Origin of the sequence: Streptomyces sp. NPDC048506 (assembly GCF_040651315.1) — a bacterium.
Classification (GTDB): domain Bacteria; phylum Actinomycetota; class Actinomycetes; order Streptomycetales; family Streptomycetaceae; genus Streptomyces.
In genome coordinates this window covers 113358-171028 of record NZ_JBEZIX010000010.1, presented here as the reverse complement: position 1 = coordinate 171028, position 57671 = coordinate 113358, and the positions used below count along the sequence as shown (strand labels likewise).

Sequence of the window (57671 nt, the reverse complement as noted above, 5' to 3'; positions counted from 1 at the left end):
CTGATCACCCCGGTGGGGGCCGGTGCACCGGCCTCGCCTCCCGGCGCGCCGTTCGGGGTCCGCCCGGGTGCACCCGGGGACCGCCCCACCCCCGCCGAGTTCGAGGGCCTCTTCCGCGACGGACCGGGCGCACAGCCCACCGGCGCACCGGACGCCACCGCGCAGCTGCCCCGCTTCGAGGACCCGGGCCACCCGCCGTACGGCGCCCCCGGTCAGGGCTACGGCCAGCAGTTCCCGCCCGGTGGCCACGACCAGCAGGCCTCCTACGAGGAGGACGGTGGCGGGCGGCGCCGGCTCCCCGCGGCGGCGATCATCGGCATCGTCGTCGTCGTGCTCGCGGGCGCCGGTCTCGGCCTCGGCTGGGCACTGAGCGGCGGCAGCGACGACACCGCGAAGAAGGACTCCGGGAGCAGCGCGACCAAGGCGGCCAAGGAGAAGGACGCCCCCAAGGAGACCGCCGACCCCGCCGAGGCCCAGGTCAAGGGCCTGGACGCGCTGCTGGGCGACAGCAACAGCAGCCGCTCGTCGGTGATCGGCGCCGTCAACGGCATCAAGTCCTGTAGCAACCTCGACGGTGCGGCCAAGGACCTGCGGGCCGCGGCCGGTCAGCGCAACGACCTGGTCAAGCGCCTTCAGCAGCTGCCCGTCGACAAGATCCCCAACCAGGCGGAGCTGACCGCGGCGTTGACCAAGGCCTGGCAGTCCTCGGCCGCGGCGGACAACCACTACGCGGACTGGGCCGACCAGCTCGGCGGCGGCAAGAAGGGCTGCCACAAGGGCAAGCCACACGGCACCAAGGCGGCCGCCCAGGGCAACGCGGCCAGCGGCCAGGCCACCCAGGCCAAGAAGCAGGCGGCCCGGCTCTGGAACCCGCTCGCCCAGAAGTACGGCATGACGGAGCGCCGTCCCGAACAGCTCTGAGACACGGGTGCGGCGAGCGGCCCAGGGCCCGAGCGGCCCAGGGCCGCCGCCCGCCCCTCAGTCGTCCGTGTGCCGTCGTTCCATGGTCCTGGTGACGTTCACGAATCCGTGCTGGGCGGCGACCAGTTCGCCGTTCCGGACGACCTGATACGTGACCATGGCGTTCACGATGCGCGGGAAGTCCTGGACCGCGAGCATGTCGTCCTCGCGCCAGCGCAGCTTCGGGGTGAGGCCACCGGTGTCGATGGCGCGGTCGCCGTGGTCCAGCGCCGTCTGGAGGGCGTGCGCGGAGATGTCCTCGACGCCCTGGTCGTCGAGCTCCTCGATCAGCGCGCGGAGGACGGTGTAGGCGATCCAGGTCGTCTGGACGCCCTGGTCGGCGGGGTCGATGCGGTTGTCGTCGAAGGCGTAGTCGGTGATGACCCGGCGCATCGGCTTCCAGCGCGGGTCGGCGGCGGCCGGGTACCAGCCGGTGATGTCCGCGCCTTCCAGGGGCCCGGACGCGCCGCCCGTACGGTTCAGCAGCGCCTGGCCGACGCTCCCCAGGACGGAGGCGACCCGCACCTTGGGGCCGTCCTCCTGGAGCCGTCGGAACGCGTCGAAGAACGCGTCCGTGTGGTCGCCGAGCGAGGCGGCCACGCAGGCGCCGGGCGCCTTCCCACCGGCCCGCGCCGTCCCGTAGACGGCCGGGTCCGCACCGACCGCGTCCAGGGCGCGGGTCACCTGGGACGAGTAGTCGGTGCCGTCCTCGGGCGCCTTGATGTCCTTGGCCGGCCGGCGACTGCCGCTCTGTAGGCCGGAGTTGAGCAGGGACGGCATCTGGTCGCCCTGGATGCTGTCCGGGCGGACCAGTGCGACGCGCTTGCAGTCGCCCGCCAACTGGCGGCCGTTCCCGGCCAGCAGCGACGCCTGGCCGCCGTTGACGGGGTAGGACAGCGGGCTCTGGAACTCCTCGTCGGAGGCGCCGTAACCGCCGACGAAGGGGATGCCCTTGACCTCCAGCGGCGACATGAACTGCCGGCCGAACTGGCTGTACGAGCCGACGACGGCGACCGCGCCCTCGTCCGCCGCGCGCTGGCCGCACTGCGCCGCGGCCACCGAGTCGTTGCGTTCGTTGCAGGTCAGCACCCGCAGGTGGTGCCCCCTGATGCCACCGCGGGAGTTGACCCACCGGGCGTACGCCTGGGCCATGGCCGGCATCCCGGGCATATTGGTCGCCTTGGTGTCCTCCGGTGCCCAGGTCATCACCGTGATCGGCTCCTTCTCCCCGGAATCCCCCGATCCGGGGAGGGAGCCGCAGGCCGAGACGAGCGACGCGATGGCCGCCCCGCACAGCACCGTGGACGCGATGGCGACCGCGGGAGCGTGTTTGAAGGGGCGGGGGGAGGAGCGTCGCCGTCCGGTCATGACACCGCAGCCTGGCGTCCGGCCAGGAACGTTCGAGTGACGAAAGCCCAACGGACAGTGACCACGGGGTGAACTCCGGGGGGCTGCTGGAGATCATCGGCGAGGAACGTACGATCGAATACTGTGCAAGGTTCGGAGAAGTCTTCCCGTCGCGGCCGCCGCTCGACCACCATGGGCGGCATGCCACTCAACGACATGCCGTGGTGGCGCTGGCGCAGCAATGTGCGCTCCGCGCTGCACATGCTCTCCGACCCCGTCTTCCAGCAGGACACCTGGCTGGCCGGCCGGCCCGGATACGGAGACGTCACCGACGCCGTCTACCGGCTCGTCGAGGACACCTGGCTGGACAACTGGTCCGCCGACAAGTACATCGGCACGATCTTCCGCGACGCCCAGGAGGCCCAGCTGGTCGATGCCGCGGTGCTGCGGGTGCTGCGGATCATGCACCAGGTCGGTGCGGACGCCCCGGTCACCGCGTACATGGCGCACCAGGGCTGGCCGGAGGCCGTACGGGCGGCCCGGGAGGCCCATGTCCGGCTGGCGACGGCGGACGGCGAGGACCCCGATGCCGCGCCCCGCTCGCTGGAGGTGCTGGCCATCATGACCGGTCAGGCGGACGCCCCGGTCTGAGCCGCTCCCCAGGTGTGCGACCCTATGAGGTCATGAGCGAGTCGCAGTCCACCCAGCCCGGTCACCCCGATCGGAACGGCCGGAAGAACGATCACGGCGATCGGACCGGTCGCAACGATCAGTACGTCCTCACCCTGTCCTGCCCGGACAAGCAGGGGATCGTGCACGCCGTGTCCAGCTACCTGTTCATCACCGGCTGCAACATCGAGGACAGTCAGCAGTTCGGCGACCACGACACCGGGCTGTTCTTCATGCGGGTCCACTTCAGCGCGGACGCGTCGGTGAGCGTGGAGAAGCTGCGGGCCAGCTTCGCGGCGGTGGGCGACTCCTTCGGCATGGAGTGGCAGATGCACCGGGCCGACGAGAAGATGCGGGTCGTCCTGATGGTGTCCAAGTTCGGGCACTGCCTCAACGACCTGCTCTTCCGCTCCCGGATCGGCGCGCTGCCGATCGAGATCGCGGCCGTGGTCTCCAACCACACGGACTTCGCCGAGTTGGTCGGCTCGTACGACATCCCGTTCCACCACATTCCGGTCACCCGTGACGCCAAGGCCCAGGCGGAGGCGCAGCTGCTGGAGCTGGTGGCGGCGGAGAACGTCGAGCTGGTGGTCCTCGCCCGCTATATGCAGGTGCTCTCCGACGACCTGTGCAAGGCGCTGTCCGGCCGGATCATCAACATCCACCACTCCTTCCTGCCGAGCTTCAAGGGCGCCAAGCCGTACCACCAGGCGCACGCCCGCGGTGTGAAGCTCATCGGCGCCACCGCCCACTACGTGACCGCGGACCTCGACGAGGGCCCGATCATCGAGCAGGAGGTCGAGCGGGTGGGCCACGAGGTCACGCCGGACCAGCTCGTGGCGATCGGCCGGGACGTCGAGTGCCAGGCCCTGGCGCGCGCCGTGAAGTGGCACAGCGAGCGCCGGGTCCTGCTGAACGGCAGCCGGACCGTCGTCTTCGCCTGAGGCGGGACCGTCGTCTTCGCCTGAGGCCGGGCCGACGGCCGTCCGGGCCGCGGTGCCGAGGCCGGCCGCGGCCCGGTGGCGGACCGTTCAGAGACGGGACAGCGACGCGGTCGCGAAGAGCACGTCGCGGATCGCGTCGCGCTCGCCGTTCTGGCCCGCGGCGGCCTCCTCGGGCGAGATGTGCCCGGCGGCCAGCTGACAGAACTCGGAGCTGTCCAGGGCGATGTGCGCGACGGTGTGGTCGGGCGTGCCGAGGGCGGCCGGCGAGTCCAGCGCTATGTACCAGTGGCCGCCGCCGTTGCCCTCGATCTCCAGATGCAGCGTCCGGCCCGGCGCGCCCGCCTCCACCAGCCGCTGCGGCGGAGCGGCGAGCCCGGCCCGGCGGCGGTCGGCCAGTGCGCTGGGCAGCAGCCGGGCGGCGAGGTCGACCATCCGGTGCAGGTGCCCGGCGGCCGGGGCCTCGTACGGATAGTCCACCGCCTCCGCGATGTCGCCGGCGTGCACCCAGCACTCGAAGGCGCGGTCCAGGAAGGCGTCGCGCAGCGCGAGCCTGAAGTCCCCGTAGGGCACGGCGAGTTCGGCGACCTTGCTGCCGGCGAACGACACCTGCCGCATCAGGGCGTAGCTCTGGTCGCGCCAGGGCCCGTGCGCGGTCAGCGGGCTGAGCTCCGGGTCCACGGACCGCCAGAGCGTCTCCGTGCGGATGAGGGGGTTCGGCGTCCCCGGCGGGGCCGCCGTGCCGAGCGGGTCGGGGAGCCCGAGCGCCGTCGCGACCAGCCCGTCCACCGCCAGGAGGTGCCCTATGACGCCGGCCACGGTGGTCTCCCGCTCCACCGGGCGCTCGCCCTCGAACCAGCGCAGCCGCACCGGGGCGCGCCACTCCGACTCGCCCATGTCGCGCAGCAGCGCATCCAGTTTGGCGGTCTCCGCGTCGTACGGAGCCGCCCAGTCGGGCACCGGGATACGGGCCGGCCGCCGACCCAGGCAGCCCTCCAACACCCGGGAGCGCAGCAGCGGATCGAGGTCGAGGCTGTCGGCGGGGTGCAGCAGCCCCACGGCGTCGCGCAGGCGCAGCGCCTCGTCCGCGCAGGAGGCACAGTCGGTCAGATGCGTCTCGACGGCGGCGGTCTCCTCCGCCGAGCAGGCCGACAGGGCCCAGGCGCCGAGGAGCGACTTGAGGACGCCGTGCGGCGGGGCGGGTGTCGGTGCGGCGAGCGGGGCGGGTACGGCAGGGTCGGTCACGGGCTCGTCTTCCGGTTCGCGCGGGGCGACGACACCGCGCGGACGGGCGTCGGGCACCGGCTCGCCCGCCGGGGCGACGGTGGGGGTGGCAGGGGCGTCGGGGAGCGGGCCGCGGTCCTCGGCGGCGGAACGCGGTGCCGGTATCCGCGGCCGTTCACCCGGGCCCTCGGGGCGCTCGTGGCCGTCCCACTCGTCGGGGCCGTTCACAGCGTCCGTCCGTGGCCCGGGCCGGGCGGTGCGGAGGAACCGGTGCCGGTGTGCCGGCCGTGCGGTGCACGGGGCACAGGGGGCGCGTGCGGCGGTTGTGACGCCGGGGACGCCGCCGGAGATGACGCCGGGGTGGCGCGCACGGTGCTCGACGAGTACGTGGTGCGGTGGGTGGGCGGCAGGGCCTGGTGGTTGTGGGCGGTGGACAGCAGTTGCAGGCCGAGGCGGAGCCGGCGGCGGGCCTCGTCCTCGGTGACGCCCAGGTCGGCGGCGGTCTGGCGGTAGTCCCGGCGCTGGAAGTACGCCAACTCCAGTGCGGCCCGCAGGGGAGCGGGCATGGACGTGACGATGTAGTCGGCGCGGGCGGCGGTGGAGGCCTCGCGGATCCTCTGCTCTATCTCGGCGGGCGCGGGCGCGCCGTCACCGCAGTCGCGCGCCGAGGCGGCCTCGGTCTGCCGCAGCCGCTGGACGGCCTGATGGCGGGTGAGGCCGGCGACCCAGGAGCGCAGCGAGCCCTGCTTGGGGTCGTAGGTGTCGGGGTGTTCCCAGATGTAGCCGAACACTTCGCGGGTGATGCGGTCGGCGGCGTCCTCGTCGTCCAGGACGCGGTGGGCGAGGCTGTGCACGAGCGAGGCGAAGCGGTCGTAGAGCTCACCGAGCGCGGCCGCCTCGCCGCGGGCGAGCCGCTGCTGCATCCGCCTGTCCCAGCGCGGTGGCGCGTCGTGTCCCATGGGACCCCCATCCTTGCCCTTCGCCCGTCGGCTCACACCTCAGCCGTCACTCCTGCACGGGCCTTCGTCCCGTGCCGTGTGCGCGATCACAGAATCCGCCGTGACAACGAATGTAATGCGGGGGTCCGACAATGCACGCTCCTTTGCGGCAAACCGCGCCCTGAGGGAGGACGCGGGTGGTAAGGGACTGACGGCCGTGGCCGTCGCCCTCTGGGCTCATGCCCGGGGGAAGCCAATCGAAGCTGCATGAAGTCGCTCGATATGGACCGTTCACGTCTCTATGAGGCGATCTGTTATCCGTGCGTGATCGAATACTGGCGAAAAGCCGCCGCCCCCTGGGCATAGCCTTGGACGGTAACGGCCTGTTGTGTCACCGATGCGCCGACGATTCACGCGTGTTTCAGGGCATCGAGGCCGGGCAGTCGAGCCGGGGAAGGGTGAGTTCCGGATGCAACCGGGCTCATCCGGTCCGAAAGCGAGCGAAAGGCTTCGAGCGCGTGTCGTTGAAGGTGGCAGAGGACGAACAGGGCCCCTGGGCGGTACTCCAGGTCTCCGGCGAGATGGACCTGGTCACGTCGCCCGCGGTGCGCCAACACGTGCACGACGCGGTGGCGGACGGCCGGAGATCGCTCGTACTCGACCTCTCCGAGGTCCGGTTCTGCGACTCCAGCGGCGTCGGCGTGCTGATCGCCGCCCGCCGGCTGATGCGCTCGTGCCAGGGGCGACTGCGGCTGATCCTGCCCGCGCAGGGCGCCGTCGACGGCTCACACGTCAACCGGGTGCTGGCGGCGCTCGGCGTCCGCCGCCTCTTCGAGGTCTACCCGGACCTGCGCACCGCCGTCGACGAGGCCGCCGCACCGCTGACCGCCTGACGCCCGGGCCGGCCCGGACCGCCCCGTCGTCCGGCCCGACCACCCGCCCGCCTCAGAGCGAGGCGTCCCGCTCCTCGCACCGCTCCGTACGGGAGCCCTGCCCGTACGGGAACTCCGCCCGCACCACGAAGCCCCCGTCGGAGGTGTGACGCGCCTCCAGCGTGCCGCCGAGGCTCTGCGCCCGCTCGCGCAGCCCCACCAGGCCGTGGCCGCCGCCGGGCAGCGCGGGAGCCGTCGCCGACGCGTCCGCCGGCCCGTTCCGGATCTCCACCCGCAGCCCGGCGTCCACCGGATCGACCCGGACCCGTACCCGCGCCCCGGGCGCGTGCTTGCGCACGTTCGTCAACGCCTCCTGGACCGTGCGGAACGCGGCCCGTTCCACGGTCTTCGCGCCGCTCGCCCCGGCCGGCGCGCCGGCCTCGTAGGTCACGTCCAGCGCGCTCATCTCGATCAGCCGCGGCAGCTCCTCCAGATCGGGCTGGGGCGCCAGACCGCGCGACTCCACCGCCTCGCCGCCGTCCGCCCGCAGCACACCGACCATGTGCCGCAGCTCCTCCAACGTCCGTACGGACAGCTCCCGGATCGTCCGGGCGCCCGTCCGCGCCGCCTCGTCCGCGGTGCTGACCTGCACCGCCCCGGCCTGAAGGCTGATCAGGCTGACCTGATGGGCGACCACGTCGTGCATCTCGCGGGCGAGCCGGGCGCGTTCGGTGGTCTTGACCCGGTCCGCCAGCAGCCGGTCCTCGCGCTGCCGGCTGCGGGTCAGGTCCTCGACGCGGGAGGCGAGCTCCCCTCGGGTGCGCACCAACAGGCCCAGCGCGATCGGCGCGGCCGAGGTGACGCAGGCGTCGATCAGCACCAGGGTGTTCTCGCGGTACGCGGTGAGCTCGAAGTCCGAGATCGGGTACGGGAAGAAGTGCGCGGCGATCAGCAGCACCGCGCAGACCCCCAGCCGCGCCCGGCCGGGCCGCCGCGCGGCCAGCGTGTAGAGCCCGATCATCGGCGCGAACCAGATGTAGCCGATGTACAGGCCGGGGAGGGTGACGAGGAAGACCAGCAGCGGGAAGCGCCGGCGCAGCAGCAGCGCCGCCGCGGCGACCACCGAAACGCCCAGCTCCAGGGCGAGTTCCAGGCCGTTGACCAGTACCGCGTCGGCTATCGCCAGCAGCACCGGCACCACCACCGGAGCGATCCGGCGCAGCCGCCGCGCCCACACCCCCTGCGCGAAGGCCCGCCAGGCCGCCTCGCCGCGGGCGCGCGCCCGCCCGCCCCCGCGCCTCACCAGCCACCCCGCGGAGCCCCCGACACCAGGCCCGCCCGGTCGGCGACGATCGCCGCCTGTATGCGGTTGATGCCGCCCAATTTGCCCAACAGTGCCCGCACATGGTCCTTGACGGTGCTGGGGGCCAGCCCCATCCGGTCGGCGATCTGGGCGTTGCCCAGCCCCTCGCCGAGCAGCGCCAGCACCTGCGACTCCCGCGGCGTCAGCCCGCTGACCGCGCGGGCCGCGGCGGCCTGGTCCTCGGCGGTCAGATAGCCCCCGATCACCGCCCGGGTCACCCCCGGGTCCAGCACGCTGCCGCCCGCGGCCAGCGTCCGAACGGCCCGCACCAGTTGTTCCGGGTCGGAGTCCTTGAGCAGGAACCCGGCCGCGCCCTCGCGCAGCGCCGCGGTCAGGTACTCCTGGGCGTCGAAGGTGGTCAGCATCGCCACGGCCGGCGGCTCGGGGGCGGCGCGCAGGCCGCGCAGCACGGTCAGCCCGTCGACGTCCGGCATGCGGATGTCGAGCAGTACGACCTCGGCCGCGCAGCGCAGCACGGTCTCCACGGCCTCCGCGCCGCCGCAGTCGGCGACCATCTCGATGTCCGGGGCGGTCCCCAGGATCATCCGTAGCCCCGACCTGACCAGCCGCTCGTCGTCCACCACAGCGACACGGATCACCGGCCGCCCCTTTCTGCTTCCTGCTGGTTCACGCCCGTTCGGGCCTGCGGAACCGCCCGGCGCTGCGCGACTCCGTACCCCTGTCCTCCGGCCCCGCCCTGCGACGGACCCGCACCCCCGCCGAGCGGCGGGGGTGAGCCCGCGACCTCGGGAGGATGCCGTGGGGAGCCCCCCACGGGCAGAGTTGTTCACATGCTGCACCACTGAAGAGGCCACAAGCCCAGGACGCGTTGCAGTTCACATCGGCGGCCGCCGCGACCCCCACACGCGGCGGCCGTCTTTGGCGTGCGGGGGCGGTTCGGAGGGGGATCTCCCCCGCACCGCCGGAAACCCGCGCACATCCGACGGAAACGCCCTACGGCCATCAGACGGAAACGCCCTACGGCCGCCCGGCCCGCGCCGCGCGGAGAGCGCTGGGAACGCCCGCCCGTGCCGTGCGGAGAGCGCTAGGAACGCCCCGCCCGCGCCGCGCGGAAGCCGTCCGCCCGCAGCCCGCCGTACGAGCCGAACCCGCGGCCGGTTCCCAGCACGACCACGGACGTCATGGCGGCTAACGCGTAGGCGGTGGTGGCCATGGACAGCGCGCCCTCGGTCGTCTCGAAGGACCGGTTGAAGAAGTCCGTCACGGTCAGCCAGACCACCGTCCGCACGGTCAGGTACAGCTCGACGCCCGCGAACACCAGCAGCGCGCCCCGGACGTCGTGCCGCGCCCGCAGCGCCAGCACCCCGAGGACCAGCAGCACCGCCACCGAGCTGACGGTGGTGAACTCCACCGTCGCCGCCAGGTCCAGCGTGCCCAGCAGGGAGCCGTCGACCGCGCCGCGCAGATAGTGCGCCGCGCCCAGCCCGCTGGCCGTCAGGTCCCGTACCGTCCAGCCCAGCCGGGCCAGGCCCAGCAGCAGGAAGAGCACCCCGCAGATCCGGGACGGGCGGCGCCAGCCGGCGTCCGGGCGGACGGCCGGCCGCCCCTTGCCGGGACCGCTCCGCCGCCGCTCCGAGGCGGGCAGCATCGCGCACAGCACGACCACCGCGACCACCAGCCCCAACCCCCTGGTGGCGAGCGTCCAACCGCCCAGCGGGTCGTTGCGGTACTGGTCGCGGTAGGCCGCGTCGAGCAGGCCCACGCCCTCCCGCACGGAGACCGCGAGCAGCAGCAGGGCCGACAGCAGCGCCGCGGAACGGGCCACCCGCCGCTGTGCCAGGGCGAGCCCCGCGATCACCAGGAACACGACGGTGAAGGACCATTCGTACGGGCCGAGCACCTGGGACGCGGGGGAGGCGCCGGGGTTGAACAGGCCCTCCAGGAAGTCCCCGAAGCCGCCGCCGCCTTGGGCGATGCCGTAGACCGTCCAGGCGATCAGCGTGCCACCGTAGAGGGCGAGGCTCAGCCCGGTCGCGAGGTAGGCGTTGCCGTGCTCGGGCGCGGCCCGGCCGGGGGCGGTGCCCGGCCGGACGTCCACCGTTCCACCGTCCTGCATCACCATGACCGACCCCCGCTCCACCTGTCGCGGCCGCCGCACCGGCCCGTCCCGCACGGCAGCCTCACTGTGTCAAGGACGGTGCGGGAGCCGGTGGAGGTTCCACCTCGTGTGTCGGGCCCGGGAATTGGTGTGTTCAGCGCACATGTCGGGCGGTGGCGGCGACGAAGTCCCGGATGGCCTGGCGGGTGGCGGCCCGCCGCGCGGTGAGGGCCTGCTGGTCGTCGACCCAGTGCAGCTCGGTCACCTCCGTCATCAGCCGCTCGGTCAGGTCGAGCACATCGGGGTCGTCGCTGACCATCTGCGCCCGGAACATGGCCTCTTGGGCCGCGTACCGGGTCTTGTACACCTCCTCGCGCAGCTCCGGGGAATCCTCGTCGCAGCGGTCCTCCTCGTGCAGCACGAACCAGCGGTGGACGAGCACCCGCCGGTAGTCCAGCAGCGCTCCCGCGTAGGCGCAGTACGCGTCGATGCGCTCCTGCCGCAGCCGCTCCGCGCGGGCGAACCGCTCGCTCCGGTCGATCGCCCGGCTCTGGAAGACGTGGGTGACGCCGGAGCCCAACAGGGTGCCGATGACGGCCACGATGCTCGCAACAACTGCCTCCATGAGGGAAGTGCATCACAGCGCGGCAGGTCAGCGGCAGGTCACCGGCAGATCGGGCGGAAGGGCCGGCGGACCGGCCGGCCGCATGGGGTGCCGACCCCGCCGGGCGGGGGCCGGTGCGGCAAGATGGGGGCATGGGGATCTTCGGGGGCGAGGGCCGCCTCATCGGTGGACGGTACCGCCTGGACATTCGGCTGGGCCGCGGCGGCATGGGTACGGTCTGGCGGGCCACCGACGAACTGTTGGGCCGTCATGTCGCGGTCAAGGAACTGCACTTGGACGAGGGAACCGCCGAGACCGAGTCGCGGGTGCAGCGCGAGCGGGCGATGCGCGAGGCGCGGACGGTCGCCCAGATCAAGCACCCCAATGTGATCGTCGTCCATGACGTCGTCGAGCAGGACGGCCGCCCGTGGATCGTGATGGAGCTGGTGGAGGGCCTGTCACTGGCCGACCGGCTGCACAGCGGCGGCCCGGTCGCCCCGCGCGAGGCGGCCCGGATCGGCATCGCGCTGCTGGGCGCGCTGCGGGCGGCGCACACCCGCGGCGTGCTGCACCGCGACCTCAAGCCCGCCAACGTCCTGATGGAGTCGGGCACCGGCCGGGTCGTGCTGACCGACTTCGGCATCGCCCAGGTCCCCGGCGTCACCACGCTCACCGACGCCGGCGGCTTCGTCGGCTCGCCCGAGTACACCGCCCCGGAGCGGATGGCCGGCCGCGGCACCGGCCCCGAGGCCGACCTCTGGTCGCTCGGCGTGCTGCTGTGCGCCGCGCTCAGCGGGGAGTCGCCGTTCCGCCGCGACTCGCTGGGCGGGATCCTGCACGCCGTCGTGTACGACGACATCCAGCTCCCCGAGCCCGCCCGCCCGCTGCACGCCGTCGTCCGCGGCCTGCTGGAGCGCGATCCCGAGCACCGCCTCGACGTGGTCGAGACCGAGCAACTGCTGCGCGGCTACCTCCAGTCGGGCCGCGCCCCGGAGCGCCGGGCGGGCGGACACCGGGGCCGCGGGGCCGGCCGCACCCCGGGCTTCGGGGCGGGAGGCGCGGGGTTCGCCGCCGAGGCGGTGGCCGGTGCGCGCGGCCCGGACCCGCACGCTCCCTCGTACGACGGCCCCGGCGGCGGCCACCCCGGTGAACACCCGCCCAGCGAGGACCCGCTCGCCGCCCGTACCCCGTCGCCCGTCCCGCCCGGTCCCGGCCGTACGGCTCCCGGACCCGACCCCGTGTGGCCCGCCGGCGGCACGGGCGGCCGCACCCCGGGCCTGCCGATCCGCGACGCCCTCGACGAGCGGGCGCTGGCCGCCGCAGCCCGTCCGCACACCGGCCGCACCCGGGTGGCGCTACTCATTGCGGCCGCGGTGGTGGTCGGCGGTGCCGCCGCGGGCACCACGGCGCTGCTGATGAACAACCAGGACGGCGCCGACGACGGCGCCGGCCGGAACGGCGACCCCAGCCGCTCCGAGCAGGCCTCGGACACCACGACGCAGCGCCCCGTCACACCCAAGCCCGGCACACCGAAGCCCGCCCTGCCGGGCAGCTCCTCGCCCACCTCGACCGACGGCACCCGGGTCCCGACCGGCTACCGCCCCGTCCGCGACCCGGCCGGCTTCGCGTTCGCCGTACCGGAGGGCTTCACCCGCTCCTACGAGAACGACCGGGTCTACTACTACTCCCAGGGCAAGCGGTTCCGGATCGGCGTCCAGCTCCAGAAGCCGCCGCCGGAGGGCCCGATCCAGGCGATGCGGACGGCGGACGCCGAGGGCCCCGCCCACTACCGCGGATACCGCCAGGGCAAGGTCGCCGAGACCACCCACAAGGGGCTCCAGGCCGGGCTCTGGCAGTTCGTCTGGGACGGCAGCGCGGCGGACGGCGGCTCGCGCTACACCTACGACCTCAGCTGGGACGAGGGCGGGCAGATGATCGACGTATGGATCTCCTCGCCGCTCGGTTCGCGCGCGGAGGCCAAGCGGCACTTCGACACCGCCGTCGACGCGTTCAAGCTGACCGGGGCGTGACCCGGGGCGTCCGGGTCCGCCCTGACCAGAGCCGTTGCGGCCAGCAGACACTGGCGCGATTGTGGGCACCGCGTGAAAACCCGTTACTGCCGGGTACACAAAGCGTCCGGGGAGGAATACCCTCGCCGGCATGACGGACTCGCAGGACACCGGAACAGCCCCCACGCTCGACTCCGCCCGCGTGGGAGGTGCCGCCACCTCCGCCGCCGACGAGGCCCCCGCCGACGCCTCCACGGAGGCCGCCGAGGCCCCCACGGAGGCCGCCGAGGCCCCCGACGGCAACCCGGTCGCGGCCGCCCCGCCCGGCGCCCGTACCGCCGCCGATGTGATCACCCCCGAGGTCGCCGCCCGGCTGACCCGCGGTGTCGTCGGCAGTGGCCGGACCGCCAACCACACCCCGTTCACCGGCGAGAAGCTGGCCGACCTGCCCGAGTCCACGCCCGAGGACGTCGCCACCGCCTTCGAGCGGGCCCGTGCCGCCCAGGAGCGGTGGGCCAAGGTGCCGGTCAGGCAGCGCGCCGCGGTCCTGCTCCGCTTCCACGACCTGGTGCTGCGCCGCCAGGCCGAGGTGCTCGACCTGATCCAGCTGGAGACCGGCAAGGCCCGGCTGCACGCCCATGAGGAGGTGCAGGCGGTCGCGGTCGCCGCCCGCCACTACGGCCGCAAGGGCCCCGCCTACCTCAGGCCCAGGGGCCACACCGGCGTCGTGCCCACCCTCACCAAGGTCACCGAACTCCGCCATCCGCGCGGCGTCGTCGGGCAGATCGCCCCCTGGAACTACCCCCTCGAACTGTCCGTGGGCGATGCCCTGCCGGCCTTCGTCGCGGGCAACGCCGTGGTGATGAAGCCCGACACGGAGACCGCGCTGACCGCGCTGTGGGCCCGTGAGCAGCTCATCGAGGCCGGACTGCCGGAGGACGTCTGGCAGGTCGTGATCGGCGAGGGTCCGGTCGTCGGCCCCGCCGTCGTCGAACACGCCGACTATGTCTCCTTCACCGGCTCGACCCGCACCGGCCGCGAGGTCGCCCAGGGCGCCGCCGCCCGCCTGGTCGGCGTCTCCCTCGAACTCGGCGGCAAGAACGCCATGTTGGTCCTTCGGGACGCCGACGTCGAGAAGGCCGCCGCCGGCGCCGTCCGCGGCTGCTTCTCCTCCGCCGGCCAGCTCTGCATCTCCATCGAGCGGCTGTACGTCCACGAGTCCATCGCCGACGACTTCCTGGCGCGCTTCGCCGCCCGGACGAAGGCGATGCGGCTGGGCAACTCCCTGACGTACGGCGCCGACATGGGCTCGCTGGTCGGCGAACGCCAGCTGGAGACCGTCACCCGGCACGTCGAGGAGGCCGTCGCCAAGGGCGCGAAGCTGGTCGCCGGCGGCCGCCCCCGCCCCGACATCGGCCCCCTCTTCTACGAGCCGACCATCCTCGACGGGGTGCAGGCCCCGATGGCCGTCTGCGACGAGGAGACCTTCGGCCCGGTCGTCTCGGTCTACCGCTTCAGCGACGAGGACGAGGCGGTGGCGCTCGCCAACGCCACGCCGTACGGCCTGAACTCCAGCGTCTGGACGAAGGACGGCCGCCGCGGCCGCGCGCTCGCCGCCCGGCTGCGCACCGGCACGGTCAACATCAACGAGTCCTACGCCGCCGGCTACGGCAGCGTCCAGTCCCCGATGGGCGGCATGGGCGACTCGGGCCTGGGCCGCCGGCACGGCTCCGAGGGCATCCTCAAGTACACCGAGGCGCAGACCGTCGCCCACCAGCGCCTGCTGCCGCTCGCACCGTCCTTCGGGATGACCGACGAGTCCTACGCCCAGTTCATGACCCGCAGCCTGCGCGCGATGAAGGCGTTCCGGCTGAGGTGAGAGACCGCGGACGGCCGTGGCCCGAGGAGGGGCCACGGCCGGCCCGGAAGACCCGGCCTGACCCGGCCGTTTTGCCAACGACCCGCAGGGAGAGCCAGTGCCCCAGGAGAACTCTGCCCGGAAACAGGACGCCGCCCCGGACGGCCGGGACGACGGTTACGACTACGACGTGCTGGTCGTCGGCTCCGGCTTCGGCGGTGCGGTGTCGGCGCTGCGGTTGACCGAGAAGGGCTACCGGGTCGGCGTCCTGGAGGCCGGCCGCCGCTTCACCCGCGAGACGCTCCCGAAGAACTCCTGGGACCTGAAGAACTACCTGTGGGCCCCGGCGCTCGGTCTCTACGGCATCCAGCGCATCCACCTCCTCGGCAATGTGATGGTGCTGGCGGGCGCCGGGGTCGGCGGCGGTTCGCTGAACTACGCCAACACCCTCTACGTACCGCCGAAGGCGTTCTTCGACGACCCGCAGTGGAAGGACATCACCGACTGGCAGGCGGAGCTCAAGCCGTACTACGAGCAGGCCCAGCGGATGCTGGGCGTGCGGCTCAACCCGACGATGACGCCGTCCGACGTCCATCTGAAGGCGACCGCCGAGGCCATGGGCGTCGGCGACTCCTTCCATATGGCGCCGGTCGGCGTGTTCTTCGGCGACGGCCGGGACGCGTGTGGCGGGGACGGGGCCGGTACAGCCACGGCGGCCCCCGGCGAGGAGGTCCCCGACCCGTACTTCGGCGGCGCGGGCCCCGCCCGCACCGCGTGCACCGAGTGCGGCGCGTGCATGACGGGCTGCCGCCACGGCGCGAAGAACACCCTCAACGAGAACTACCTCCACCTCGCCGAGCGCGCCGGGGCGGTCATCCACCCGATGACGTCGGTGGTCGCGCTCACCGAGGACTCCCGCGGCGGCTTCGCGGTCACCACACTGCCGACGGACGACAAGAAGAAGGGCGCGGGCCGGACGTTCACGGCCCGGCGGGTGGTCCTCGCGGCCGGCACGTACGGCACGCAGACCCTGCTGCACCGCATGAAGGACAGCGGTCTGCTCCCGTACCTATCCGGCCGCCTCGGCACGCTGACCCGCACCAACTCCGAGGCGCTGGTGGGCGCGCAGACCGACGACCGGCGCTACCGGAAGCGGCACGGCGGGACGAAGGTCGACTTCACCAAGGGCGTGGCGATCACCTCCTCCATCCACCCCGACGAGAACACCCACATCGAACCGGTCCGGTACGGCAAGGGCTCCAACTCGATGGGCGGCTTGACGATCCTCCAGGTGCCCTACCGCCCGGTGGGGCGGGTCGCCGGCTGGCTGGCGAACGTGGCCCGCCACCCCTGGCTGGCGGTGCGCTCGCTGTCCAACCGCCGCTGGTCGGAGCGGACCATCATCGGCCTGGTCATGCAGTCCCTCGACAACTCCCTGACCACGTACCGGAAGCCGAGCGGGCCGGGCAAGGGCCTGCTCACCGCGCGCCAGGGCCACGGCGCCCCGAACCCGAACCAGATCCCCGAGGCCACCCGGGCGGCGACCCTGCTCGCCGAGGAGATCAACGGCTTCGCGGGCTCCAACATCGGCGAGCTGATGGGCACTCCGCTCACCGCGCACTTCCTCGGCGGCTGCCCGATCGGCGACTCGGCCGCCTCCGGCGTCATCGACCCCTACCACCGCCTCTACGGCCACCCGGGCATCTCGGTCGTCGACGGCGCCGCGGTCTCCGCCAACCTCGGCGTCAACCCGTCGCTGACCATCACGGCGCAGGCCGAGCGGGCGATGTCCCTGTGGCCCAACAAGGGCGAGCCGGACCCGCGCCCCGCCCAGGGACGGTCCTACCTGCGGCTGGCCCCCGTCGAGCCGGTGCGCCCCGCCGTCCCGGCGAAGGCCTACGGCGCGCTGAACCTGCCGTTCCTGCCCGTCCCACAGGTCCCACCGGCCGCGCCGAAGACGTCCCTCACCTAGCGACGAGGGGCCGCCCCGGTCCACCGGTGCGGCCCCTCGCCCCTGTCACCGGTTACGCGGCCGCGGCGCCGGACGTCTTACGACGGCGGACGACGACGATCGCGCCCGCACCCACGGCCATCGCGACCCCGCCCACGAGGGCGATGGTCGGCAGCGCGGAGGACGAACCGGTCTCGGCGAGCTTGCCGGTGGCCGGGATCTCCTTCAGGTCGCCCTGCGGAGCGGGCTTGTTGGGGGCCTTCTTGCCCGGCTTGCTCTTGGCCGGCGGCACGCTGCCCGGCTTGCTGCCCGCGACCAGGATGTCGAAGTCGTACTCCGCGACGTCCGAGAAGCCGCAGACGTCGTCCTGGTTGTGGTACGCGCCGACGGTGAACGCGAAGCCGTAGCTGCCCGGGGTCTTGGCGTCGACCTTCAGCCGCAGCTTGGCGTCCGCGTACTCACCGGGCTTCAGGTCGTCGACGGAGGCGAAGTAGCCGTCCTCGTCGGTGATGGACTCCCAGGCGCGGGTGTCCTCGTCGTACCACTGCACGGTCAGCAGCTTCGAGACGTCGTCGAAGTCGCCGTTGCTGACGCCGGCCAGCGCGACGTACGCGTCGACCGACTTCATGGCCTTGTCGGAGGTGTTGGTGGCGCGGAAGGTGAAGTTCTTCCACCCGGAACCGGCCACGACCTTGCTGGGCAGACCGCGCAGTTCGGTGCTGATCGCCGCCTCGTCCGACTGCTTGGCGCAGGTCGGGTCGTCGGTGGGCTTCGCGGTCGGCTTGGCGGTGGGCGTGGCCGAGGTGGAGGGCTTCGGGGTGCTGCTGGGCTTGGTGTCGCCGCTCGGGGTGGCCGGGGCGGACGGCTGGGCCTCGTCACCGCCGGTCTCCGTACCGGGCTTGGTGTCGTCGGCCGGCGTGGCGTCCGGGGTCGGCGTGGTCTGGTCGCCGGCGGCCGGGGTCTCCGGCTGCGTGCTGGTGCCGCCGTCGGCCTGGTCCGAGTCGGGGGTGCCGGGCGTCGGCTCGGCGCTCACGCCGGACTCGGCGTCGGTGCCGGTCGCGAACGCGGCGGGGGCCGTCATCAGGGCGGCGGGAGCTATGACGGCCGTCGCGGCGGCGACCGTCAGGGCACGGCGAAGCTTCATCAAGCAGACCTCTCGGGGTCCGATGTGCCGTTGGGCGGCACAAATTGGTAGGGGCCACGCGGTGGGGGCGCGGTGTGGCCGTGCGATTGCAGATACGTGACTGAGCATGGCCAAAAAAGGTTGTCTGCTCGAACGGAATTGGTGACGTGATGCCCCTCACATCCGCCACAGTCGCCTCACAGGGGGCGCACGGCCGGCGCACAGCGAAGGGCCCCGGATGCCGTCCGCGAGGGGGGGTGTGCGGACGGCCACGGGGCCCTTGGCTTTCGGTGCCGGCGTCAGGGCAGCGCCGGCACCGACGGGCGGCGCTGGGGGGGGGGGTAGCGCCGCTGGCTCATGGGTGGTGCGGGGTGGTGCTCGATGGTGCGGATCCCGCGTTGGTCGGACCAATGGCAGTGTAAAAGTCCATACCGGACGCGGTGCGTCGTTCGTCAAGCATCGTCCTGGATACGCCTCACCTGGCGCAACCGTTTCGACCGGATGCGGTCGGTCCCGGGCGTCCCCAGGACCGACCACCCCATCGGTTTGTGACCGGGCTGCTGTCCCCTGCTGACCGGCCACGGCACCGGAGCGAGGTCCCACGACGCGGACCGCGGCGAGCGGCCGGCGTCTCATCGCTCCGGATTTCCGCCCGTGGGGCGGCGTCTACGCGTAGTCCTGCAAGGCCGCGCCTGGCTGGCGTGGCACCGGGAACAACGAAGCCTCGCGGCGGCCGGTCACGCGCCGTACGGGTGAGTCGGCAACCGAACTCAGATCCGGCAGCTGCGCCGGGCGCGCGCCCCTTTGCCACGCGCTCCCGACACACCCCGAAACCGACCGAACACCGAACGCATCAGGCCACATCCGGCAGTCCGGCAGTCCGGCAGCCCGGCACGTCCGCCCGTATGCCCGGCGCGTCCGGCACCCGCCGGCCCGCCGTCAGATCCGGCCCCGGGACAGTTCCAGCAGGGTCATCGCGAGCGCGGTGCCCGGCTTGCCGAGCTGGTTGCGGTAGTGCGCGAGGATCTCCATCTCGCGGGCGAGGTGCACCCGCCGCCCGCCGGAGGAGATGCGCTCCTGCTGGATCACCGCCGAGACGGCCATCCGTTCCTGCACCAGGCCGATGATCCGGCCGTCGAGATCGTCGATCCGGCTCCGGGCGTCGGCGATGACGTCGTCCGCCGTCGCCGTGCGTGCGCCGGTGCCGGGGGTGCGGGCGGGGGCGGGGCTGGTGGTCTCCGTGCTCATGTCCGTGTCTCCTGGGGTGAGTGGCCCCGGAGCCGACGATCGGTCCCGACGAACGACAGGCGCCCCGGACCTTGTCGGCCCGGGGCGCCTGGGAAGTCGCTTGTCAGTGGTTCAAGCAGCACGTCCATGGCTACCGGCGGGCCGGTTGCCATAGGTAAAGAGGAAGCTGAGCTGCTTGGTCACAGCTCCAGTATGCCCGCCTGCGCACCGTCAGGGTCAAGGCGGGCCCGGGATGGTTCGGATGGTGAGACGAATGACCGCTCCCGCGCGCCGTTAGAATCGACAAACAGAACCCCTGCTCACTGCTCGCCGGAAGGCCGCCGCCGTGCCCTCAGCGTCCCCCGCTGCCGCCGCCCCCGACACCGTCCTGGTCGTCGACTTCGGCGCACAGTACGCCCAGCTCATCGCCCGTCGCGTCCGTGAGGCCCGGGTCTACAGCGAGATCGTGCCGTCCACCATGCCGGTGGCCGAGATGCTCGCCAAGAACCCCGCGGCGATCATCCTCTCCGGCGGTCCCTCGTCGGTCTATGCGGAGGGCGCGCCGCGCCTGGACCGCGCCCTCTTCGAGGCCGGTGTCCCGGTCTTCGGCATGTGCTACGGCTTCCAGCTGATGGCCACCACCCTCGGCGGCACCGTCGACAACACCGGAGCCCGTGAGTACGGCCGCACCGCGCTGGCCGTCTCCAAGCCCGACTCGACGCTCTTCGAGGGCACCCCGGCCGAGCAGTCGGTGTGGATGTCCCACGGCGACGCGTGCAGCGCCGCTCCCGAGGGCTTCACGGTCACCGCCTCGACCGACCTCGTCCCCGTCGCGGCCTTCGAGAACGACGCGAAGAAGCTGTACGGCGTGCAGCACCACCCCGAGGTGATGCACTCCACGTACGGCCAGCAGGTCCTGGAGCACTTCCTCTACCGCGGTGCCGGCATCCAGCCGTCGTGGACCACCGGCAACGTCATCGAGGAGCAGGTCGAGGCGATCCGCGCCCAGGTCGGCACCAAGCGCGCGATCTGCGGGCTGTCCGGCGGCGTGGACTCCGCCGTCGCCGCCGCCCTCGTACAGAAGGCCATCGGCTCGCAGCTGACCTGCGTGTACGTCGACCACGGCCTGATGCGCAAGGACGAGACCGAGCAGGTCGAGAAGGACTTCGTCGCGGCCACCGGCGTCGAGCTGAAGGTCGTCGACGCACAGCAGCGGTTCCTGGACGCGCTCGCCGGGGTCTGCGACCCCGAGGAGAAGCGGAAGATCATCGGCCGGGAGTTCATCCGGGTCTTCGAGCAGGCCGAGGCCGAGATCGTCGCCGCGGCCCCGAACGACCAGCCGGTCAAGTTCCTGGTGCAGGGCACCCTCTACCCGGACGTCGTCGAGTCCGGTGGCGGCACCGGCACCGCGAACATCAAGTCCCACCACAACGTGGGCGGCCTCCCCGAGGACCTTGAGTTCGAGCTCATCGAGCCGCTGCGCAAGCTCTTCAAGGACGAGGTCCGGATGGTCGGCGCCGAGCTGGGCCTGCCCGACGAGATCGTCCACCGCCAGCCGTTCCCGGGTCCCGGGCTCGGCATCCGCATCGTCGGCGAGGTGACGAAGGAGCGGCTGGACCTGCTGCGCGAGGCCGACGCCATCGCCCGCGAGGAGCTGACCGCGGCCGGCCTGGACCGCGACATCTGGCAGTGCCCGGTCGTGCTGCTCGCCGACGTCCGCTCGGTGGGTGTCCAGGGCGACGGCCGTACCTACGGCCACCCGATCGTGCTGCGCCCGGTCTCCTCCGAGGACGCCATGACGGCCGACTGGTCGCGCCTCCCGTACGAGGTGCTGGCGAAGATCTCCACCCGCATCACGAACGAGGTCTCCGACGTGAACCGCGTCGTCCTCGACGTCACCAGCAAGCCGCCGGGCACCATCGAGTGGGAGTGAGCACCGCAGCGAACTCCCGCTGAGACCAACGGCCGCGCCGCCACCCGGATGAACGGGTGGCGGCGCGGCCGTTTGCGTCCGCCGTGGGCACGGCCCGCGCGCCGCAAGCGCCGCTGACCGGCTGCTGTTGACGGCGCGCGCCCCTCGACGCAGGATGGATGCTATTCCGCCATGCGGCAATAAGTATCCGTCTTTCGAAAGAAGCGAGACGCGCCATGAGCACCATCGCCTTCCTCGGCCTCGGCATCATGGGCAGCCCCATGGCCGTGAACCTCGCCAGGGCCGGGCACTCCGTGCTCGGCTGGAACCGCAGCCCCGGCCGGGCGGAGGCGCTGGTCGCGGCCGGTGGCACGGAGGTCGCGTCGATCGCCGAGGCGGTGCGCGGGGCGGATGTGGTGATCACCATGGTCCCGGCGTCCCCGCAGGTCGAGGCGGTCGCGTACGGCCCCGACGGCATCCTGGAGAACGCCCGCCCGGGAACCCTCCTCATCGACCACTCCTCGATCACCCCGCAGACCTCCGTCGCCCTGGCCGAGGCCGCCGCCGGCAAGGGCGTCCGGGTGCTGGACGCTCCCGTGTCGGGTGGTGAGGCCGGTGCGATCGAGGGCGTGCTGTCGATCATGGTCGGTGGCGAGGAGGCCGACTTCGAGGCGGCGCGGCCGGTCTTCGACGCGGTCGGCACGACCGTGGTGCACTGCGGCCCGCACGGCGCCGGACAGACCGTCAAGGCCGCCAACCAACTGATCGTCGCGGTGCACCTCCAGGCCCTTGCCGAGGCCGTGGTCTTCCTGGAGAAGTCCGGCGTCGACCTCGCGGCCGCCCTGGACGTCCTGGGTGGCGGACTGGCCGGCTCCACCGTCCTGGCCCGCAAGAAGGACAACGTCCTCAGCCGCGACCACCGCCCCGGCTTCAAGCTGGAGTTGCACCACAAGGACATGGGCATCGTGACCGACGCCGCCCGCGCGGTCGGCGCCGCCCTGCCCGTCGGCGCGGTCGCGGCCCAGCTCGTCGCCTCCGCGGTGGCGCGCGGCGACGGCGGGCTGGACCACTCGGCGCTGCTGCGCGGGGTGGAGCTGCTCAGCGGGTACGAGCAGGGGCGGGAGCGGGAGGAGGACCGGGGGCGGGAGTAGGGGGAGGAGCAGAGGGAGGGGCGGGAGCGTCGGCGCGGTCCGGTCGGCCGTGGGTCGGGCCGGTACGAGGAGCGCCGGCGGTCGCCGTGGCGCGTCCGCTTAGCCCCGTACGGCCGCCGCCAGCCGGTCCAGCGTCGTGGCCATCGCCGGGCCCATCCGCCTGGGGTAGCCGGGGAGTTCGACGACGAGGCGGGGCAGGCGGGCGCGCGACCAGTCGTAGGTGTGCGTGACCCGGGTGACGGGGCCGTCCGCGCCGTCGTCCAGCGGCGTCAGCGCGTAGCGCCAGCGCTGTCCGCCGACCAGCCGGCGGCCGCGGACCTCGCCCCAGGTCTCCCAGGCGATCAGCCGGTCCGCCTCGTACTCGACCACGGCGTTCAGCGACCGGTAGGCGATCCGGCCCTGTGCCATTCCCATGCTGAACCGGTCGCCCGGGCCCAGCGGGGACGGGCCCTGGGGGCGGCCGCGCAGCATGCCCGAGCCGTCCAGTTCGGCGTGCCGGGCCGGGTCCCGGAGGACGGTGAAGATCGCTTGCGGTGCGGCGCCGATGTCCTTGCTGACCGATACGGCCCTCATGGTGTGCCCCTCTGCTGGCGTGCCTGCTGCGTCGTGTGAGGTGTCCATGATGCCGGTGGGCGCATCCGGGCCTGCCGCGACCCTGGTTACCTGCGGTAGTGAACGGTAGCTTCCGCATCGCGCATCAAGAGCCGCACGCGCCAGGAGGAGAGCCGCGATGCCCGAGCCGACGCCCATACCCACCGAGCAGCTGCACTTCGCGATGCCGCCGACGCACGACACCGTCGAGGACGAGCGGCACCACCGCAAGGAACGGTTGGCCGCGGCGCTGCGCCTCTTCGGGCGCCTGGGCTTCGAGGAGGGCGTCGCGGGACACATCACCGCACGCGACCCGGAGTTCCCCGACTGCTTCTGGGTCAACCCCTTCGGGATGTCCTTTCGGCACATCACCGTGAGCGACCTGATTCTGGTGAACGCGGAGGGCAGGGTCGTCGAGGGCCGCCACCACGTCAACCAGGCGGCGTTCGCGATCCATTCACAGGTCCACCGGGCCCGCCCCGACGTCGTCGCCGCGGCCCACAGCCACTCCACGTACGGCAGGGCGCTCTCCGCCCTCGGTGAGCTGCTGGAGCCGATCACCCAGGACGTCTGCGCGTTCTACGAGGACCACGCGCTCTTCGACGACTACACGGGCGTCGTCGTGGACGAGGAGGAGGGCCGCCGGATCGCGGCCGCCCTCGGGCCGCACAAGGCCGTGATCCTGCGCAACCACGGGCTGTTGACGGTCGGCGACTCGGTGGACGCGGCGGCGTGGTGGTTCCTCACGATGGAGCGCTCCTGTCAGGTGCAGCTGACCGCCAAGGCCGCCGGCAAACCGGTCCTGATCGACCACCACAACGCCGTCCACACCCGCGAGCAACTGGGCAACGACCTGGTGGCCTGGATCAACTACCAGCCGCTGTACCAGCAGATCGTACGGAGCGAGCCGGATCTGCTCGGATAGCGGCGTCGCCTGGGGGCGAGGGCGCGTGCGCCCTGTGGGAGGGCGGGCCGTCCCACAGGGCGTCGGCATCACGGGTGGGGCCCTGGTGGGGCCCTGGCGGGGCCCTGGTGGGGTCCTGTGGGTCTCCGGTGGGTCCCCGATGGGTCACAGGTGCGGGAACAGGTCCAGGAACGGTTCTGCACTGGCCGTGATGCCCCGGCTGAACGGCGAGTCGAAGTCCCAGACGAGGAACAGCAGGAAGGCGATCAGCGCACTGAAGAGCCCGGCCATCAGCAACTCCCGCCCCGACCGCCGGATCTGTAGCGTGAACATCACCCCGATGGAGATCGCGCCCCCGATCACCAGCCCGAACCACACCACCCCCGGCAGGGTGGAACCGGCCGCGTCCGCACGGGCGCTGCGGGCCGCGTCCGCCACCCCGACCTGGTCCACGAGCGGCTGGTAGGACTGCGCTTCGAAGTCGTTGGCCGGGTGGTAGTCGGTGACGTCGGCGCGGACCTTCGTCAGCAGGTCCGTGCCGTGCCCGGACAACCGCCCCTGGTCGGCCATCGCCGGCCACTCCTTGTGCACGACGTAGGACGCGTAGGCCTCGACGTCCGCCCGGATCCGGTCCCGCACCGGCGCGGGGTAGGCCCGCGCCCGCGCGCCGACCTCGTGCAGGGCCTGCGCCTCGGTCCGTACGGTGTCCTCGGCCGCGCTCCTGGCCTCCCAGACGCCGGCGATGGCGAGGCCCAGCACGATGGCGTACACCACCCCCACCATCATCGTCAGGTACTCGATGACGTCGGGCGTTTCGGTCGGGTCGTCGTCATCGCCGATCCGGCGCTCCTTGAGGACGGTGATGATCAGTACGACGCCACAGACAGCGGCCATGGCGATGCCCAGCACCAGCCATTGCGACATGGAGATCTCCTACGAGGAACGGCGCCCGGCGGAACCGGACGAGGAGCTCGAACGGGGGCGGAGAGCGGCGCCGGCCAGCACGGCCGGGGCGGTGAGCAGCAGGGTCGTGGTCACGACGGAGCGCCGGTGGTGCGGCCGGTGGGGCGCCCCCGGGTAGCTGCGGGGCACCGCCGGCACGGGCGGGACGGGGAGTTCCAGGGTCTCGGGGGTCGGCGGCGGGGGCGTGGGGCGGGCGTGGTGCGTGGGGGACGGCGGTGGCGGCGGTGGCGGTCGCCGTGGGGTTGGACGTGGTGGTGGGGGCGGGGGCGGCGCGGGTTCGGGGGAGCGTGGACGGGGCGCGGGCGGCCGGGTGGGCGCGGGCGGGTGCGTGGCCTTGGTGCAGGGGAAGTGCCAGCCGCGCGGCATCGGAAAGCCGGTCGGCACGTCCACCTGCGGGCCGGTCCCGGCGAAGGCGCAATTGTCGCCGGTGGACGGCCGGTTGAGCCGGTCGAGCCGGTCGAGCCGGTCGTGCGCGGACGCCGGTGGCGCGGTGGCCGACAGCGCGAGGGCGCCGGCCATGACGAGGAAGGCGGTGGCCAACACCCCGGCGCCCAGCCGGGTCAGGCCGCCGACTCCGTACCGGCGACCGGCCCCGCGCCGGCGACGTCGCTCGCCTCGTGGCGCGCGGGTGTCCGGGTGGGAGGGGCGGTCCGGTGGTGGCATGCGGTGAGATCTGTGTACCTGGCACACGGCGAGAGCTTGCGCAGTGCGTGGGGCACTCAGCCGTAGCCGTGGCCCGGTTCGCCCAAATGGGGGAAGCGTCGGGTTTGCGTGGCCGGCCCGGCGATCGGGTGTTCGGTTCCGGAGGGGGCGTCAACGCACCGCCGCGCTCCACCACCCGCCACCAACTGGACGTTTGATGTCCGGCCCGGTGGTGTGAGGCACAATTCCCCTTCACGCAAGACAAGTTGGTGGCGAGCGGTCGCGGGGCGGTAACGGACGTGTCGGTTGAGGCGGCGGGCAGGATGGCCGGAACGGGCGAGCCGGAGGGTGGCGGCGGGCAGCGCGCCGACGGCGGCGAGTGCCGGTGCGGACGGTGCCCGCACGGCGCCCGTACGGGGCACCGGGAGGCGCTTGCCGCGTTCGTCGCGCTGCGCGAGGACTTCGCCGCCGGTCGTGGCGTACCGTCCGGGCTCGCCCGCTCGGCCGGCGCCGCCCGGCAGTGGGTGTCCGATGAACTCACCCTCTCGGCACGCGAGTTGGCGCAACGCGGGACCGCCGAGAAGGTCGCCTGGTTGACCGCCGTGCGGTGGTGTACCCTGCTGGTGGTCTGGATCGCGGTGGTGGCGCTGCTGCTCGTGCAGGCGCTCACCGCCATCGGTTCGGGCTGGACGGCGGCTCGTACGGCGGGTCTGGTCGCGGCCGTCGTCCTGGCGCTGGGGCTGACGCTGGCGGCCTGGCGGCACCGCGCGCACGGCGGGGCACTGGCGCCGCTGATCGGTGAGGACGGCCGGCTGTCCACCTCGCGGACGGTCGCCGCGGCCTGGGCCACCGCGGTGCTGTACGCGGTCCTGATGCTCGCCGTACGCCTGGCGGCCCGGCCCGGCCCGCGGGTACGGCGCCGTCTGCTTCAGGGCCTAGAACTCGACCGCTCCGGAGCCCTGTTGGCGGCCCTCGCCCTCGCCTGCGGGGTCGCCGTGCTGGCGTACGGGCTGGTCGCCGCGCGGGTGCGGTCCGGAAGGCTACAGAAGGTCCCAGCCCAGCGCCCCCGCGCAGCCGATCTGCTGACCGACGACGCCGGGCGCGGCAGCCTCCTCGACGTGCAGTACGTCCTGATCAACGCGGCCGTGCTGACGCTCGCCCTGGTGCGGTTGGCCGGACGGCCCGGTGCGCTGCCGCAGCTGCCCTGGAGCCTGGTGGCCCTGACCCTGCTCTCCGGGGCGACATACCTGGCGGGGAAGGCGGCGACCGGCGGCCGGCCGGTGATCCTCTCCGTCGTCCGCTCCCGCGAACTGGGCGACCTCGCCGCGCCCGTGCGCACCGGCGACGACATCGAGATCCGTGGCACCGGCTTCGTCCCCCCGGGCGCCACCACGCCCGACCGGCTGGCCCGTACCGTCGTACGGATCGGCGGCGTCCACGTCCCGGTCCCGCTGGTCCCGGTGGCCGGGGGCTTCGCCAACCCGACGGACGGGGTGCTGACGGTCCCGGTGCCGGTCGATGTCGAGCCGGGCCGGGTGGAGGTCCGGGTGATCACGGCGGCCGGCGTGGAGACGGCCGGCTACCCGCTCGACGTGCTGGACTGACGCGACGTCCCGGCGGCGGTGCGTGTCGATTCTGTGTGCGTCAGTCGCCCGAAGTGCATCGGTCCGTTGAACCTCTCGCGCACGCGCGTACGTATCTCCCCAGGAGGCGCGGGCGCAGGCACAATCGTCTGCCCCCGGTGGCAACGGAGAGGCGGACGTCATGGTTCACGCGAATCGCACGATCGGTGCCGACATGGGCGGCACGGGCATCGACGGCGCCGGCACCGGGCTGCGCGCCCAGCTGGCGCGCCATGCGCTGCTCCCGCTGCGGGTGTTCCTGGGCGTCACCTTCGCCTACGCGGGCGTGGACAAGCTGACGGACCCGGCGTTCCTGGCGGCCGGCGGTTCGGGTTCCCTGGGGGAGGTGCTGCGGCAGGTCCACGACACCGCGGCGCTGCCGCTGCTGGTGGACCTCGCGCAGAAGAGCCCGGTGGGCTTCGGCTACGCCATTGCGGTGGGCGAACTGGCGGTGGGCCTGGGCACCCTCGCCGGCCTGCTGGGCCGGCTGGCGGCGTTCGGCGGCGCGCTGATCTCGCTGTCCCTGTGGCTCACCATGAGCTGGACGATCACGCCCTACTACTACGGCAACGACCTCGCCTATCTGATGGCCTGGCTTCCCCTGATACTGGCCGGCACCCCAAGGTTCTCCCTGGACGCGGCCCTGGCGATGCGCCGTAAGCGGCACGGGGCGCAGCTGTTCGGCTAGGGGCACGGTGACGGGGGACCCTGCCCCCTGCCCCTGGCGCGCTGGCGTCCGGGCGTGCTGGTGTCCCGGGGCCTGGCGTGCTGGTGTCCTGGCGTGTCGGCGTCCCGGTGTGTCGGCGTCCCGGCGCCCTGGCGTCCCGGGTGCCGGGACGCCGCCTCAGAGGCCCGGGGACACCGGGGGTTCGTCGGCACTCCGGGCGTGGTGGCGGCGGGTGGTGGCCCACACGGCGGCGGTGATGCCGGAGAGGAGGAGGCCGGCGGGGACGACGAGGAACAGCCAGGGGCCGGGGGCATGCCAGACGTCCAGGGCGTCCAGACCGTAGGCCGTGCCGACGGTGAGCGCGGTGAGGCCGGCGAGCAGGCGGGCCGGTTCGAAGGGATGGCGCTTCACTGGGAGGCTCCCTGACGGGTCGGGGCGGGCGGCGGGATGGGGGCCGGGGCGGCGCGCTCGACGGTCACCTGGCCGGCGCCGACGTGCAGGTCGAGGTCGAGGGAGCCGTGCGGTCGCTCACCCTTTTTCAGGCCGGTGGCGGGCAGGGTGACGGTCCGTTCCTGGCCGACGACCGAGCCGTCCACGTCGTGGGCCGACTCGCCGGGCAGGTGGATGTCGCCGAGCCCCAGTGAGATGTGCAGGCGGGCCGTGACGCCTCGGGGGAGCGTCACCAGGAGACGGCCGGCGCCGACCGATGCCTCGGTGTGGAGCGTGCGGCCGTTCCTGAGGGGCAGTCTTGCGAGGTCCAACCGGCCGTCACCGGAGCCGAGTTCGTAGTGCGGGGCGACGGCGGCGAGCGTGGTCGGGGCCCAGACGCGCTTCTGCCAGTCGGCGGTGATGTTCCTGGGGAGCACCGTGGCACCCGCCAGCAGCACGGCGGTCACGACGACCAGGAAGACCGTGCCGCCGCCCGTGCGGCCGAACCAGGCGCTGAGCACGAGGCCCAGGCCGAACACGACCAGGGCGGCCGCGAACCCGGCCTGGAGGGACGGGGCCAGGGCGTCGTGCCGGGCGACCGTGAGGGTCGTGCCGGCGCCGATGAGCAGCGCGAGCAGGAACGTCCAGCCGCCTATGGGGCGGCCGTTGCGCCGACGCCTGGGTGGGACGCGGACGGGATGGGCGCCGTGCGGCGGCACACCCGGAGGCCGCCCCGGGCCGGTCCAGGAGCCCGGCCGGTGCGGTGCGCCGGCCGGGGCGGCGCCGTGCGCGAACCGATAGCTGACGTCGATGGGGAGAGCGGCGGTCTCCGGGCCCCAGAGGTAGGCCGGGCCGGCCACTTCCCCGGAGCGCGGGCCGCGCCACCAGGAAGGGCTCACCGGTGCCGGCGGCGCGGTGGTCTCCGGCGGGGCGTCGGCAACCGCCTGGGCGGTGGCGGCATCCATCGACTCCGGGCCCTGGGCCTCCGCCGCCCTGCGCCGGCGCGACCAGTACGCGGACCCGGCCACCGCCAGTCCCAGCATGATGGCGAAGGACATCATGCTGCCCTTGCCGAGCGTCGTCAGGAACAGTCCGCAGCCGACCAGCGCGAAGAGCAGCGCCGTCAGCGCCGAGCCCTCGACGCGGCCGGAGAGCAGCCGACGGCCCTCGTTCTCGTCCTCGCCGTCCAGGGGGATGAGCAGCCAGGCGAAGCCGTAGGCGATCAGGCCGAGGCCGCCCACCGCGAGCACGGCGAGCACGATCCGGAAGATGACCGGGTCGAGGTCCCACTGCCGGCCCAGCCCGCCGCACACCCCGCCCAGGACCTTGTGCCGCCGGCTGCGGCGCAGCGGGGCGTGCGGCGTGGTGGGGCCGGCGGGGTCGGAGGGCGCCGACTCCTCGACGGGGGCTGCTTCGTTCATGGAGCCATGGTGACAACACCAACCTGGTCACGGCATCCGTGGGAACCCTGGCAGAACCCTGAGATCTGTCCCCGGCACCCCTGACATGCCCCCGGGGGGTCCCGAAACCCCTCGTCGGTTCGCATATGCCCCGCCCGTCCGACCGGTGCAGGACGACGCGCGCGGACGCGCGGTGGGCGGAGGGCTGTACGCGGCTGCCGTTGACTATCGTTGCGCCCTGGATGCGTACGGGTTTCCGGAGGGGCGTGCGGTGGCGGAGGCGGCGTCGGTGGACGAGGGGCGACTGGTCGCCGGGCGGTATCGCCTGGTTGAGCGGATAGGCCAAGGCGGTATGGGCACCGTCTGGCGGGCCCGGGACGAAGTCCTCGGGCGCCAGGTCGCGGTGAAGCGTCTGCATGTCTCACCGCAGCTGGAGCCGGACGAACTGGCGACCCGCCATGAACGCACCACCCGGGAGGCGCAGGCCGCGGCCCGCATCAACCACCCCAACGTGGTGGGCGTGCACGACGTCGTGGACGACGCCGGGATGCCGTGCATCGTCATGGAGTACGTCCCTTCCACGACGCTCGGCGACGCCATCAAGGAGGCCGCCCGGGCCGACAGTTCGGTCACCCCGCGCGAGGCCGCCCGGATCGGCCGCGGCATGATCGCGGCGCTTCGTGCCGCACACACCGCCGGTGTGCTGCACCGTGACGTCAAACCGGGCAACGTGCTGCTCGGCGAGGACGGCCGGGTCGTGCTCACCGACTTCGGCATCGCCGTCGCCTCCGGCACCTCCACGCTCACCAAGACCGGCGAGCTGGTCGGCTCCATCGACTACTTGGCGCCCGAGCGCGTCAAGGGCGGTACCCCGGGCCCCGCCTCCGACCTGTGGGCGCTGGGCGCGACGCTCTATCAGGCGGTCGAAGGACGGCCCCCGTTCCGGAAGAACACCGCGGTCGAGACGGCGTACGCGATCGCCATGGACCCGCTGGAGCCGCCGCGCAACGCCGGAGTACTCACCCCCCTGATCGAGGCGCTGCTCGCCAAGGAACCCCAGGACCGGCCGACGGCCGACGTCGTCGAGCAGGCGCTGCGGGCGGCCGAGAGCGACGCGGAGACCGCCCTGATGGGCTGGCCCACCCTGGCGCTGGGGACCGTGAAGCACAAAGGCCCGGGGACGCCGAACGAGCAGACGGACGCGCCCACCCGCCCGGTGCCGCCCACCGGCACGACGGGAGCCGCACCGGACCGCGCCGGCACCGGGGCGCGCACGGACATCGGTACCGGCCCCGGCGGTGCCGCGACCGGCCGGCTGTCCGTACCGGACGGCGGCGCCGGCGGACGGTCCGTCGACGACCGCACGGACGCGCTGCCCTCCCGGCCGGCGCCTCGTAAGCGGCGGCGTGCCGCAAGAGCCGTGGTGTGGGCCGTCGTGGGGGTGCTGGCCGCCGGCGGTGGCGCGGTCACGGCCTGGTACGCGCTGCACCAGCCCGACGACGACTCCGCGTCGTCGTCCCCGCAGCCGAACAAGGAGAGCGCCCCGGTCCAGCCCAGCGTTCCGGTCAGCACCATCGGGCCGCCGCCGCCCCTCCCCGACGGCTACCACAAGGCCACCGAAGCCGCACTCGGCGTCAGCTTCCCCGTGCCCGACGGCTGGACGCGGCAGGTCAAGGACGGCGGCCGGCAGATCGTCTACGCCTCCGAGTCCGAGCTCGCCCAGCTCACCGTGAGCGTCCTGGACTTCTCCTCCGCGGACCAGGTGCAGCACTTCAAGGACGTCGAGGTGGCCTTCAAGCAGAAGTACCCCGTCTACTCGCGGCTGCGCATGCAGAACACCGTCTTCCAGGGCGACCCCGCGGCCATCTGGGAGTTCACCTTCGGGGGCCGGGCCCGTACGTACCGGGGCATCGACCTCGGGTTCGGCCGCGAGGGCGGCAAGGAGTACGCCGTCTACGTGTCCGCGCCGGACGCCAACTGGACGAAGTTCGAGAGGGTCTTCTCGAACGTGAAGGACGGGTTCCGCAGGACCGACGCGAAGAGCTGAGACGGCATCCGCCCCGTCCCTGAGCCGCCCGGTGGAAAGCTCAGGGACGGGCTCAGGGACGACCCTGATGCCGTCGGCCCCCGCAGCGTGTGACGATCGGGGACATGACCACCGCACCACCCCGCGCCGAGACCGCCTACGGCCCGGCACCGGCCCCCGACGACCCGCCCGTGCGCAAGCTCTACCGCAGCGCCGAAGGGCGGATGCTCGGTGGTGTCGCGCGCGGGCTCGCGGGGCACCTCGGGCTGCCCGTCTCCTGGGTGCGGATCGTCTTCGTGGCCCTCTTCATGGCCGACGGCCTGGGCGCCCTGCTCTACGCCGCGTTCTGGTTCTTCGTCCCGCTCGGCGTCGGCGGCGTGGAGCACCGCCCGCCCGCCCCGGCCCACGAGAAGCGGCGCATGCTGCGCCACAGGCCCGACAGGGGACAGGTCTTCGCGCTGATCGCGCTCCTGATCGGCGCCTCCGTCATCGCCTCCCGGTTCCAGCTGGGCCGGGCCAACGGCTACCTCTGGCCCGTCCTGCTGATCGGAGTCGGCGTCGCCCTGGTGTGGCGTCAGGCGGACAACTCCCGCCGCGCCCAGTGGCTGGAGCTCGGCCGCCGCAAGGCCCTCCTGCCGGTGCTGCGCGGCGCGGCCGGGGTGCTGCTGGTCGGCGTCGGCGTGACCGGCATCGTCGTGCTCCAGGGCTCGGTGCGGCACCTCGGCTCGGTGCTCCAGGCCTCGCTCGCCGTCGTCGTGGGCATCGCCCTGCTCGCCGGCCCCTATCTCGTCCGGATGATGCAGGACCTCTCCGAGGAGCGGCTGATGCGCATCCGCGCCCAGGAGCGCGCCGAAGTGGCCGCCCACGTCCACGACTCCGTGCTGCACACCCTCACCCTGATCCAGCGCAATGCCGACGACCCCCGCGAGGTGGCGCGCCTGGCCCGCGCCCAGGAGCGGGAGTTGCGCGCCTGGCTCTACAAGCCCGAGGGCCGCGGAAAGGAGGAGGACGAGGAGCCGGCGACGGTGGCGGAGGCGGTCCGCACCGCCGCCGCCGAGGTCGAGGACCACCACGGCGTCCCGATCGAGGTGGTGATCGTCGGCGACTGCCCGCTCGACGAGGCGCTGAGCGCCCAGATGCAGGCCGCGCGCGAGGCGATGGTCAACGCCGCCAAGTACGGTGGCGAGGGCGGCGCGGTGCAGGTGTTCGCCGAGGTGGAGGGCCGTACGGTCTTCGTCTCGGTGCGCGACCGCGGTCCGGGGTTCGACCTGGACGCGGTCCCCGCGGACCGCATGGGCGTACGGGAGTCCATCATCGGCCGCATGGAGCGCAACGGCGGCACCGCCCGGCTGCGCGCCGCCCCCGACGGCGGCACGGTCGTCGAGCTGGAGATGGAGCGCGCGGCGCAGGAGTCCGACCGGTGACCGGGCCGAGCCGGGGCCGGCCACCGGCGACGGAGCCGCCCGTGACACGGGATGATGACGGAGCAGACACCGAGGGACGGACGGAAGACATGAGCAGCGAGGGCGCACAGCAGGGCGAGAACGGCAGCGGGGCGGCGGAGGGCCGGACCGTGCGGGTCGTCCTGGTCGACGACCACCGGATGTTCCGTACGGGCGTCCAGGCCGAGATCGGCGAGACCGACCGCACCGGCGTCGAGGTGGTGGGGGAGGCCGCCGACGTCGACCAGGCGATCACGGTGATCACCGCCACCCGCCCCGAGGTCGTCCTCCTGGACGTCCACCTCCCCGGTGGCGGCGGCGCCGAGGTGCTGCGCCGCAGTGCCGCGATGATGGCCGACGCCGAGCGCCCGGTTCGCTTCCTCGCGCTCTCCGTCTCCGACGCGGCCGAGGACGTCATCGGCGTGATCCGCGGCGGCGCCCGCGGCTACGTCACCAAGACGATCACCGGCACGGACCTGGTCAACGCGATCTTCCGGGTCGCCGACGGCGACGCGGTGTTCTCCCCGCGGCTGGCCGGCTTCGTCCTGGACGCCTTCGCCTCGACGGACGCCCCGCCGGTGGACGAGGACCTGGACCGGCTCACCCAGCGAGAGCGCGAGGTGCTGCGGATGATCGCCCGCGGCTACGCCTACAAGGAGGTCGCCAAGCAACTGTTCATCTCGGTGAAGACCGTGGAGTCGCATGTCTCGGCGGTGCTCAGGAAGCTCCAGCTCTCCAACCGCCACGAGCTGACCCGCTGGGCCGCCGCCCGCCGTCTGGTCTGACCTCGTCGGCCGCTGTGACCTGCGGGAACGCCATCCGTGCCGGACCGGGCGGGCGCCCGGTACCGGACCGGTCACGGCAGCACGGGACGGCGCGGGACACGGAGGTAAAGCGCACGACGAGGGCGTAAAGAAGGACCAAAGACGCGCAACCAGGACCACGCGGATCTCCTCTAAGGGCGCGGAGAGGCTCACTGCCGGAGGCGGGGCCCGAACCACCCCACGTCCTTCGCACAGTCCTGGAAGCGAGTTCCCGATGAGCCTGACGGGCACGCCCTTCTTCCTCACCTCGATCGCGCTGCTGATCGTCGGCGTCGTGCTGCCGCTCGCCCTGTGGACCCGGATAGCCGGGCCGCCCATGGTGCGCGGCCTCACCCGGTTGCTGATGCTGGTGTTCGCCCAGGCCACGGCCATCACCCTGGTCTTCGTCCTGGTCAACAACGCCAACAACCTCTACGACACCTGGGGCGATCTGCTCGGCACCGACAGTCATATCGCGGCGGCCAAGGACCTCGGCCCCGACGGCATGGGCGGCCAGAAGATCAAGAACGAGCCCAAGCAGATCCAGCAGTTCCGGCAGCCGGACGACCCGCGGGTGGGCCCGGGCGTGCAGATGACCGACCTCCAGGGCCGCATCTCCGGCGTGATGGGCGAGGTGTACGTCTGGCTGCCGCCGCAGTACAACGACCCCGCTTACAAGGACAAGAAGTTCCCGGTCGTCGAGCTGCTGCCCGGCTACCCCGGTTCGGCGAAGGCCTGGTTCGGGGCGCTGCATGTGACCGAGCAGCTCAAGCCGCTGATGGAGCGCGGCGCGATCAAGCCGTTCATCCTGGTGGCGCCGCGCACGAACATCCTCACCGGCGCCGACACCGGATGCGTCAACATCCCCGGCAAGGTCAACGCCGACAGCTGGCTGACCGTCGACGTCCGCAAGATGGTCACCGACAACTTCCGGGCCGGCGACAAGCCGGACTCCTGGGCCCTGGCCGGCTACTCGGCCGGCGCGCACTGCGCCAGCAAGCTCGCCCTGGCGCACCCGGACCGCTACCGCGCCGCGGTCGCCATGTCCGGCTACAACGACCCGGCGCTGGAGCCCGACTCGCTCGCCGGCAAGGACCCCAAGCTGCGCATCGAGTCCAACCCGATGCACATCCTGAAGTCCGCCAACGCGGCCGGTCGGCCGCCCCGTACGGCGCTGTACGTGTCGGGCGCGGCGGGCGACGGCTACCAGGCCGGCATCGGGCTGCGCCAGCTCGCCAAGCGGCCGACGACGGTGACCGTCCAGCTGATCCCGGCGAGCGCGGGCGGCCACACCACGGCGGTCTGGCGGCACCAGGTGCCCGAGGTCTTCCGCTGGCTCGGGACACAGCTCAAGGCGTGAGGGGCGGGTACGGGGGCCCTTAGGGGGCGGGGGAACAGATCCCGTAGGGGATGCGAGCGCCCCCTGCGGGGCCACAACTGACCGCGGGCGGGAGGTATTCCCGCGCCCCGCACCCCGTGGCTCGTGCCCTCTGTCCCGCGGCTCGCCGCCTGGCCCCCGGCCGGCCGTCCCCTCCTCCTCGCTACGCCGGCCGTCTCCTCCTCGCTACGCGGCCGTCTCCCCTCGCCTACGCCGGCCGGGTGGCCCCCGCGAACGGCATCTGGTCGATCGGCGCGATCCGCACCGGAGCGCCCGGGTGGGGGGCGTGGATCATCTTCCCGTCGCCGATGTACAGGCCGACGTGGCTGATGCCGGAGTAGAAGAACACCAGGTCGCCGGGGGCGAGTTGGGACCGGTCGATCCGCGGACCGGAGCTGATCTGGGTGTAGGTGGTGCGGGGGAGGGAGACCCCGCCGGACTTCCAGGCGGCCTGGGTCAGCCCCGAGCAGTCGTACGCGGAGGGGCCGGTGGCGCCCCAGACGTACGGCTTGCCGAGGGCGGCGTAGGCGAAAGAAACGGCGCGTGCGGCCCGGGAGTTGGGCGCCTGGGCGGTGACCGCGGCCGCCGCGGTGGCCGCCGCGCCCGCGGGGATGCCGCCGAGGAGGCCGTCACCGCGACCCGTCCCCCGGTCCGCGCGGCCGGCGCCCCCCGCGGCCCGGGAGTCGCCCCCGCCCGCCATCCGCTGCCGCTGCTCCGCGGTCAGCCGGCTCAACAACTGCTCGGCGGCGTCCAGTTTCCGTACGACCGTGACCCGGTGCTTCTTCAGCCGGGCCTCGGTGGACACCAGCCGCTGCGCGGTGTGCTCGGCCTGCTCCCGGACCTGGCGGACGCTGCCGAGCCGGCGCGCATAGCCGGCCATCGCGGTCGCCTGGTGGCTGCCGGTGCGCTCCAGTACCGCGGCGCCGTCCAGATAGCGCTGCGGGTCGGCGGAGAGCAGCAGCTGAACGGTCGGGTCCACGCCGCCGGAGCGGTACTGCGACGCGGCCAGGGTGCCCAACTCGGCGCGGGCGGTGTTCAGTTTCCGGGTCCGGCGGGCGGCCTCGTCCTGAAGTCTGCTCAGCTCCTCGCGTGCGTGGTCGGCGGCTTCCTTCGCGCCGTTGTAGTTCTGTGTGGCCACCTCTGCCTCCTGGTACAGCGCGTCGACCCGGTCCTTGACCTGGGCGGGAGTGGGCTGGGGTGCGGCCTGACCGGTGCCGCCTGCGGCGGTGGCGGTGGCGGCGCCTGCGAGGGCCAGGGTGGCGGCCGTACGAGCGGTGCGCGCACTGCGCGAGCCGCCGCCGATGAGCGCGGCGAGCGGATGCTGCCTGGGCTTGCGGTGCGAGGCCACGGTGGCCGTCACTTCCTTCCCTTAGGGCCGTCGGCCCGGCGGCGGTCCGCTTCGAGGCGCGGGCCGCCGCCTGACCTTCGGCGGGGCGGCCGGCGGACACCGGTGTGGAGCCCGGCGATGGCGGGGAGCCGGCCGCCTGGAGGAGGACGCTAGACCTGGGCGTCACGGGGGTGAGCCCGTTTGCCCGGCATTGTTCGGTTTCGACCGGCGCCGGTACGCGGCTGACCGCGGCGCCATGACCGCGCGGCCGGGACCGGTCTGCCGTGACCGAAGCGGCGATTGTGTGCGCCCTGCCGGAAGGGCCGTGCTATGCGGCGGCTACGATCCAGCACTATGGACGTAGTAATCAATGTCTTCGTCGGCCTGCACATCATCGGTATCGCCGCCCTGCTGGGCGGCTTCCTGACCCAGATGAAGGCGATGGGCGCGGGCACCGCGCGCTTCGTACCGGCCATGCTGCACGGCGCGCTGACGATGCTGGTGACCGGCATCGTGCTGGTGGGCCTCAACCAGGCCGAGGGCCACACCCTCAACAACATCAAGATCGGCATCAAGATGGCCGTCCTGGTGGTGATCCTGGCGCTGGTGTACGTCAAGCGGGACGAGGAGACGGTCGCCAAGCCGGTCTTCGCCACGGTGGGCGGGCTCACGGTCGCCAACATCTTCATCGCGGTGCTCTGGACCTGAGCGACGGACCGCATCGCGCGCCGAACGGATCGGACCACGCACCGCGCGCCGAACGGATCGCACCGCGCACCGCGCGCCGAACGGATCGCACCGCGCACCGCGCACCGAACGGACCGCACAACGCATCGCGGCCGCCCCGTCACGGCGGCCTCAACCGCACACCGCGCGGTCCTCGCACTCCGGGATCCGGAGGCGAGGGCCGCGCGGCGGCGTGTGGGGGGTGGCCCGTGGGGGGTGGCCTTGAGGGGGTGGAGCGGGGCCGCGGCTCAGGCCGGGCGGACGCTCCCGTAGATCGGCATGTAGTAGATCGACTCCACCCGGACGTTGGCGCCCGGGTGCGGGGCGTGGATCATCTTGCCGTCGCCTATGTACATGCCGACGTGGCTGATGTCGTCGAAGAAGAAGACGAGGTCACCGGGCTGGAGGTTGCTGGTCGCCACCCGCTGGCCGACCTTGACCTGGTCCCAGGTGGTGCGCGGCAGATCGACACCGGCCGCCTTCCAGGCCGCCTGCGTCAGCCCCGAGCAGTCGTAGGAGTTGGGGCCGGTCGCGCCCCAGACGTACGGCTTGCCTATCTGGGCGCGGGCGAACGCCAGGGCCTTTTCGGCCTTGGTGGAGTTCGAGCTCCCGGTGGAGCCGCCGCTGCTGGTGCCACCACCGGTCTGCCCGCCGGACGTGCCGCCGGTCTGCTGCTGTCGCTCGCGCTCCTGCTGCCGGCGCGCCTCCTCCTCGGCCTTGCGCTTGGCCGCCGCCTCCTTCTGGCGCTCCAACTCCGCCAGCCGCGCCTTCTCCTGGGCGGTCAGCCGCGACAGCAGTTGCCGGGTCTCGGCGAGCTTCTGCTGGACGGACTGCTTGGACGCCTTGAGGGAGGACTGCGTCTCCTGGAGCTGATCCAGGCTGCGGCTCGCCTCGGCCCGCTGGCGCGCCGCCGCTGACGCCTGCTTCTGGTAGTCGGCGACGGCCTGCTGCTGCCGGCTGGTCAGCCGCTCCATCAGGTGGCTGCGGTCGAAGAACTGCTGCGGGTCCTTGGCGAGCATCAGCTGCGCCGTCGGGTTCATCCCACCGCTCCGGTACTGCGCCGAGGCGAAGGTGCCCAGTTCGCGCCGGGAGTCGTTCATCTTCTGCGCGCGCTTGGCGGCGTCGTTGAGCAGACCGTTGACGGCGTCCCGCTGGTGGTCGGCGCGCTCCTTGGCCGCGTTGTACTTCTGGGTGGCCACCTCGGCCTGGTGGTAGAGGCCGTCGACCTTCTGCTTGACCTCTTCGATGGACGGCTTGGGCGCACGGGGGGCGGCGTCGGCGGACTGCGAGAGCAGGGTGACCGAGGCGAGCGCCGCAGTGGTGAGCCCGGCGGCCGTACGGCGGCTTCCGGGCGAGGTGAGAACGCTGGTGCGCGGCTTGCGATGGGACGCCAAGGCCGGCAACTCCTTCCGTGGGCCGCCTACCGGGTTAGCTGTCGGGTTCGGGCGGTGTCGCTGACGGAAGGTTTGCCCTACGGTCCGTGCGTCCGCTGGCGCGTCGCACGGATCGATTCACCCCGGTGATGCGTGTGGGTCCCCGGCTCCGGCCGGGGGACCCAGGGTTGAAGGTCTTCCGGCGCGTCTGGACTCGGCGGAGGCGGCCCGTGCCGGTGCTGTCACCGACGGCGTGCGGGCTGCCCGAGCCAGGACGTTAGCCAACTCGTGTGGCTCCTGTGAAGGCTGATGTTCGATATGCCCGAAACCTTTTCGTGACCTTTTTGCGGGAGCGTCGTGGCGGATACGGACGGCGCTCGACAGCACACGGAACGAGGTCGTCCGGCACACGGAACGGGGTCGTCCGGCACACGGAACTGGGTCTTCCGCCACGCGGAAACGGGATCTTCCGCCACGCGGAACGGGGTCATCCGGCCGTCTCTCCCCACTCGCCAGCACGCTGTCGGTGCCGCGGCCTAGACTCGGTGGGCGATGAGCAGCCTCTTTGACGACAGCTTCCTGGCGGACCTCGCCCACAAGGACGAGGAGGAGCACCCGCCGCCTCCCGAGCACGAGCACGAGCCGGCCTCGGAGGAGATCCCCGCCGACCTCTTCGGCGGGCGGTTCGACGCACCGGTGCACGCGGAGCCGTACTACCGCGACGGCGCCGCCCGCCCGGTCGTCGACCCCGCGGCGCTGCTGGAGGGGCTCAACGACCAGCAGAAGGCCGCCGTGGTGCACACCGGCGGCCCGTTGCTGATCGTCGCCGGCGCCGGCTCCGGCAAGACCCGGGTGCTCACCCACCGCATCGCCCACCTGCTCGCCGAGCGCCACGTCCACCCCGGCCAGATCCTCGCGATCACGTTCACGAACAAGGCCGCGGGCGAGATGAAGGAGCGCGTGGAGCAGCTGGTCGGCCCGCGCGCCAACGCGATGTGGGTCTCCACCTTCCACAGCGCCTGCGTGCGGATCCTGCGCCGCGAGTCCAAGAAGCTGGGCTTCACGTCGTCCTTCTCGATCTACGACGCGGCCGATTCGAAGCGCCTGATGGCGCTGGTCTGCCGCGATCTGGACCTGGACCCCAAGCGCTTCCCGCCCAAGTCCTTCAGCGCCAAGATCTCCAACCTCAAGAACGAGCTCATCGACGAGGAGAGCTTCGCCGGGACGGCGGCTGGGGGCACCTCCCAGACGGAGTCTGGGGGAGGTTTTGAGAAGACCCTGGCCGAGGCGTACGCGATGTACCAGGCGCGGCTGCGCGAGGCCAACGCCCTGGACTTCGACGACATCATCATGACGACGGTCAACCTGCTCCAGGCCTTCCCCGACGTCGCCGAGCACTACCGCCGCCGCTTCCGCCACGTCCTCGTCGACGAGTACCAGGACACCAACCACGCCCAGTACACCCTCGTCCGCGAACTGGTCGGCCCCGCCGAGACCGCCGCCGAGCTGTGCGTCGTCGGCGACGCCGACCAGTCGATCTACGCCTTCCGCGGCGCGACCATCCGCAACATCCTCCAGTTCGAGGAGGACTACCCGGACGCCACGACGATCATGCTGGAGCAGAACTACCGCTCCTCGCAGACGATCCTGTCCGCCGCCAACGCGGTCATCGAGCGCAACGAGAACCGCCGCCCCAAGAACCTCTGGACGGACGCCGGCGCCGGACCCAAGATCACCGGCTATGTCGCCGACACCGAGCACGACGAGGCGCAGTTCGTCGCCGACGAGATCGACCGGCTGACCGACGCCGGCGACGCCAAGGCCGGCGACGTCGCCGTCTTCTACCGCACCAACGCCCAGTCCCGTGTCTTCGAAGAGATCTTCATCCGGGTCGGGTTGCCCTACAAGGTCGTCGGCGGTGTGCGCTTCTACGAGCGCAAGGAGGTCCGCGACATCCTCGCGTACCTGCGGGTGCTCGCCAACCCCGAGGACAGCGTCCCGCTCCGCCGCATCCTGAACGTCCCCAAGCGCGGCATCGGTGAGCGCGCCGAGGCGATGATCGACGCCCTGTCGTCGCGCGAGAAGATCACCTTCCCGCAGGCGCTGCGCCGGGTCGACGAGGCGTACGGCATGGCCGCCCGCTCCGCCAACGCCGTCAAGCGCTTCAACGTCCTGATGGAGGAGCTGCGGACGGTCGTCGAGTCCGGCGCCGGACCCGCCACGATCCTGGAAGCGGTACTGGAGCGCACGGGCTACCTCGCCGAGCTCCAGGCCTCCACCGACCCGCAGGACGAGACCCGGATCGAGAACCTCCAGGAACTCGCCGCCGTTGCCCTGGAGTTCGAGCAGGACCGCGGGGAGGCGAACCCCGGCACGCTCTCCGACTTCCTGGAGCAGGTCGCCCTCGTCGCCGACTCCGACCAGATCCCGGACGAGGACGAGGAGGGCAGCGGCGTGATCACGCTCATGACGCTGCACACCGCCAAGGGCCTGGAGTTCCCGGTCGTCTTCCTGACCGGCATGGAGGACGGCGTCTTCCCGCACCTGCGCGCGCTGGGCCAGACCAAGGAGCTGGAGGAGGAGCGCCGGCTGGCCTACGTGGGCATCACCCGGGCCCGCCAGCGGCTCTACGTCACCCGCTCGACGATGCGCAGCGCCTGGGGCCAGCCCTCGTACAACCCGCCCTCGCGGTTCCTGGAGGAGATCCCGGACGACTACGTGGAGTGGCGGCGGACCGGGCCCGCGACGCCGTCCGCCTCGATGGGCGGTCTCTCGTCGCGGGGCGGCGGCGGGGGCTTCGGCGGGGGGATCGGCTCCACGCTGTCGTCGGCCCGTGCGAAGGGGCCCAGCGGCTTCGCCACCCGCCGTGCCAACGACCGCCAGGTGGTCTCGTTGGCCGTCGGCGACCGGGTCACCCATGACAGCTTCGGCCTCGGCACGGTCGTCGGCGTCAAGGGCAGCGGCGACAACGCCGAGGCGACCATCGACTTCGGCGGCGAGAAGCCCAAGCGGCTCCTGCTGCGCTACGCACCGGTGGAGAAGCTCTAGGCACCCCTGGGGGAGCCTCTCGGCCCGCCCCTACGGGTACAGAGGGAACGGGACCCGCGCGACAGTGTGGGTCCCGTGGTGCATGCAGGAACGGTACGGCGGGGTCAGTTCGGGTCGAGGCCGTGGCTGCGCAGCCAGGGCAGCGGGTCTATCGCCGAGTCGCCGCCGGGCCGTACCTCGAAGTGCAGGTGCGGGCCGGTGGAGTTGCCCGAGTTGCCCGAGTAGGCGATCTGGTCGCCGGCCTTGACCTCACCGGAACGGATCTTGGTGCTGCTCAGATGGCAGTACCAGGTCTCGGTGCCGTCGGGCGCGGTCACGATCGCCATGTTGCCGTAGGCGGTGTTCCACTGCGTGCGGATGATGCCGTCGGTGGCGGCCATGACCGGCGTGCCGTAGCTGACCGGGAAGTCGATGCCGGTGTGCACGGACATCCAGTTCACGCCGGCCTGGCCGAAGAGCGCGCTCAGCCCGTGCTGGGTGACCGGCAGTACGAACTTGGGCCGCAGGGCCTCCTTGCGGGCCGCCTCCTCCGCCTTGCGCTTGCGCTCCAGCGCCTGGCGCTCCTTGAGGTCGATCCGCTCCTGGGTACGGCTGGCGCGGTCGCGGAAGTCGCTGGCGCTGGCGCTGAGGCCGGCGAGCTGGGAGTCGAGCTTCTTGTTGGCGGCGGAGCTCTTGACGCCCCCCGGGTCGACCGGACCGGCCTGGTTGGTGGTGTCGTCCTTGCCGTCCCCGCTGAAGTTGGCGACGGACGCGGCGGCCACGCCGCACACCCCCATGGCGGCGACCGAGGGAACGGCGACGGTCAGCAGCGCCGAACGCTTCGCCGGACGCCGACGGCCCCGGCCGCGGACGGCCTTGCCGGGCGCCGGCCCGACGACCCGCCGGCCGGCGGGGGCGGCGGACGCGGTGGCGACCGCCGGCATGGCCTGCGTCATGGCGTCGGCCACGGCTGCGGCGTCGCTGAGGTCGGTGCCGCCGTCGCTGTCGCCGAGTCCGTCGGGCTCGGCGGGGGAGCCGTCGTGGTGCGGGGCGGAGTCGTCCCACGCGGAGCGGCCCCACGGTCCGCTGTCGCCCGGCGGCGGGCCGGCCTGCGCCGGGATCCCGGCGATCAGCTCCTGGTCGGTGGTCGACCAGATCGCCGTGGCCTCGTAGCTCGGGGTCTCGTAGCTCGCGGTCTCGAAAGTCGCGGTCTCGAAGGCTGCGGTCTCCTCGACCGCGGTGGCCTGCGGGCCGATGGTGTCGTAGCCGCCCGCCGTGCCGTAGGTGCCCGCCGTGCCGTACGTGCCGGTCGGCTCGTGCGCCCCGGCCGTCTCGTAGGCACCGGTCGCCTCGTAGCCGACCGCGGCGTAACTGCCGGTGTCGTAGGGGCTGGTGGGGTAGCTCCCGGTGTCGTACCCGCCGTGCCCGTAGGCGGTGGCCCCGTAGGCGATCGCCTCCGACGCCGGGGCGTCGTAGCCGGTGTGGGCGTAGGGGTCGTAGCCCGCGGCGGTCGGCTGCGGGTCGGTGAGGGCGTGCGCGCCGGTGTCGTACGCGCCGGTGCCCCACTGCGTCGTGTCGTAGGAGCCGGTGTCGTAGACGCCGGCGGAGTGGCCGTCGGCGGCGGGGTAGGCCCCTGTGTCGTATCCGCCGGTCTGGAAGCTGCCCGTGCCGTAGGCGTTCTCACCGTAGGCGTCGGTGTGGTGGGTGCCGGTGTCGTACACCGCGGCGTGGTACGTGCCCGTGTCGTACGCGCCGGTGTCGTACGCGCCGGTGTCGTAGGCCTGTGTGCCGTAGGAGCCGGGGAGCGAACCGAAGAGGGGGTCGCCGGTGCCGTAATCGGCACCGGTGGCCGGGGAATGCTGCTGCCCGTAGGAGTCGTAGGCCGGATAGTGCGCATACGAGGCGTCGGAAGCGGAGCCGGTCGGAAGCGGACCTTCCGATGGGTGACGGTCGTTCACCAACTTCTCTTTCGCCTCGACAGCAGGAGAATTAGCGGCGACTGTACCCGGCGGTACGCGACGGCGACAATCTTCAACCGGTTTTGGGTTCGCCGAGACCGGGCATTTGGCCGCCTTTCGGTAGCCGCCATGCGCGTTCTTGGCGCGTCGTTCGATGTCTGTTCGATCGCGCGACGTCTTGCGGGCGGAGTCAGGCGACCGAGGCCGAGTCCGTGGCTCCGTCCGTCGCCGCTGTCCCGGACGAGGCCAGTGCTTCCCGTATGCCGGCCGCGACGGTGCCGTTGACCGGTAGCGCGAGATGCCCGACACCGGCGATGTGCACGTTGTGCGCGATCAAATCCGGGTGAGTGATTCTGGCCGTGGTGGCCGGAACCATCACCTGATCCTCCTCGCTCCAGAAAGCGACGAATTGCGTCCGGCAATTCGGGGCCGGCAGCGACAACTCCGCTATCACTTCCGAACCCGGGCGCATCTGGCGGACGATCGGGTGCGCCGGCAGCAGGGCCGCGACACGGGTGCCGGAGTGCGGAGTGCCGAGCGTGACGACCGTGCGGACGCGGAGGTCACCGCCCAGGCGCTGGACGTAATAGCGCGCGATGAGCCCGCCGAGGCTGTGGCCCACGATGTCCACCCGGCGGTGACCGGTCCGCACGCACGCCTCTTCCACATGGCGGCCGAGCAGCTCGGCCGCCTTGCGGAGGTCGCAGGTCAGCGGGGAGTAATTGAGCGCCTCGACATGGCGCCAGCCGTGCCGGAGCAGCGAACGGCGCAGCAGCACGAAGACCGAGCGGTTGTCGATGAAGCCGTGCAGCAGCAGGACCGGCGGGTGCGACCGGCCCTCGGTCGGGAGGAGTGCGGGCGGATCGGCCGCGGCGGGGCCCGGCCTCGTCGTCGGACGCCCTCCCGGATGCCCTGCCCGGGGCTCTGCCGCGGGGGTCGGCGTGGGCCGGGGTGCGGCGCGTTCCTGGGAGATGCCGGTCGGGTAGAGCAGGAGGTGACCGGCGAGGACCACCAGGTCCACGACAGTACTGCGCAGCAGTAGCGACGACGCACGCCCGGGGAGCAGCCGCGCGCACCGGAGGGGCGCCGCAACGGCGCGGGCGATCAGAAGAGGTGCGGAGAGAAAGGGCAGGGCCTGCATGACCGACCTCCCGAACGGCATGCGGAAGACGGCTCCGACCCCCGTATGCCCTCATGGGAAGCCGCGAGCGCGACGGCGCGTGTGCGGCGCACCCGCCCTGATGCGCGCCGGAAGGCGCGGTGGCTTGGCTGCGGCTCCCCGGGCGCCCGGCCCGCGCACGCTGCGCCACCTGTCCGTGGCGTGACGACACGCGGAACGCGGCGCGTAGCGAACGTGTCCCACGTGTGATTTCCCCCTCGCCGGATGTCACGAAACGGCTGGGTACGGGATGCTGGAGATAACGTTCGTTCACGCTCGTGGCCGCCGGATCGCGGCCGCGCGATCGATTGTCGGCTCGGCGACACCACCGTGTCGTGCATGGCTTGGAGGCAGTGATGAGTGTGGCTCGGCAGGACGGGGCGCAAGCGGGGAGCCAGAGCACGGCGGGCCGGTCGGGGCCGATCCGCGTGGTGGTGGCGAAGCCGGGCCTGGACGGGCACGACCGGGGTGCCAAGGTCATCGCGCGGGCGCTGCGCGACGCCGGTATGGAGGTGATCTACACCGGGCTGCACCAGACCCCGGAGCAGATCGTCGACACCGCGATCCAGGAGGACGCCGACGCGATCGGGCTGTCCATCCTCTCCGGCGCGCACAACACCCTCTTCGCGAAGGTCATCGCCCTGCTGGAGGAGCGCGACGCGGCGGACATCAAGGTCTTCGGCGGCGGCATCATCCCCGAGGAGGACATCCCGCCGCTCAAGGAGCAGGGCGTCGCGGAGATCTTCACGCCCGGCGCGACGACCGCGTCGATCGTGGAGTGGGTCAACGCGAACGTCCGCTCGGCGGCGGTCTGAGGCCCCGCGCCACAGTAGACCGCACAAGCGGCACAAGCGGCATAAACGGCACAGGACGGTCGGGGCGCGGCGGATCACGGCGCGCCCCGGCCGTCTTCGGCGGTTGGCGGGGCCAGCTCCGCCTGCATCGTGGCGCGCAGCCGGAGCGTGCCCACCAGCCGCTGGAACGCCTCGGACCAGTAGCCGCCGGAGCCGGGCGAGGCGCCCTCCGGCTCGTCCGTGACCGCGGTGAGCATGTCGAGACGGTCCGCCGCCGACGGGTCCAGACAGCGCTCGGCCAGGCCCATCACCCCGCTGAAGCTCCAGGGGTAGCTGCCCGCGTCCCGGGCGATGTCCAGGGCGTCGACGACCGAGCGGCCCAGTGCTTCGGTCCAGGGGACCGCGCAGACGCCGAGCATCCGGAAGGCCTCCGACAGGCCGTGCGCCGCGATGAACTCCGCGACCCACCGGGCCCGTTCGTCGTCGGGCAGCACCGTCAGCAGCTTCGTCAGATCGCGTGACGAACCGGCCGGTGCGACCTCGGCGGACGGGTCCGGGGCACCTGGTGCGCCCAGCAGCGCCCGCGCCCAGTCGCCGTTCCGCTGGCGTACGGCGGCCCGGCACCAGGCGTCGTGCAGCTCGGTCCGCCAGTCGTCGGCCACCGGGAGCGCGACGATCGCTGCCGGGGTGCGGCTCGCGAACCGGTCGCGCCATCCGTCCAGCGGGGTCGCCTCCACCAACTGCCCCAGCCACCAGGACCGTTCACCCCGCCCGGAGGGCGGCTTGGGCGCCACGCCGTCCCGCTGCATCCCGGCATCGCACTCGTGCGGCGCCTCGACCGCGACCACCGGCGTACCGGCCGTGCGGTCCAGGCCGACGCAGGAGTGCGCGCGCCGGGCCATCCGGGCCGCGAGCGCGGAGCCGGGCAGTGCGGACAACAGCTCGGCGGCCGTGGCCCGTACGTTGCGGCTGCGGTCGGACAGCGCCTGTTCGAGGAACGGCTCGTCGGCCGGGGTGAGGTCGTCGCGCAGCGAGTCCAGGAACATCAGCCGGTCCTCGGCCCGCTCCGTCGCCCAGGTCGTACCGAGCAACGCAAGGCCCGCCTGTGGATCGTGGCGGCGCAGCGACGCCAGCAGGGCGATCCGCTCCGCGAACAGGCCCTCCTCCCACCGGCGCCGTACGTCCTCGGGGTCCTGTGCCGCGGGGTGCGCGGCCGGGCGGCCGATGCCGCGGAGCGCGAACGCCCAGTCGTCGTTGAGCCGGGCCAGCCACAGGGCGCGCGGCCCGGCCAGCGCGAGCGCCGCGGGTCGCAGGTCCGTACGGGCCCGGGCGGTGTCGAGCAGCGCGGGCAGCAGGGCGTCGGGCGCGCGGTAGCCGTGGCCGTGCGCGGCGGCCAGCCACTGGGGCAGCAGCTCGGTGAGGTCGGGGGCCGTGCCGCGGCGGCTGCCGCCCGCGCCGCCGCGGTCGGCGAGCAGCAGGGCCAGCCGGCGTCGCGCGGCCGCCGGCATCAGGGGCCGTGGGTCGGCGGGGGCGGGGGAGGGGCGTTCACCGGCCGGGGCGGGGCGCAGCGCGGCGCGCCGCCGCACCGTGCTCACCGCCGCGGCGTCCAGCAGCGCGGCCGCGGCGCTCTGCCCGGGCCGCACCGCCACCGGCGGCACCCGTCGTTCGGTCCCGAGCAGTGCCGCGCTGACGAGATCGGCCCAGGGGGCCGGGGCGGTCGCGGCGAGCGGAACCGGTGGGGCCGGGCGAGGAGCCGGGGCGGTGGCGGGATCGGTGGTCGTTCGCGGGCTGCGCGGGGTGCGGGGAGTCGTGGTGGTCGTCATGCCCTACCTCCAGGCATTCGTGCTCCAGGCATTCGTGGTGGAACGGGGTGTCCGGGCGCGGTGGTCGCGCCCGCGGGGTCACAGGGACACCGGGGAGGGGTCCCAGGCGGTCAGCGGCAGGAAGCCGCGGTGCCCGCATTCGCCGAAGACCGTGATCGGCGCGCCGCCCGATATCGCGGCCAGCTGCCACAGGCCCCTGCGGCCGAGGCAGCGCGGGTCCAGCGGAAGCGCCGACTCCCCGTCCGCGTCGGCCAGTTGCCAGCCCTCGCCGTCGCGGGCCGGTATCGGTGTGACGTCGGCGAGCACCACCGGCCAGGACTCCAGCCAGGGGTCGTCGCGCAGTGCGTCGCCGTACGTGGCCAGCGCGGCGTCGATACCGCAGCCGGGGGGTACCGGCCCCGGGGTCGCCGGGGCGTGCCGCTCGCCCAGGGCGGCGCGCAGCGGACGGGCGCCCGGGTAGTAGGCCAGCTCCGCATCGAGCACCAGCCCCGGCGGCAGGGCCAGGTCCAGGGGGCGGTGGGCACCGCCGAAGGAGAGGTGCAGCGCCATCCGGCCGGTCCGCTCGCCCCGAAGGTAGATCCTCCGGGTGGTCAACGCGCCGTCATGGCCGTCCTGTTGGGCCAGCACCAGCCAGCGGTCCCGCACCGTCGTCGCCTCGGGGTCGGTCAGCAGATCGGCCGCCTCCGTGGTCAGCCCCACGCGGGTGCGGACCGTCGCCGCGAGCGGGGCCGGCAGCCGCTCGATGCCGAGGAAGCCCTGGTTGAGGAGGTGCAGCAGGGCGCACTCGGCCAGCAGCCGCGCCGGCCAGTCCGCACCGGACGCCACCGTCGACCCCAACTCGCGTACCCGAGCAGCCAGTCCGGGCGCCTGGGCGTCGACCATGCGCGCCGCCGTCTGGTCCCAGGGGCTCTCCCCGCTCCCGGCCCCGCTCGGGGGCGCACCCCCACCGGCGCGGCCCGCCGAGGCCAGGCCGGACTGCAACAGGTCCGTCAGCCGCTGCTCCAACTCCGTGGCACCGGCGGAGATCCGCTGCATCCGGCGCTCCGTCCGCCGCCTGGCGGCCTCGGGGTCGGCCGGGGTCCGCGCCGCGGCACCGTCGCCCGGCGGCCCGTCGCCCGACCGCTCGGCGCGCTCCCGGCGGCCGGCCAGCCACTCTCCCGCCCACTGCGGCGGCTCCCCGGCCGCCGCCACCTCCTCCGTGCCCGCCCAGAGCAACAGCAGCCCCAGTGCGTGCTTGCACGGAAACTTGCGGCTCGGGCAACTGCACCGGAAGGCCGGCCCTTTGACGTCCACGACCGTCTGGTACGGCTTCGTGCCGCTGCCCTTGCACTGCCCCCACACCGCACTGCCGTCCGCGCCCGTCCCCGACCACGGTCCGGGCCCGGCGAGCTTGCCGCCAGCCCTTCGTGATGCCTCGTCAGGTGCCAGTGCGAGCACCTGCTCCGTCGTCCAGCGTTCCCCCTGCGGATTCATGTCCTCGACGCTACGACCCGGCACTGACAATCGCCGCCGACCAGCCGCGGGCGGTGAGGAATCGGCTGGTCAAGGGCGGTTTGCGGGGCGTTGTCAGTGGTGTGGTGCACGCTGGTTTCCGCAAGCGGCCGACGGGATTTCGCGGAGCCGGCCGCCGTCCGTGCGACGCCGTCTGTGCGACGCGCTCTGTGCGACGAGGGGGAGCCATGACCGAGAACACCTTCACGATGACGGAACACACCACGACGGGCGGGGGGACCGCCGCGGCGGATCATGATCCGGTGCCGGAGCCCGTCGCCGGAGCGGTCCTGCGGCCGCACGCCGAGGAGAGCTTCGCCGCGGAGCTGGCGGCCCTCGCCGCGGCCGACGACCGACCGCGTCCCGCGCGCTGGCGGCTCTCGCCGTGGGCGGTCGCGACGTACCTGCTCGGCGGCACGCTCGCGGACGGCACGGTCATCACACCCAAGTACGTCGGCCCGCGCCGGATCGTCGAGGTCGCCGTGACGACCCTGGCGACGGACCGCGCACTGCTCCTGCTCGGCGTGCCCGGCACCGCCAAGACCTGGGTGTCCGAGCATCTGGCGGCGGCCGTCAGCGGCGACTCGACCCTCCTGGTGCAGGGCACCGCCGGCACCCCCGAAGAGGCGATCCGCTACGGCTGGAACTACGCCCAGCTGCTCGCCAACGGCCCCAGCCGCAAGGCGCTGGTGCCCAGCCCGGTGATGCGCGCCATGGCGCAGGGCATGACGGCCCGGGTCGAGGAGCTGACCCGCATCCCCGCGGACGTCCAGGACACGCTCATCACGATCCTGTCGGAAAAGACCCTGCCGATCCCCGAGTTGGGGCAGGAAGTGCAGGCCGTCCCCGGCTTCAACCTGATCGCCACCGCCAACGACCGCGACCGCGGCGTCAACGAACTCTCCAGCGCGCTGCGCCGCCGCTTCAACACCGTCGTCCTGCCGCTCCCGGCGACCGCGGACGCGGAGGTCGACATCGTCACCCGCCGGGTCGAACAGATCGGCCGTTCGCTGGACCTGCCCGCCGCGGCGGACGGCACGGACGAGATCCGCCGGGTCGTCACGGTCTTCCGCGAACTGCGCGACGGGCTCACCACCGACGGCCGCACCAAGCTCAAATCGCCGTCCGGGACGCTGTCCACGGCCGAGGCCATCTCGGTGGTGACGAACGGACTGGCGCTGGCCAGCCACTTCGGGGACGGGGTGCTGCGCTCCGGCGACGTGGCCGCGGGCATCCTGGGCGCCGTGGTCCGCGACCCGGCCGCCGACCGCGTCGTCTGGCAGGAGTACCTCGAAACGGTGGTGCGCGAGCGGGACGGCTGGAAGGACTTCTACCGCGCCTGCCGCGAGGTGGGCGCATGAACGGGCACGGCAGCGAGGTCCCCCCGGCCGGGGACCGGGGGAGTGCGCGGGACGGCCGCGGGCCGGTGCTGCTCGGGGTGCGGCACCACGGCCCCGGGTCGGCGCGCGCGGTGCGCGCCGCCCTGGAGCAGTGCAGGCCCTCCGCGGTCCTGATCGAGGGCCCGCCGGAGGCGGACGACCTGGTGCCGCTGGCCGCACAGGAGGGCATGCGGCCACCGGTCGCGCTGCTCGCCCATGTGCAGGACGACCCGGCCCGCGCGGCGTTCTGGCCGCTGGCCGAGTTCTCCCCGGAGTGGGTGGCGATGCGCTGGGCGCTGGAGCGCGGCGTCCCCGTCCGCTTCATCGACCTGCCCGCGGCGCACACCCTGGCCATGCAGGACGGCGACGGGCGGCAGGACGGCGGGCAGCGGGACGGCCGTGGGCAGCAGGACGGCGACCGGGAGGGCTCCGACGAGGCCGGCGCGGCGGCGGACGGGGGCGACGTGCGGGTCGATCCGATCCGGGTGCTGGCCGAGGCCGCCGGATACGACGACCCCGAGCGCTGGTGGGAGGACGCCGTCGAGCACCGCGGCGAGGAGGGGGCGGAGGCGGACGCCGATGCGCTGGCCCCGTTCGCGGCGCTGGCCGAGGCGATGGCGGCGCTGCGCGAGGCGTACGGCGACGGCGGCCATGACCGCGACCCGGTGCGCGAGGCCCATATGCGGCTCCGACTGCGCGCCGCGCGCAAGGAGTTCGGGGACCAGCTCGCCGTGGTCTGCGGCGCCTGGCACGTCCCGGCACTGGCACGGCGCACCACCGTGGCCGCCGACCGGCAGCTCCTCAAGGGCCTGCCGAAGGCGAAGACGTCCGTGACGTGGGTGCCCTGGACCCACCGGCGGCTCTCCCGCCGCAGCGGCTACGGCGCCGGTATCGCCTCGCCCGGCTGGTACGGCCACCTCTTCCGGGCCCCCGACCGCCCGGTGGCGCGCTGGCTGACCAAGGTGGCCGCGCTGCTCCGCGAGGAGGACTACGCCGTCTCGTCCGCCCATGTCATCGAGGCGGTGCGGCTCGCCGAGGGACTGGCCACGGTCCGCGGCCGCCCGCTGGCCGGCCTGGCCGAACTGGACGACGCTGTCCGGGCCGTCATGGGCGACGGCTCCGACGCGCCGTCCGCGCTGATCCACGACCGGCTGGTGGTCGGCGAGGTGCTCGGCGAGGTCCCCGAGGACGCACCCGCGGTGCCGCTCCAGCGGGACCTCACCCGCCTCCAGCGGGCGCTGCGGCTCAAACCGGAGGCGCTGGAACGGGAGCTGGAGCTGGACCTGCGCAAGGAGATCGACGCCGGACGCAGCAGGTTGCTGCACCGGCTGCGGCTGCTCGACATCCCCTGGGGCGAGCCCGGCCGCTCCCGGGGCAGCACCGGCACGTTCCGGGAGACCTGGCAGCTGCGCTGGGAGCCGGAGCTGTCGGTGCGGGTCGCGGAGGCCGGCATCTGGGGCACGACCGTGCTCGCGGCCGCCACCGCCAAGGCCGCCGCCGAGGCGTCCGGGGCGACCTCCCTCGCCGAGGTGACCGCGCTCGCCGAGCGCTGCCTGCTCGCCGAACTCCCCGACGCCCTGCCGGTGGTGATGCGCGCACTGTCCGACCGGGCGGCGCTCGACGCGGACGTGGGCCACCTCGCCCAGGCGCTGCCCGCGCTCGTACGGTCGGTGCGCTACGGCGATGTGCGCGGCACGGACGCCGGGGCGCTGCGCGAGGTGGCGACGGGCCTGGCCGAGCGGGTCTTCGTCGGACTGCCGCCGGCCTGCCTCGGCCTGGACGCCGACGGCGCCGCCGAGATGCGCGGCCACCTCGACGCCACCCACCATGCCGTCGGCCTCCTCGCCCACCCACAGGTCCGGCCGGACCACCCCCCGGAGCCCCGGCCGACGGACCTGCGGGTGCGCTGGACCGGCGTACTGCGCGCGGTGAGCGGACGGGACGCGGTGCCCGGCCTGATCCGCGGCCGGGCGACCCGGCTCCTGCTGGACGACGGCGAGTTGGCGGACGGCGGCGCGGAACGCCTGATGGGCCTCGCCCTCTCGCCGGGCACCCCGCCCACCGAGGCCGCCGGGTGGATCGAGGGATTCCTGGGCAGCGGCGCCGGCGGGGACGGCGGCATGCTGCTGGTCCACGACGAACGGCTACTGGCCCTGGTCGACGGCTGGCTGACGCGGGTGCCGGACGATGCCTTCACGGACGTTCTCCCGCTGCTGCGCAGGACGTTCGCGGAGTACGACGCCGGGGTGCGGCGGACCCTCGGCGAGCTGGTCCGCCGCGGCCCCACGGCCGGCCCGCGCGACCCGGCCGGCGATGCCGCGGCCGCGGGAGCACCCGGCTTCGGCCCCGGCCTGGACCGCGACCGCGCCGCCGCCGTGCTCCCCACGCTGCGCCTGCTGCTGGGCATCGGACAGCACGGTTTCGCGGACGAGCCGCCGGACGGCCGGCCGGCGGCGCAGCCACCGACCCCTCGATCCCCCGACCTCATGGAGGTGGCACAGTGAGCGCCCCGACGACGGGCCCCGGCGCCCGGGACGATGCCGCAGCCGAACGCCTCCGCCGCTGGCGGCTGGTCCTCGGGGGCGGCGGCGCGGACGGCACGGGCTGTGAACTGCGCGGGCAGGACGCCGCCATGGACGGGGCGCTGGCCTCGCTCTACGGCCGGCAGCCCGCCGGCGAGAACAACGGCGCCGACGCCGGGCGGCGCACGGCGGGGCTGGGAGCCTCGGCGCCCGGCGTCGCGCGCTGGCTCGGCGACATCCGGACGTACTTCCCGACCTCGGTCGTCCAGGTGATGCAGCGGGACGCCATCGACCGGCTGGGGCTGTCCGCCCTGCTGCTGGAGCCGGAGATGCTGGAGGCCGTCGAGGCGGACGTACACCTGGTGGGCACCCTGCTCTCGCTCACCAAGGTCATGCCGGAGACCACCAGGGAGACCGCACGGGCCGTCGTCCGCAAGGTCGTCGAGCAGTTGGAGAAGAAGCTGGCGACCCGCACCCGCGCCACGCTCACCGGCGCCCTGGACCGCTCCGCGCGGATCAGCCGGCCCCGCCACCGCGACATCGACTGGGACCGCACGATCCGGGCGAACCTCAAGAACTACCTCCCGGAGTACCGCACGGTCGTCCCCGAGCGGCTGATCGGCTACGGCCGGGCCGCACAGTCGGTGAAGAAGGAGGTGGTGCTCTGCATCGACCAGTCCGGATCGATGGCCGCCTCGGTCGTCTACGCCTCGGTGTTCGGCGCCGTGCTCGCCTCGCTGCGGGCCATCGACACCCGGCTGGTCGTCTTCGACACCGCGGTCGTCGACCTGACGGACCAACTGGACGACCCGGTCGACGTCCTCTTCGGCACCCAGCTCGGTGGCGGCACGGACATCAACCGCGCGCTCGCCTACTGCCAGTCCCGCATCACCCGCCCCGCCGAGACCGTCGTCGTCCTCATCAGCGACCTCTACGAGGGCGGCATCCGGGACGAGATGCTCAAGCGGGTCGCCGCGATGAAGGCGTCCGGGGTGCAGTTCGTGACGTTGCTCGCGCTCTCCGACGAGGGCGCCCCGGCCTATGACCGGGAGCACGCCGCGGCCCTCGCGGCCCTGGGCGCACCGGCGTTCGCCTGCACACCAGATCTGTTTCCGGACGTGATGGCGGCCGCGCTGGAGAAACGGCCGCTTCCCATACCGGACATGGCGGAGCAACGGTGACCGATACCCCGGCGGGACTTGCGTGGCACCTGGCTGCTCGTGCAAGGATCAGGGCCATCGCTCGATCGCCCGCGACGTGTGTGACATCGAGGCCGTGTGCCCGGGTGTCCCCGTCCGTATGGGAAGGTCCCCTCCTTGTCTGCTGTGTTCGCCCTGCCTGCTGCCGTGCGCCTGCCGCGCACGGCAGCCGCGCGGCGCGCACTGCTGGCCGGGCTCTTCCTGGTGGGCTTCGTCGCCCTCGGCTTCGCCTTCGGTCCCGGCGCGCACGCCGATGACCGTACGGGCGCGCAGGCCCTGAGCGGGGCTGCGTCCTCGGCCCGGGCCACGGCCACGGCCAAGGAGTCCGCCGAGGCGTCCACCCCCGACCGGGCCGCCACCCGGAACGGGGAGACGGACCGGATGTCCGGCTCCGAGGCCGCCGTCGAGCGGCAGGGCGAGTCGACCGGTGCGGAGATCACCGAGCGCACGAAGGCCGCTTCCGACGCGCTGGCCGGGGCCGTGCGGCCCGCCGCCGAGCAGGCCGAGCCGGTCACCGGCGCGGTCGTCCAGCCGGTGAGCCGGGTGGTGCGGGAGATCGGCGGCACGGCCGGTGCCGTGCTGCCCGGACGGCTCCCGTCCGGAGAGCACACGGGACGGCCCGGCGACGGTGCACCGCACCAGCACGGCGCCACGCCCGGCGGCGCACTGCCGGCCGCTCCGGGCGCCGCTGCGACGGCCGCCGGCGCGGTCGCCGTCCAGCCTGCGCACTGCACCGAAGGCCCGCTGCTGCCGGCCGCCGGGCACGTCCAGGCCACCGTTTACGAGCAGCACCCGGGCGAGGGCCGGCACGGCCTTCCGGGGCAGCTCCCGCAGGGCCCGGCCGCGCCCGCTTCGCACACCGCCGGTGACGGCCATGGCCCCCGTGGCGGGGACCAGCACGCCGCCGTTCCGGCGAACTCGACGTCTCTCCGGCTGCTGCCCGGTGGCGTCCGCACGGCCGATGGCGCTCCGACGCGTCGGCGTGCCGAAGACATCCTCGAATTCCCGGGCTAGGGCAGACCGCTCCGCGTCTGTGACTGGACCTGCCGCGCGGGGGCGGGACAGGTCTGCCCTCCAACCCTCCTGAATTCGAAGGACTTCACCACCATGCGCTCGAACATCCGCCGTTCCATCGTCGTTGCCGCCGCCGCCACCGGTCTGTGGGCCCTGGGCTCCGTCGCCGCCAACGCCGCCGAGCTGCCCGGCACCCCCGACCTGCCCGCCACCGACACGGTGACCGGCGCCACCCAGCAGCTGCCGACCGGTGACGCGGCCTCCACCGCCACCGGCACCGCGAAGAACACGGTCGGCGACGTGGCCGGCAAGGCCACCGGTGCCCTCGGCAGCGCGTCCACCCAGGGCCTGCCCACCGGCAAGCTGCCGCAGCTCGGTGACGTCACCGGTGCCGTGGGCGGCGTGCAGAAGCTGGTCGGCGGCGCGGGCCTGCCGAGCACCGGTGGGGTGCAGAAGGCCGCCGACCTGAAGAAGGCCACCAAGGCCGCCAAGGCAACCAAGGCCACGAAGGCAGTCAAGAAGGCCGGTAAGGCCGCCAAGGCCGTCGACCTCGGCAAGCTCGGCCACCTCACGGACGGCAAGCTGCCCTCCGCCCCGTCGCTGCCCGCCACCCCGGGCGTGCCGTCCACCGGCCTGCCCCAGCTGCCCAAGGCCCCCGCGCTGCCCAAGGCGCCCGGCTCCGCCGACAACCTGCTGGCCGGTCTCGCCGGTGCCGGCGTCCGTCCCGAGCAGCTGACCAAGCAGGCCCAGGCCGCTCTGGCCACCGCCCGTCCGGTCGTCGACAAGACCGCCGCCGATGTGCTGCCGCCGGTCGCCCAGCGGGTCGTCGTCAAGGTCGTGCCGGTGGCCCAGGGCGCGGTCGGCGGTGCCGGTCACCTCGCGGGTGACGCGGCCGGCCAGGCGACCCCGTTCGTGACCGTCGTGGCCGGCCAGGCGCAGCTGTTCGTGCAGGGCACCGCCGGTGACGCGGTGCCGTTCGCGCAGGGCGTGGCCACCGACGCGGCCGCCTTCGCGCAGGGCAAGGCGGGCGACGCGGTGCCCTTCGCCCAGGACAAGGCCGGTGACGCGGTGGCGTTCGCCAAGGGTGCGACCGCTGACGCCACCCCGTTCGCGCAGGGCCTGGCCACCGTCGTCGTGACCGACGCACGGGGCATCGCCGCCAAGGCCGTTGCCGGTGTGCGGGGCGCGACCCCGGTGTCCGTGCCCGCCGTCCCGGCCGTGCCCGCGGTTCCCTCCGCGCCGTCGGTCCCGTCCGCGCCGTCCGTTCCGTCCGCGCCGTCGGTCCCGTCCGTCCCGTCCGTGCCCGCTGTCCCGGCCGACCTGACCGACGCGGTCGCCGTCCCGGCCGTGCCCGCCGACCTGGCCAAGCTCACCAACGCCGCCAACATCCCGGCCCTGCCGGTCCTCCCGGCCCAGCCGACCCTGCCGGTCCACGGCATCTGAGCCCAAAGGGCTGACACCACCGGCTCGTCGGCCGCGGCGGCAGCCGAAAGCCGGAACACCATGAACAGCCGGGCGGACCTCTGTGGGGGAGGGCCGCCCGGCCTTGGTGTTTTCGGGATCAACTCGCCTGCATCCGCTGGGTGTTGGGGACCCTGAGGCGTTCCCAGCTGACCCGTCCCGGCACCCCGTCCGCATCCTTGCCGCGGAAGCCGAGCTTGCGCTGCCAGGCCGCGTACGCCTTGCGGTGCGCCTCGGTCCACTCCGGTGCCGGCTCGCCCCGGTAGTGGCCGCACCCCTCGGCCACCAGTCGCCTGCCCATCGCCGCGATCGCCGGGCCGGACGCCCCGGGGCGGAAGAAGTCCCGCCCGGGGAACGGCTCGTACGGAGGGTGCTGCGGTTTGGGCGGCACCGGTCGCGTCGTCCCGTCACCGGAACCGGAGCCGTCACCTGATCCGTCACCGGAGCCACCCGATCCCGGGCCGCCCGAGCCGCCCGGCCCCGAGCCGCCCGGCACCGAGCCGCCTGGCCCCGAGTCACCCGGCCCCGGACCGCCGGAGTCGGTGCCCGGGCCGGTGGCCCCGTCGCCCGGATGCGCCGGGCCCTCCGCCGGCTTCGCCAGTCGTTCCTTGATCCGCCCCCGCAGTGCGTCCATCACGATGCCGCGCGGATCGACCTTGCCCGGCTGCCACTCCTTGTGCCCGATCACCGAGCGTTCGCTCCAGCCGTGCGCCCGACAGATCGCCGCCGACACCTTCTCGATCGCCAGGCGCTGCTCCGGTGGCCAGGGGTCCTTGCCGTCACCGAGGTTGATGCACTCGAAGCCGTAGAAGTGCCGATTGCCGTCGGTGTCCGCGGCGTTGTCCTCCGGCAGCTCGGGATCCTCGTTGATCACCGCCTCCAGGACGTCGCGGTCGCCCAGCCCGGCGTGGTTGGCCCGGCCGTTGCCGACGAGATGGACCTCGCCCCGCTTGTCGATCACTCCGTGGCACAGCGGCCCCGGCAGGTCGGAACGCCCGTCGTAGCAGAGGTCCACCGAGCTCTCGGTGCCCTCGGTGGCCGTGTGGTGGATCATCACGCCGTGCAGCAGGCCCCAGCGGCCCTTCGTATTGCGGTTGTGCCGACGCCAGTTGCGGACCTCGTGGACGACCAGGCCCTCCCCGCGCAGGGCCCGTAACAGCGCACTCGCGGTCAGCGGCGCGGCCATCAGCCGGCGCCGCCCTCGTCGACCGCGGCCTCGGCCTCGGCGGTGGTCTGCGACCGGCTGCGCACCGGTTGCGCCGGGTCGTGGCCGGCACCCTTCGCGTCGTACCCGGCGCCGCTCGAACCGTCCGCCGCGCTCCCCGCCTCCTCCTCGGCCCGGG

At 73.3% G+C, this 57671-nt stretch carries 44 protein-coding genes, 2 pseudogenes and 1 riboswitch (2 of these 47 cut by a window edge); of the genes and pseudogenes, 24 read left to right on the top strand and 22 right to left on the bottom strand.

The genetic code is table 11. The annotated features are described in order from the left end of the window. On the top strand, positions 1–921 hold the 3' portion of the coding sequence (locus tag AB0C96_RS10805; RefSeq protein ID WP_362915850.1) for a hypothetical protein. 849 nt of this gene lie to the left of the window's left edge; only the last 921 of its 1770 coding nucleotides appear in the window; its start codon lies off the left edge, out of view; its stop codon occupies positions 919–921. A 57-nt stretch (positions 922–978) separates the two neighbouring features. Here the strand turns inward: AB0C96_RS10805 and AB0C96_RS10800 are convergent, their stop codons facing one another. After that, entirely contained in the window at positions 979–2328 is a 1350-nt protein-coding gene (locus tag AB0C96_RS10800) for an ABC transporter substrate-binding protein (RefSeq protein WP_362915848.1), read from the bottom strand. Between the two features lie 171 nt (positions 2329–2499). Here AB0C96_RS10800 and AB0C96_RS10795 point away from each other — a divergent pair, with 171 nt between their 5' ends. Both AB0C96_RS10795 and purU read left to right on the top strand, forming a co-directional pair. Next, positions 2500–2958: a hypothetical protein gene (locus AB0C96_RS10795; RefSeq protein WP_362915846.1), complete on the top strand. Its 459-nt coding sequence runs from the start codon at positions 2500–2502 to the stop codon at positions 2956–2958. A gap of 32 nt (positions 2959–2990) precedes the next feature. After that, positions 2991–3920: a formyltetrahydrofolate deformylase gene (purU, locus tag AB0C96_RS10790; RefSeq protein WP_362915844.1), complete on the top strand. Its 930-nt coding sequence runs from the start codon at positions 2991–2993 to the stop codon at positions 3918–3920. An 87-nt stretch (positions 3921–4007) separates the two neighbouring features. Here the strand turns inward: purU and AB0C96_RS10785 are convergent, their stop codons facing one another. After that, positions 4008–5369 carry a zf-HC2 domain-containing protein gene (locus AB0C96_RS10785; RefSeq protein WP_362915842.1) on the bottom strand — a complete coding sequence of 454 codons (1362 nt, stop codon included), beginning with the start codon at positions 5367–5369 and terminating at the stop codon, positions 4008–4010. Positions 5370–5563: 194 nt separating this feature from the next. After that, positions 5564–6100 (bottom strand): annotated as a pseudogene (locus AB0C96_RS10780) (sigma-70 family RNA polymerase sigma factor); the annotation flags it as partial. 497 nt (positions 6101–6597) lie between these two features. Here AB0C96_RS10780 and AB0C96_RS10775 point away from each other — a divergent pair. After that, positions 6598–6972, top strand: coding sequence for an STAS domain-containing protein (locus tag AB0C96_RS10775; RefSeq protein WP_362915840.1), 375 nt, complete (start codon positions 6598–6600; stop codon positions 6970–6972). A 52-nt stretch (positions 6973–7024) separates the two neighbouring features. On the opposite strand, the gene AB0C96_RS10770 is transcribed toward AB0C96_RS10775, so the two are convergent. The 4 genes from AB0C96_RS10770 to AB0C96_RS10755 form a co-directional block, all read right to left on the bottom strand. Then, positions 7025–8188, bottom strand: a complete 1164-nt coding sequence (locus AB0C96_RS10770; protein WP_362915905.1) for a histidine kinase — start codon at positions 8186–8188, stop codon at positions 7025–7027. Between the two features lie 62 nt (positions 8189–8250). Further along, positions 8251–8913 carry a response regulator transcription factor gene (locus AB0C96_RS10765; protein ID WP_362915838.1) on the bottom strand — a complete coding sequence of 221 codons (663 nt, stop codon included), beginning with the start codon at positions 8911–8913 and terminating at the stop codon, positions 8251–8253. A gap of 446 nt (positions 8914–9359) precedes the next feature. Continuing rightward, entirely contained in the window at positions 9360–10397 is a 1038-nt protein-coding gene (locus AB0C96_RS10760) for a hypothetical protein (protein ID WP_362915836.1), read from the bottom strand. 130 nt (positions 10398–10527) lie between these two features. Continuing rightward, positions 10528–10998, bottom strand: coding sequence for a hypothetical protein (locus AB0C96_RS10755; protein ID WP_362915834.1), 471 nt, complete (start codon positions 10996–10998; stop codon positions 10528–10530). Between the two features lie 131 nt (positions 10999–11129). On the opposite strand from AB0C96_RS10755, the gene AB0C96_RS10750 reads away from it, so the two are divergent. The 3 genes from AB0C96_RS10750 (at position 11130) to AB0C96_RS10740 (ending at position 16816) form a co-directional block, all read left to right on the top strand. After that, positions 11130–13007 (top strand): protein kinase, encoded by a 1878-nt coding sequence (locus AB0C96_RS10750; RefSeq protein ID WP_362915832.1) that lies wholly within the window; start codon positions 11130–11132, stop codon positions 13005–13007. Between the two features lie 130 nt (positions 13008–13137). Next, positions 13138–14865 (top strand): succinic semialdehyde dehydrogenase, encoded by a 1728-nt coding sequence (locus AB0C96_RS10745; protein WP_362915830.1) that lies wholly within the window; start codon positions 13138–13140, stop codon positions 14863–14865. A 97-nt stretch (positions 14866–14962) separates the two neighbouring features. After that, positions 14963–16816, top strand: coding sequence for a GMC family oxidoreductase (locus AB0C96_RS10740; protein WP_362915828.1), 1854 nt, complete (start codon positions 14963–14965; stop codon positions 16814–16816). 52 nt (positions 16817–16868) lie between these two features. On the opposite strand, the gene AB0C96_RS10735 is transcribed toward AB0C96_RS10740, so the two are convergent. Beyond that, positions 16869–17939 (bottom strand): LAETG motif-containing sortase-dependent surface protein, encoded by a 1071-nt coding sequence (locus tag AB0C96_RS10735; protein ID WP_362915826.1) that lies wholly within the window; start codon positions 17937–17939, stop codon positions 16869–16871. Between the two features lie 918 nt (positions 17940–18857). Beyond that, positions 18858–19166 carry a chorismate mutase gene (locus AB0C96_RS10730; RefSeq protein ID WP_362915824.1) on the bottom strand — a complete coding sequence of 103 codons (309 nt, stop codon included), beginning with the start codon at positions 19164–19166 and terminating at the stop codon, positions 18858–18860. A gap of 325 nt (positions 19167–19491) precedes the next feature. Between AB0C96_RS10730 and guaA the strand changes: the two genes are divergently transcribed. Further along, a complete protein-coding gene (gene guaA, locus AB0C96_RS10725; protein WP_362915822.1) occupies positions 19492–21078 on the top strand; it encodes a glutamine-hydrolyzing GMP synthase in 1587 nt (528 codons plus the stop codon). Between the two features lie 215 nt (positions 21079–21293). Then, entirely contained in the window at positions 21294–22208 is a 915-nt protein-coding gene (locus AB0C96_RS10720) for a 2-hydroxy-3-oxopropionate reductase (protein ID WP_362915820.1), read from the top strand. A 99-nt stretch (positions 22209–22307) separates the two neighbouring features. Here AB0C96_RS10720 and AB0C96_RS10715 read toward each other — a convergent pair whose 3' ends face one another. Continuing rightward, a complete protein-coding gene (locus tag AB0C96_RS10715) occupies positions 22308–22781 on the bottom strand; it encodes an SRPBCC family protein (RefSeq protein WP_362915818.1) in 474 nt (157 codons plus the stop codon). Between the two features lie 148 nt (positions 22782–22929). Between AB0C96_RS10715 and AB0C96_RS10710 the strand changes: the two are divergent. Continuing rightward, a pseudogene (locus AB0C96_RS10710) lies at positions 22930–23724 on the top strand (class II aldolase/adducin family protein); the annotation flags it as partial. A 144-nt stretch (positions 23725–23868) separates the two neighbouring features. On the opposite strand, the gene AB0C96_RS10705 reads toward AB0C96_RS10710, so the two are convergent. Together AB0C96_RS10705 and AB0C96_RS10700 are read right to left on the bottom strand one after the other, a co-directional pair. Further along, on the bottom strand, positions 23869–24627 hold the full coding sequence (locus AB0C96_RS10705; RefSeq protein ID WP_362915816.1) for a hypothetical protein: 759 nt from the start codon (positions 24625–24627) through the stop codon (positions 23869–23871). A 9-nt stretch (positions 24628–24636) separates the two neighbouring features. Next, positions 24637–25329, bottom strand: a complete 693-nt coding sequence (locus tag AB0C96_RS10700) for a hypothetical protein (RefSeq protein ID WP_362915814.1) — start codon at positions 25327–25329, stop codon at positions 24637–24639. A gap of 302 nt (positions 25330–25631) precedes the next feature. On the opposite strand from AB0C96_RS10700, the gene AB0C96_RS10695 reads away from it, so the two are divergent. Together AB0C96_RS10695 and AB0C96_RS10690 are read left to right on the top strand one after the other, a co-directional pair. Then, positions 25632–26912, top strand: a complete 1281-nt coding sequence (locus AB0C96_RS10695; RefSeq protein WP_362915812.1) for a hypothetical protein — start codon at positions 25632–25634, stop codon at positions 26910–26912. A 160-nt stretch (positions 26913–27072) separates the two neighbouring features. Then, positions 27073–27618 (top strand): TQO small subunit DoxD, encoded by a 546-nt coding sequence (locus AB0C96_RS10690; protein WP_362915810.1) that lies wholly within the window; start codon positions 27073–27075, stop codon positions 27616–27618. A gap of 156 nt (positions 27619–27774) precedes the next feature. Here AB0C96_RS10690 and AB0C96_RS10685 read toward each other — a convergent pair whose 3' ends face one another. Next, on the bottom strand, positions 27775–28008 hold the full coding sequence (locus AB0C96_RS10685) for a hypothetical protein (protein WP_362915808.1): 234 nt from the start codon (positions 28006–28008) through the stop codon (positions 27775–27777). Further along, entirely contained in the window at positions 28005–29447 is a 1443-nt protein-coding gene (locus AB0C96_RS10680; RefSeq protein ID WP_362915806.1) for a PspC domain-containing protein, read from the bottom strand. The genes AB0C96_RS10685 and AB0C96_RS10680 overlap by 4 nt, the downstream gene beginning before the upstream one ends. Before the next feature lie 250 nt (positions 29448–29697). On the opposite strand from AB0C96_RS10680, the gene AB0C96_RS10675 reads away from it, so the two are divergent. From AB0C96_RS10675 to AB0C96_RS10660, 4 genes are all read left to right on the top strand, one after another. Beyond that, entirely contained in the window at positions 29698–31473 is a 1776-nt protein-coding gene (locus AB0C96_RS10675) for a serine/threonine-protein kinase (protein WP_362915804.1), read from the top strand. A 104-nt stretch (positions 31474–31577) separates the two neighbouring features. Then, positions 31578–32876, top strand: coding sequence for a PspC domain-containing protein (locus AB0C96_RS10670; protein ID WP_362915802.1), 1299 nt, complete (start codon positions 31578–31580; stop codon positions 32874–32876). 89 nt (positions 32877–32965) lie between these two features. Next, positions 32966–33679, top strand: a complete 714-nt coding sequence (locus AB0C96_RS10665) for a response regulator transcription factor (RefSeq protein ID WP_362915800.1) — start codon at positions 32966–32968, stop codon at positions 33677–33679. A gap of 253 nt (positions 33680–33932) precedes the next feature. Further along, entirely contained in the window at positions 33933–35057 is a 1125-nt protein-coding gene (locus tag AB0C96_RS10660; protein WP_362915798.1) for an alpha/beta hydrolase-fold protein, read from the top strand. A gap of 226 nt (positions 35058–35283) precedes the next feature. On the opposite strand, the gene AB0C96_RS10655 is transcribed toward AB0C96_RS10660, so the two are convergent. Beyond that, complete coding sequence (locus AB0C96_RS10655) at positions 35284–36435, bottom strand: NlpC/P60 family protein (protein WP_362915796.1); 1152 nt, start codon at positions 36433–36435, stop codon at positions 35284–35286. Positions 36436–36756: 321 nt separating this feature from the next. Between AB0C96_RS10655 and AB0C96_RS10650 the strand changes: the two genes are divergently transcribed. Beyond that, positions 36757–37110, top strand: a complete 354-nt coding sequence (locus tag AB0C96_RS10650; protein ID WP_362915794.1) for a hypothetical protein — start codon at positions 36757–36759, stop codon at positions 37108–37110. Between the two features lie 266 nt (positions 37111–37376). Here AB0C96_RS10650 and AB0C96_RS10645 read toward each other — a convergent pair whose 3' ends face one another. Next, positions 37377–38522 (bottom strand): C40 family peptidase, encoded by a 1146-nt coding sequence (locus tag AB0C96_RS10645; RefSeq protein WP_362915792.1) that lies wholly within the window; start codon positions 38520–38522, stop codon positions 37377–37379. 7 nt (positions 38523–38529) lie between these two features. After that, a riboswitch (cyclic di-AMP (ydaO/yuaA leader) is annotated at positions 38530–38699 on the bottom strand. A gap of 354 nt (positions 38700–39053) precedes the next feature. Here AB0C96_RS10645 and pcrA point away from each other — a divergent pair. Further along, complete coding sequence (gene pcrA / locus AB0C96_RS10640) at positions 39054–41549, top strand: DNA helicase PcrA (RefSeq protein ID WP_362915790.1); 2496 nt, start codon at positions 39054–39056, stop codon at positions 41547–41549. A 104-nt stretch (positions 41550–41653) separates the two neighbouring features. Here pcrA and AB0C96_RS10635 read toward each other — a convergent pair whose 3' ends face one another. Both AB0C96_RS10635 and AB0C96_RS10630 read right to left on the bottom strand, forming a co-directional pair. Beyond that, a complete protein-coding gene (locus AB0C96_RS10635) occupies positions 41654–43486 on the bottom strand; it encodes a peptidoglycan DD-metalloendopeptidase family protein (RefSeq protein WP_362915788.1) in 1833 nt (610 codons plus the stop codon). Positions 43487–43676: 190 nt separating this feature from the next. Then, complete coding sequence (locus AB0C96_RS10630) at positions 43677–44627, bottom strand: alpha/beta fold hydrolase (protein ID WP_362915786.1); 951 nt, start codon at positions 44625–44627, stop codon at positions 43677–43679. Positions 44628–45001: 374 nt separating this feature from the next. Between AB0C96_RS10630 and AB0C96_RS10625 the strand changes: the two genes are divergently transcribed. Further along, entirely contained in the window at positions 45002–45460 is a 459-nt protein-coding gene (locus AB0C96_RS10625) for a cobalamin B12-binding domain-containing protein (protein WP_362915784.1), read from the top strand. A gap of 74 nt (positions 45461–45534) precedes the next feature. On the opposite strand, the gene AB0C96_RS10620 is transcribed toward AB0C96_RS10625, so the two are convergent. Further along, a complete protein-coding gene (locus AB0C96_RS10620) occupies positions 45535–47262 on the bottom strand; it encodes a DUF5691 domain-containing protein (protein WP_362915783.1) in 1728 nt (575 codons plus the stop codon). A 78-nt stretch (positions 47263–47340) separates the two neighbouring features. Continuing rightward, a complete protein-coding gene (locus AB0C96_RS10615) occupies positions 47341–48735 on the bottom strand; it encodes an SWIM zinc finger family protein (RefSeq protein WP_362915781.1) in 1395 nt (464 codons plus the stop codon). A gap of 206 nt (positions 48736–48941) precedes the next feature. Between AB0C96_RS10615 and AB0C96_RS10610 the strand changes: the two genes are divergently transcribed. From AB0C96_RS10610 to AB0C96_RS10590, 5 genes are all read left to right on the top strand, one after another. Then, a complete protein-coding gene (locus AB0C96_RS10610) occupies positions 48942–50114 on the top strand; it encodes an AAA family ATPase (protein ID WP_362915779.1) in 1173 nt (390 codons plus the stop codon). Beyond that, on the top strand, positions 50111–52636 hold the full coding sequence (locus tag AB0C96_RS10605; RefSeq protein WP_362915778.1) for a DUF5682 family protein: 2526 nt from the start codon (positions 50111–50113) through the stop codon (positions 52634–52636). The genes AB0C96_RS10610 and AB0C96_RS10605 overlap by 4 nt, the downstream gene beginning before the upstream one ends. After that, positions 52633–53835, top strand: coding sequence for a VWA domain-containing protein (locus AB0C96_RS10600; protein ID WP_362915776.1), 1203 nt, complete (start codon positions 52633–52635; stop codon positions 53833–53835). Before AB0C96_RS10605 ends, AB0C96_RS10600 begins: the two co-directional genes overlap by 4 nt. Positions 53836–53970: 135 nt before the next feature. After that, the gene (locus tag AB0C96_RS10595) at positions 53971–54867 is read left to right on the top strand and encodes a hypothetical protein (protein ID WP_362915774.1); all 897 of its coding nucleotides are present in this window, start codon (positions 53971–53973) and stop codon (positions 54865–54867) included. Positions 54868–54960: 93 nt separating this feature from the next. Further along, positions 54961–56310: a hypothetical protein gene (locus AB0C96_RS10590; RefSeq protein WP_362915772.1), complete on the top strand. Its 1350-nt coding sequence runs from the start codon at positions 54961–54963 to the stop codon at positions 56308–56310. A 118-nt stretch (positions 56311–56428) separates the two neighbouring features. Here AB0C96_RS10590 and AB0C96_RS10585 read toward each other — a convergent pair whose 3' ends face one another. Together AB0C96_RS10585 and AB0C96_RS10580 are read right to left on the bottom strand one after the other, a co-directional pair. Continuing rightward, complete coding sequence (locus AB0C96_RS10585) at positions 56429–57514, bottom strand: peptidoglycan-binding protein (protein WP_362915770.1); 1086 nt, start codon at positions 57512–57514, stop codon at positions 56429–56431. Next, positions 57514–57671 carry the 3' end of a DUF6519 domain-containing protein gene (locus AB0C96_RS10580; protein WP_362915768.1) on the bottom strand. Its footprint extends 1576 nt past the window's final position, so 158 of the gene's 1734 nt are visible here — the last part of the coding sequence; its start codon lies beyond the right edge, outside the window — the gene reads right to left on this strand; its stop codon occupies positions 57514–57516. Before AB0C96_RS10580 ends, AB0C96_RS10585 begins: the two co-directional genes overlap by 1 nt.

Excerpts from the sequence above, each read along its gene's own strand:
- AB0C96_RS10705 (WP_362915816.1), bottom strand. The coding sequence starts at position 24,627 with ATGTCGCAATGGCTGGTGCTGGGCATCGCCATGGCCGCTGTCTGTGGC.
- AB0C96_RS10610 (WP_362915779.1), top strand. The coding sequence starts at position 48,942 with ATGACCGAGAACACCTTCACGATGACGGAACACACCACGACGGGCGGG.
- AB0C96_RS10800 (WP_362915848.1), bottom strand. The coding sequence starts at position 2,328 with ATGACCGGACGGCGACGCTCCTCCCCCCGCCCCTTCAAACACGCTCCC.
- AB0C96_RS10665 (WP_362915800.1), top strand. The coding sequence starts at position 32,966 with ATGAGCAGCGAGGGCGCACAGCAGGGCGAGAACGGCAGCGGGGCGGCG.
- pcrA (WP_362915790.1), top strand. The coding sequence starts at position 39,054 with ATGAGCAGCCTCTTTGACGACAGCTTCCTGGCGGACCTCGCCCACAAG.
- AB0C96_RS10715 (WP_362915818.1), bottom strand. The coding sequence starts at position 22,781 with ATGAGGGCCGTATCGGTCAGCAAGGACATCGGCGCCGCACCGCAAGCG.
- AB0C96_RS10755 (WP_362915834.1), bottom strand. The coding sequence starts at position 10,998 with ATGGAGGCAGTTGTTGCGAGCATCGTGGCCGTCATCGGCACCCTGTTG.
- AB0C96_RS10660 (WP_362915798.1), top strand. The coding sequence starts at position 33,933 with ATGAGCCTGACGGGCACGCCCTTCTTCCTCACCTCGATCGCGCTGCTG.
- AB0C96_RS10605 (WP_362915778.1), top strand. The coding sequence starts at position 50,111 with ATGAACGGGCACGGCAGCGAGGTCCCCCCGGCCGGGGACCGGGGGAGT.
- AB0C96_RS10585 (WP_362915770.1), bottom strand. The coding sequence starts at position 57,514 with ATGGCCGCGCCGCTGACCGCGAGTGCGCTGTTACGGGCCCTGCGCGGG.
- AB0C96_RS10620 (WP_362915783.1), bottom strand. The coding sequence starts at position 47,262 with ATGACGACCACCACGACTCCCCGCACCCCGCGCAGCCCGCGAACGACC.
- AB0C96_RS10720 (WP_362915820.1), top strand. The coding sequence starts at position 21,294 with ATGAGCACCATCGCCTTCCTCGGCCTCGGCATCATGGGCAGCCCCATG.
- AB0C96_RS10630 (WP_362915786.1), bottom strand. The coding sequence starts at position 44,627 with ATGCAGGCCCTGCCCTTTCTCTCCGCACCTCTTCTGATCGCCCGCGCC.
- AB0C96_RS10650 (WP_362915794.1), top strand. The coding sequence starts at position 36,757 with ATGGACGTAGTAATCAATGTCTTCGTCGGCCTGCACATCATCGGTATC.
- AB0C96_RS10695 (WP_362915812.1), top strand. The coding sequence starts at position 25,632 with ATGGCCGGAACGGGCGAGCCGGAGGGTGGCGGCGGGCAGCGCGCCGAC.
- AB0C96_RS10680 (WP_362915806.1), bottom strand. The coding sequence starts at position 29,447 with ATGAACGAAGCAGCCCCCGTCGAGGAGTCGGCGCCCTCCGACCCCGCC.
- AB0C96_RS10590 (WP_362915772.1), top strand. The coding sequence starts at position 54,961 with ATGCGCTCGAACATCCGCCGTTCCATCGTCGTTGCCGCCGCCGCCACC.
- AB0C96_RS10625 (WP_362915784.1), top strand. The coding sequence starts at position 45,002 with ATGAGTGTGGCTCGGCAGGACGGGGCGCAAGCGGGGAGCCAGAGCACG.
- AB0C96_RS10690 (WP_362915810.1), top strand. The coding sequence starts at position 27,073 with ATGGTTCACGCGAATCGCACGATCGGTGCCGACATGGGCGGCACGGGC.
- AB0C96_RS10700 (WP_362915814.1), bottom strand. The coding sequence starts at position 25,329 with ATGCCACCACCGGACCGCCCCTCCCACCCGGACACCCGCGCGCCACGA.
- AB0C96_RS10735 (WP_362915826.1), bottom strand. The coding sequence starts at position 17,939 with ATGAAGCTTCGCCGTGCCCTGACGGTCGCCGCCGCGACGGCCGTCATA.
- purU (WP_362915844.1), top strand. The coding sequence starts at position 2,991 with ATGAGCGAGTCGCAGTCCACCCAGCCCGGTCACCCCGATCGGAACGGC.
- AB0C96_RS10730 (WP_362915824.1), bottom strand. The coding sequence starts at position 19,166 with ATGAGCACGGAGACCACCAGCCCCGCCCCCGCCCGCACCCCCGGCACC.
- AB0C96_RS10615 (WP_362915781.1), bottom strand. The coding sequence starts at position 48,735 with ATGAATCCGCAGGGGGAACGCTGGACGACGGAGCAGGTGCTCGCACTG.
- AB0C96_RS10795 (WP_362915846.1), top strand. The coding sequence starts at position 2,500 with ATGGGCGGCATGCCACTCAACGACATGCCGTGGTGGCGCTGGCGCAGC.
- AB0C96_RS10760 (WP_362915836.1), bottom strand. The coding sequence starts at position 10,397 with ATGGTGATGCAGGACGGTGGAACGGTGGACGTCCGGCCGGGCACCGCC.
- AB0C96_RS10745 (WP_362915830.1), top strand. The coding sequence starts at position 13,138 with ATGACGGACTCGCAGGACACCGGAACAGCCCCCACGCTCGACTCCGCC.
- AB0C96_RS10750 (WP_362915832.1), top strand. The coding sequence starts at position 11,130 with ATGGGGATCTTCGGGGGCGAGGGCCGCCTCATCGGTGGACGGTACCGC.
- AB0C96_RS10670 (WP_362915802.1), top strand. The coding sequence starts at position 31,578 with ATGACCACCGCACCACCCCGCGCCGAGACCGCCTACGGCCCGGCACCG.